The organism is Roseateles sp. GW823-FHT07B05, assembly GCF_058794515.1.
Window position 1 is genome coordinate 109032 of record NZ_JBXAGX010000009.1, and the last position, 54583, is coordinate 163614.

At 70.4% G+C, this 54583-nt stretch carries 51 protein-coding genes and 4 tRNA genes (2 of these 55 only partly in view); 21 read left to right on the top strand and 34 right to left on the bottom strand.

All coding sequences use genetic code 11. The features are described 5' to 3' along the window. The 3 genes from AC1Q7O_RS19170 to AC1Q7O_RS19180 form a co-directional block, all read left to right on the top strand. Positions 1 to 381 carry the end of a tRNA threonylcarbamoyladenosine dehydratase gene (locus AC1Q7O_RS19170; RefSeq protein ID WP_492657495.1) on the top strand. Its footprint begins 411 nt before the window's first position, so only the last 381 of its 792 coding nucleotides appear in the window; the start codon falls outside the window, past its left edge; it ends in the stop codon at positions 379 to 381. A 69-nt stretch (positions 382 to 450) separates the two neighbouring features. After that, positions 451 to 526 (top strand) — tRNA-Lys (locus tag AC1Q7O_RS19175). A 71-nt stretch (positions 527 to 597) separates the two neighbouring features. Beyond that, positions 598 to 673: transfer RNA gene (locus tag AC1Q7O_RS19180), tRNA-Lys, on the top strand. 219 nt (positions 674 to 892) lie between these two features. Here AC1Q7O_RS19180 and AC1Q7O_RS19185 read toward each other — a convergent pair. Then, a complete protein-coding gene (locus AC1Q7O_RS19185) occupies positions 893 to 1846 on the bottom strand; it encodes a LysR family transcriptional regulator (RefSeq protein WP_492657494.1) in 954 nt (317 codons plus the stop codon). A gap of 129 nt (positions 1847 to 1975) precedes the next feature. Here AC1Q7O_RS19185 and AC1Q7O_RS19190 point away from each other — a divergent pair, with 129 nt between their 5' ends. Next, positions 1976 to 2992, top strand: coding sequence for an MBL fold metallo-hydrolase (locus AC1Q7O_RS19190; protein WP_492657493.1), 1017 nt, complete (start codon positions 1976 to 1978; stop codon positions 2990 to 2992). 16 nt (positions 2993 to 3008) lie between these two features. Here AC1Q7O_RS19190 and AC1Q7O_RS19195 read toward each other — a convergent pair whose 3' ends face one another. Genes AC1Q7O_RS19195 through AC1Q7O_RS19205 form a run of 3 tightly spaced genes read right to left on the bottom strand, consistent with a single transcriptional unit; the run spans position 3009 to position 5706 of the window. Next, the gene (locus AC1Q7O_RS19195; RefSeq protein WP_492657492.1) at positions 3009 to 3818 is read right to left on the bottom strand and encodes a substrate-binding periplasmic protein; all 810 of its coding nucleotides are present in this window, start codon (positions 3816 to 3818) and stop codon (positions 3009 to 3011) included. Beyond that, on the bottom strand, positions 3815 to 5332 hold the full coding sequence (locus AC1Q7O_RS19200) for a glycine betaine ABC transporter substrate-binding protein (RefSeq protein WP_492657491.1): 1518 nt from the start codon (positions 5330 to 5332) through the stop codon (positions 3815 to 3817). The genes AC1Q7O_RS19195 and AC1Q7O_RS19200 overlap by 4 nt, the downstream gene beginning before the upstream one ends. Positions 5333 to 5367: 35 nt before the next feature. Further along, the gene (locus AC1Q7O_RS19205) at positions 5368 to 5706 is read right to left on the bottom strand and encodes a thioredoxin domain-containing protein (protein ID WP_492657490.1); all 339 of its coding nucleotides are present in this window, start codon (positions 5704 to 5706) and stop codon (positions 5368 to 5370) included. Between the two features lie 66 nt (positions 5707 to 5772). On the opposite strand from AC1Q7O_RS19205, the gene AC1Q7O_RS19210 reads away from it, so the two are divergent. After that, the gene (locus AC1Q7O_RS19210; RefSeq protein ID WP_492657489.1) at positions 5773 to 5985 is read left to right on the top strand and encodes a hypothetical protein; all 213 of its coding nucleotides are present in this window, start codon (positions 5773 to 5775) and stop codon (positions 5983 to 5985) included. Between the two features lie 33 nt (positions 5986 to 6018). On the opposite strand, the gene AC1Q7O_RS19215 is transcribed toward AC1Q7O_RS19210, so the two are convergent. From AC1Q7O_RS19215 to AC1Q7O_RS19225, 3 genes are read right to left on the bottom strand one after another with little or no spacing between them, the layout of a single operon-like run. After that, a complete protein-coding gene (locus AC1Q7O_RS19215) occupies positions 6019 to 7122 on the bottom strand; it encodes an MBL fold metallo-hydrolase (protein WP_492657488.1) in 1104 nt (367 codons plus the stop codon). A 23-nt stretch (positions 7123 to 7145) separates the two neighbouring features. After that, positions 7146 to 8567, bottom strand: a complete 1422-nt coding sequence (locus AC1Q7O_RS19220) for a sensor histidine kinase (RefSeq protein WP_492657487.1) — start codon at positions 8565 to 8567, stop codon at positions 7146 to 7148. Next, positions 8560 to 9243, bottom strand: a complete 684-nt coding sequence (locus tag AC1Q7O_RS19225; protein ID WP_492657486.1) for a response regulator transcription factor — start codon at positions 9241 to 9243, stop codon at positions 8560 to 8562. Before AC1Q7O_RS19225 ends, AC1Q7O_RS19220 begins: the two co-directional genes overlap by 8 nt. A gap of 126 nt (positions 9244 to 9369) precedes the next feature. Here AC1Q7O_RS19225 and AC1Q7O_RS19230 point away from each other — a divergent pair, with 126 nt between their 5' ends. From AC1Q7O_RS19230 to AC1Q7O_RS19245, 4 genes are all read left to right on the top strand, one after another. Then, positions 9370 to 10389, top strand: a complete 1020-nt coding sequence (locus tag AC1Q7O_RS19230; protein ID WP_492657485.1) for a porin — start codon at positions 9370 to 9372, stop codon at positions 10387 to 10389. A gap of 154 nt (positions 10390 to 10543) precedes the next feature. Then, entirely contained in the window at positions 10544 to 11506 is a 963-nt protein-coding gene (locus AC1Q7O_RS19235) for a tripartite tricarboxylate transporter substrate binding protein (protein WP_492657484.1), read from the top strand. 159 nt (positions 11507 to 11665) lie between these two features. Further along, complete coding sequence (locus AC1Q7O_RS19240) at positions 11666 to 12178, top strand: tripartite tricarboxylate transporter TctB family protein (protein ID WP_492657483.1); 513 nt, start codon at positions 11666 to 11668, stop codon at positions 12176 to 12178. A gap of 16 nt (positions 12179 to 12194) precedes the next feature. After that, positions 12195 to 13676, top strand: coding sequence for a tripartite tricarboxylate transporter permease (locus AC1Q7O_RS19245; protein ID WP_492657775.1), 1482 nt, complete (start codon positions 12195 to 12197; stop codon positions 13674 to 13676). On the opposite strand, the gene AC1Q7O_RS19250 is transcribed toward AC1Q7O_RS19245, so the two are convergent. The 13 genes from AC1Q7O_RS19250 to AC1Q7O_RS19310 form a co-directional block, all read right to left on the bottom strand. Then, positions 13673 to 14461, bottom strand: a complete 789-nt coding sequence (locus AC1Q7O_RS19250; RefSeq protein WP_492657482.1) for an ATP-binding cassette domain-containing protein — start codon at positions 14459 to 14461, stop codon at positions 13673 to 13675. The genes AC1Q7O_RS19245 and AC1Q7O_RS19250 overlap by 4 nt on opposite strands. A 2-nt stretch (positions 14462 to 14463) precedes the next feature. Then, positions 14464 to 15228 (bottom strand): aliphatic sulfonate ABC transporter permease SsuC, encoded by a 765-nt coding sequence (gene ssuC / locus AC1Q7O_RS19255; protein WP_492657481.1) that lies wholly within the window; start codon positions 15226 to 15228, stop codon positions 14464 to 14466. 2 nt (positions 15229 to 15230) lie between these two features. Next, positions 15231 to 16403 (bottom strand): FMNH2-dependent alkanesulfonate monooxygenase, encoded by a 1173-nt coding sequence (ssuD, locus tag AC1Q7O_RS19260; protein WP_492657480.1) that lies wholly within the window; start codon positions 16401 to 16403, stop codon positions 15231 to 15233. Between the two features lie 103 nt (positions 16404 to 16506). After that, positions 16507 to 17469, bottom strand: a complete 963-nt coding sequence (locus AC1Q7O_RS19265) for a sulfonate ABC transporter substrate-binding protein (RefSeq protein ID WP_492657479.1) — start codon at positions 17467 to 17469, stop codon at positions 16507 to 16509. A 124-nt stretch (positions 17470 to 17593) separates the two neighbouring features. Beyond that, positions 17594 to 18154, bottom strand: a complete 561-nt coding sequence (gene ssuE, locus AC1Q7O_RS19270) for an NADPH-dependent FMN reductase (protein ID WP_492657478.1) — start codon at positions 18152 to 18154, stop codon at positions 17594 to 17596. Positions 18155 to 18371: 217 nt separating this feature from the next. Continuing rightward, positions 18372 to 19433 (bottom strand): CrpP-related protein, encoded by a 1062-nt coding sequence (locus AC1Q7O_RS19275; RefSeq protein WP_492657477.1) that lies wholly within the window; start codon positions 19431 to 19433, stop codon positions 18372 to 18374. A gap of 165 nt (positions 19434 to 19598) precedes the next feature. Beyond that, complete coding sequence (locus AC1Q7O_RS19280; protein ID WP_492657476.1) at positions 19599 to 19811, bottom strand: cold-shock protein; 213 nt, start codon at positions 19809 to 19811, stop codon at positions 19599 to 19601. Positions 19812 to 20260: 449 nt separating this feature from the next. Further along, positions 20261 to 20335, bottom strand: a tRNA-Arg gene (locus AC1Q7O_RS19285). Positions 20336 to 20376: 41 nt separating this feature from the next. After that, entirely contained in the window at positions 20377 to 21132 is a 756-nt protein-coding gene (locus AC1Q7O_RS19290; protein WP_492657475.1) for a Crp/Fnr family transcriptional regulator, read from the bottom strand. A 120-nt stretch (positions 21133 to 21252) separates the two neighbouring features. After that, entirely contained in the window at positions 21253 to 21942 is a 690-nt protein-coding gene (locus AC1Q7O_RS19295; RefSeq protein WP_492657474.1) for a flagellar basal body L-ring protein FlgH, read from the bottom strand. A gap of 10 nt (positions 21943 to 21952) precedes the next feature. Next, positions 21953 to 22474 carry a cell division protein FtsI gene (locus tag AC1Q7O_RS19300; RefSeq protein WP_492657473.1) on the bottom strand — a complete coding sequence of 174 codons (522 nt, stop codon included), beginning with the start codon at positions 22472 to 22474 and terminating at the stop codon, positions 21953 to 21955. Further along, on the bottom strand, positions 22471 to 22818 hold the full coding sequence (locus AC1Q7O_RS19305) for a hypothetical protein (RefSeq protein ID WP_492657472.1): 348 nt from the start codon (positions 22816 to 22818) through the stop codon (positions 22471 to 22473). The genes AC1Q7O_RS19300 and AC1Q7O_RS19305 overlap by 4 nt, the downstream gene beginning before the upstream one ends. A gap of 4 nt (positions 22819 to 22822) precedes the next feature. Beyond that, positions 22823 to 22987 carry a hypothetical protein gene (locus tag AC1Q7O_RS19310; protein ID WP_492657471.1) on the bottom strand — a complete coding sequence of 55 codons (165 nt, stop codon included), beginning with the start codon at positions 22985 to 22987 and terminating at the stop codon, positions 22823 to 22825. Positions 22988 to 23207: 220 nt separating this feature from the next. Between AC1Q7O_RS19310 and katG the strand changes: the two genes are divergently transcribed. Beyond that, positions 23208 to 25406 carry a catalase/peroxidase HPI gene (gene katG, locus AC1Q7O_RS19315; RefSeq protein WP_492657470.1) on the top strand — a complete coding sequence of 733 codons (2199 nt, stop codon included), beginning with the start codon at positions 23208 to 23210 and terminating at the stop codon, positions 25404 to 25406. Positions 25407 to 25469: 63 nt separating this feature from the next. Further along, positions 25470 to 25820: a GFA family protein gene (locus tag AC1Q7O_RS19320; protein WP_492657469.1), complete on the top strand. Its 351-nt coding sequence runs from the start codon at positions 25470 to 25472 to the stop codon at positions 25818 to 25820. A 34-nt stretch (positions 25821 to 25854) separates the two neighbouring features. On the opposite strand, the gene AC1Q7O_RS19325 is transcribed toward AC1Q7O_RS19320, so the two are convergent. The 7 genes from AC1Q7O_RS19325 to AC1Q7O_RS19355 are packed head-to-tail and all read right to left on the bottom strand — an operon-like array spanning position 25855 to position 36550. Beyond that, positions 25855 to 29820, bottom strand: coding sequence for a translocation/assembly module TamB domain-containing protein (locus AC1Q7O_RS19325; protein ID WP_492657468.1), 3966 nt, complete (start codon positions 29818 to 29820; stop codon positions 25855 to 25857). Continuing rightward, positions 29817 to 31628 carry an autotransporter assembly complex protein TamA gene (locus tag AC1Q7O_RS19330; protein WP_492657467.1) on the bottom strand — a complete coding sequence of 604 codons (1812 nt, stop codon included), beginning with the start codon at positions 31626 to 31628 and terminating at the stop codon, positions 29817 to 29819. The genes AC1Q7O_RS19325 and AC1Q7O_RS19330 overlap by 4 nt, the downstream gene beginning before the upstream one ends. Then, positions 31625 to 32824 carry a vWA domain-containing protein gene (locus AC1Q7O_RS19335; protein ID WP_492657466.1) on the bottom strand — a complete coding sequence of 400 codons (1200 nt, stop codon included), beginning with the start codon at positions 32822 to 32824 and terminating at the stop codon, positions 31625 to 31627. Before AC1Q7O_RS19335 ends, AC1Q7O_RS19330 begins: the two co-directional genes overlap by 4 nt. 48 nt (positions 32825 to 32872) lie before the next feature. Next, on the bottom strand, positions 32873 to 34882 hold the full coding sequence (locus AC1Q7O_RS19340) for a S9 family peptidase (protein ID WP_492657465.1): 2010 nt from the start codon (positions 34880 to 34882) through the stop codon (positions 32873 to 32875). Next, positions 34879 to 35475, bottom strand: coding sequence for a GNAT family N-acetyltransferase (locus tag AC1Q7O_RS19345; RefSeq protein ID WP_492657464.1), 597 nt, complete (start codon positions 35473 to 35475; stop codon positions 34879 to 34881). The genes AC1Q7O_RS19340 and AC1Q7O_RS19345 overlap by 4 nt, the downstream gene beginning before the upstream one ends. Continuing rightward, complete coding sequence (locus AC1Q7O_RS19350; protein WP_492657463.1) at positions 35472 to 35696, bottom strand: hypothetical protein; 225 nt, start codon at positions 35694 to 35696, stop codon at positions 35472 to 35474. Before AC1Q7O_RS19350 ends, AC1Q7O_RS19345 begins: the two co-directional genes overlap by 4 nt. Then, entirely contained in the window at positions 35696 to 36550 is an 855-nt protein-coding gene (locus AC1Q7O_RS19355) for an AAA family ATPase (protein WP_492657462.1), read from the bottom strand. Before AC1Q7O_RS19355 ends, AC1Q7O_RS19350 begins: the two co-directional genes overlap by 1 nt. A gap of 88 nt (positions 36551 to 36638) precedes the next feature. Here AC1Q7O_RS19355 and AC1Q7O_RS19360 point away from each other — a divergent pair, with 88 nt between their 5' ends. The 4 genes from AC1Q7O_RS19360 to AC1Q7O_RS19375 all read left to right on the top strand — a co-directional run bounded on the left by AC1Q7O_RS19360 (position 36639) and on the right by AC1Q7O_RS19375 (position 42282). Next, the gene (locus AC1Q7O_RS19360; RefSeq protein WP_492657461.1) at positions 36639 to 37283 is read left to right on the top strand and encodes a c-type cytochrome; all 645 of its coding nucleotides are present in this window, start codon (positions 36639 to 36641) and stop codon (positions 37281 to 37283) included. A 130-nt stretch (positions 37284 to 37413) separates the two neighbouring features. Beyond that, positions 37414 to 38661: an HD-GYP domain-containing protein gene (locus AC1Q7O_RS19365; RefSeq protein WP_492657460.1), complete on the top strand. Its 1248-nt coding sequence runs from the start codon at positions 37414 to 37416 to the stop codon at positions 38659 to 38661. Between the two features lie 48 nt (positions 38662 to 38709). After that, the gene (locus AC1Q7O_RS19370) at positions 38710 to 40290 is read left to right on the top strand and encodes an ABC transporter substrate-binding protein (protein ID WP_492657459.1); all 1581 of its coding nucleotides are present in this window, start codon (positions 38710 to 38712) and stop codon (positions 40288 to 40290) included. Positions 40291 to 40365: 75 nt separating this feature from the next. Continuing rightward, positions 40366 to 42282, top strand: a complete 1917-nt coding sequence (locus AC1Q7O_RS19375; protein WP_492657458.1) for a hypothetical protein — start codon at positions 40366 to 40368, stop codon at positions 42280 to 42282. A gap of 29 nt (positions 42283 to 42311) precedes the next feature. Here the strand turns inward: AC1Q7O_RS19375 and AC1Q7O_RS19380 are convergent, their stop codons facing one another. The 3 genes from AC1Q7O_RS19380 to AC1Q7O_RS19390 are packed head-to-tail and all read right to left on the bottom strand — an operon-like array spanning position 42312 to position 44734. Continuing rightward, positions 42312 to 43691, bottom strand: a complete 1380-nt coding sequence (locus AC1Q7O_RS19380) for a sensor histidine kinase (RefSeq protein WP_492657457.1) — start codon at positions 43689 to 43691, stop codon at positions 42312 to 42314. A gap of 15 nt (positions 43692 to 43706) precedes the next feature. Next, the gene (locus AC1Q7O_RS19385) at positions 43707 to 44369 is read right to left on the bottom strand and encodes a response regulator (protein WP_492657456.1); all 663 of its coding nucleotides are present in this window, start codon (positions 44367 to 44369) and stop codon (positions 43707 to 43709) included. Further along, positions 44366 to 44734: a PepSY domain-containing protein gene (locus AC1Q7O_RS19390; protein ID WP_492657455.1), complete on the bottom strand. Its 369-nt coding sequence runs from the start codon at positions 44732 to 44734 to the stop codon at positions 44366 to 44368. Before AC1Q7O_RS19390 ends, AC1Q7O_RS19385 begins: the two co-directional genes overlap by 4 nt. Positions 44735 to 44838: 104 nt before the next feature. Here AC1Q7O_RS19390 and AC1Q7O_RS19395 point away from each other — a divergent pair, with 104 nt between their 5' ends. Next, positions 44839 to 45573, top strand: a complete 735-nt coding sequence (locus tag AC1Q7O_RS19395) for a cytochrome b/b6 domain-containing protein (protein ID WP_492657454.1) — start codon at positions 44839 to 44841, stop codon at positions 45571 to 45573. 21 nt (positions 45574 to 45594) lie between these two features. Here AC1Q7O_RS19395 and AC1Q7O_RS19400 read toward each other — a convergent pair whose 3' ends face one another. The 3 genes from AC1Q7O_RS19400 to AC1Q7O_RS19410 form a co-directional block, all read right to left on the bottom strand. After that, positions 45595 to 46557: a cation diffusion facilitator family transporter gene (locus AC1Q7O_RS19400; RefSeq protein ID WP_492657453.1), complete on the bottom strand. Its 963-nt coding sequence runs from the start codon at positions 46555 to 46557 to the stop codon at positions 45595 to 45597. 121 nt (positions 46558 to 46678) lie between these two features. Next, positions 46679 to 46768 (bottom strand) — tRNA-Ser (locus AC1Q7O_RS19405). Between the two features lie 29 nt (positions 46769 to 46797). Further along, entirely contained in the window at positions 46798 to 47622 is an 825-nt protein-coding gene (locus AC1Q7O_RS19410) for a symmetrical bis(5'-nucleosyl)-tetraphosphatase (RefSeq protein ID WP_492657452.1), read from the bottom strand. Between the two features lie 171 nt (positions 47623 to 47793). Between AC1Q7O_RS19410 and AC1Q7O_RS19415 the strand changes: the two genes are divergently transcribed. From AC1Q7O_RS19415 to AC1Q7O_RS19435, 5 genes are all read left to right on the top strand, one after another. Further along, the gene (locus tag AC1Q7O_RS19415; RefSeq protein ID WP_492657451.1) at positions 47794 to 48756 is read left to right on the top strand and encodes a PEP-CTERM sorting domain-containing protein; all 963 of its coding nucleotides are present in this window, start codon (positions 47794 to 47796) and stop codon (positions 48754 to 48756) included. Positions 48757 to 48826: 70 nt separating this feature from the next. Next, on the top strand, positions 48827 to 50023 hold the full coding sequence (locus AC1Q7O_RS19420) for a glycosyltransferase (RefSeq protein ID WP_492657450.1): 1197 nt from the start codon (positions 48827 to 48829) through the stop codon (positions 50021 to 50023). A gap of 103 nt (positions 50024 to 50126) precedes the next feature. Continuing rightward, a complete protein-coding gene (locus AC1Q7O_RS19425) occupies positions 50127 to 51431 on the top strand; it encodes a hemolysin family protein (RefSeq protein WP_492657449.1) in 1305 nt (434 codons plus the stop codon). After that, positions 51428 to 52162 carry a SapC family protein gene (locus AC1Q7O_RS19430; protein WP_492657448.1) on the top strand — a complete coding sequence of 245 codons (735 nt, stop codon included), beginning with the start codon at positions 51428 to 51430 and terminating at the stop codon, positions 52160 to 52162. Before AC1Q7O_RS19425 ends, AC1Q7O_RS19430 begins: the two co-directional genes overlap by 4 nt. 227 nt (positions 52163 to 52389) lie before the next feature. Then, on the top strand, positions 52390 to 53076 hold the full coding sequence (locus AC1Q7O_RS19435) for an N-acyl amino acid synthase FeeM domain-containing protein (RefSeq protein ID WP_492657447.1): 687 nt from the start codon (positions 52390 to 52392) through the stop codon (positions 53074 to 53076). 149 nt (positions 53077 to 53225) lie between these two features. Here the strand turns inward: AC1Q7O_RS19435 and AC1Q7O_RS19440 are convergent, their stop codons facing one another. Continuing rightward, positions 53226 to 54583, bottom strand: partial view of a TonB-dependent receptor gene (locus tag AC1Q7O_RS19440; protein WP_492657446.1) — the 3' portion only. Its footprint extends 1357 nt past the window's final position; the window shows 1358 of its 2715 coding nt (coding positions 1358-2715); its start codon lies off the right edge, out of view; it ends in the stop codon at positions 53226 to 53228.

Sequence of the window (54583 nt, forward strand, 5' to 3'; positions counted from 1 at the left end):
GCCACGCTGGCAGCCTGGGCGCGCGAGCGCGGGCTGCCCTTCGTCACCGTCGGTGCTGCCGGTGGCAAGCGCGAGCCGCACCGCGTGCAGCTCGACGATCTCAGCGCCACGACGCACGACCCGCTGCTGGCGTCGCTGCGCCAGCGCCTGCGCAAGCACCACGGCGCGCCGCGCAGCGGCAGGATGGACGTCGCCTGCATCTACTCACGCGAGCCGGTGCATTTGCCGCAGCAAGGCGAGGGTGAGGCGTGCGAAGTCGCCGAGGTGGACGGCAGCCTGAACTGCCACGGCTACGGCTCCAGCGTCGCGGTCACGGCGACCTTCGGCCTGTGCGCGGCGGCCGAACTGCAGCGCCTGCATCTGGCCCGCCAGACGTCTTGAAGAACGTTGAATGAAAATTCTTGCAGAGCCGATAAAACTCTGCCTATAATGGCGGGCTCTGCTGGACACGGGACGTTAGCTCAGTCGGTAGAGCAGCGGACTTTTAATCCGTTGGTCGCAGGTTCGAATCCTGCACGTCCCACCAGAATTTCTGGCGCGATCCAAAAAATCACGCTATAATGATTGGCTCAGCAAGACGCAGGTCTGGTTGAATCAGGGCTCTTAGCTCAGTTGGTAGAGCAGCGGACTCTTAATCCGTAGGTCGAGTGTTCGAGTCACTCAGGGCCCACCAAAATTAAGAAACGAAACAAGCACCTAGCGGAGACGCCAGGTGCTTTTTTCTTGCCTGCACGCGGCGAGTGCCAGCCAGGGCGCGGATACCGCGTGCGAGGCCTCGTGGTCATGCCGGCGGCAGCCTGCGCGTTCGGGCTGGCCCACGGGCGAGCGCCCCATTCGATCTTCGAACGGGTATTGAGGACCCGCGATCAGGCAGCCGTAGCCTCGTCCTCGATCACGCGGCCTGAGGCGACGCCAGGCGATCCGCCTGCAGCAGCCGGTCCCACCAAGGCACCTCGCCGATCTCGGCGCGCAGGTGGTCGATGAATAGCCGCGACTTGGCGGCGTGGCTGCGGCCCGGCAGGCGTACGGCGTGGATGCCCGGCGTGCCGGGTGCGACCGGCGCGGTGGCTTCCTCGGGGAACAGCGCGACCAGCTCGCCCGAGCGCAGGTGGTCGCACACCACCCAGGTGGCCATGTGCAGCACGCCCACGCCCTGCAGCGCCGCCTGCAGCATGCCGTCCTTGTCGTCGGTGCGGTAGCGGCCGCGCACCGGCAGCGGCTGGTTGCGGTTGACGCCGGCATAGCGCCACACGAAACCGGGCGCCGGCGGCGTGGCGACGGTGATGCAGTCGTGCGCCATCAGGGCTTCCGGTGTCTGCGGCCGGCCGGCGCGGGCCAGGTAGGCGGGGCTGGCGCAGGTGACCAGGCGCACCTGCGCGAGTTGCGTGGCGCTCAGGTCGCTGTCGGGCAGCACGCCGATGCGGATGGCGATGTCCATGCGCTGCTCGGACAGGTCGACGATCTGGTCGCTGAGGTGCAGGTCCACCTCGATGTCCGGGTAGCGCCGCAGAAAGCTCGCCAGCGCGCCGACGACATGGCGGCGGCCGAACACGGTGGGTGCCGTCACCGTCAGCAGGCCGCGCGGCTCGCCGTCGCCGGCCTGCAGCGCCTCCTTGGCGCCCGCCAGTTCGCCCAGGATGTTGCGCGCCCGCGGCAGGAACTGCTCACCGGCGTCGGTCAGCGCCAGGCGGCGCGGGCTGCGGTGGAAGAGCCGGCTGCCCAGCTCGGCCTCCAGCGCGTCGATCTTGCGCGTGACGGACGACACGGCCACATCCTGCCGGCGCGCGACCTCCGAGAAGCTGCCGTGCGCGGCAACGGCGAGGAAGGTGTCCAGGGCTTCGATCATTGTTGGCGTCTTTGCGTATTTCGCAAATGGCGTTTGCGTTTGATGTGATTGTTCTGTGAAACGCAAAACAAAACAATGCGCTCCGTGTCACGAACACCGCTTCTTCAACGCATCGACCCGAAAGCCGCCATGACCTCCCACGCCACTCCTTTCCCGACGCCCTCCCGCAGCCGCCGCACGGCCCTCGGCCGCCTCGCCATCGCCTCCGCGCTGGCGCTGGCCGGCCTCGCCTTCGCCAGCCTGCCGGCACCGGCCAGCGCTGCTGCGCCGCAGCTCAAGACGCAGGCGCCCGGCTGGTACCGCCTGATGGTGGGCAGCGTCGAGGTGACCTCGCTGAGCGACGGCACCGTCGCGCTGCCGGTGGACCAGCTGCTGCATGCACCGGCGGGCCGCGTCGCCGAGGGCCTGAAGCAGCATTTCCAGACCGCGCCGCTGGAGACCTCCGTCAACGCCTGGCTCATCAACACGGGCAGCCGCCTCGTGCTGGTGGATGCCGGCGCCGGCGCGTTGTTCGGCCCCACGCTGGGCAGGTTGGCGGCGCAGATCCGCGCGGCCGGCTACCAGCCCGAGCAGGTCGACGACATCCTCATCACCCACCTGCACCCCGACCATGTCGGTGGCCTCGCGGCCGGCGGTCAGCGCGTGTTCCCCAACGCCACGGTGCATGCCGACAAGGCCGATGCCGACTACTGGCTGTCCAAGGCCCACGCGGAAGCCGCGCCCAAGGAACAGAAGGGCTTCTTCCAGGGCGCGCAGGCCTCGCTGGCGCCCTATGTGCAGGCCGGCCGCTTGCAGCCTTTCGAGCGCGACGGCGAGATCGTGCCGGGCATCCGCGCCATGGCGGCCCACGGCCACACGGCCGGCCATGCGATCTATGCCGTGGAGAGCCAGGGCCAGCGGCTGATGCTGATCGGCGACCTGATCCACGTCGCGTCCGTGCAGCTGGTGTCGCCCGAGGTGACCATCGCATTCGACACCGACGAGCCGCAGGCCGCGCAGACGCGCGCCCGTGTGTTCGCCGAGCTGGCCGCCAGCGGCAGCCTGGTGGCGGTGACGCACTTCAACTTCCCCGGCGTGGGCCGGCTGCGCCAGGCCGGCAAGGGCTGGACCTGGGTGCCGCTGGACTACAGCAGCCAGGTGCGCTGAGGCGTCGCCTCCCGCTTCAGGGCAGCGGGCGGATGCTGCCGCCCAGGCTGCCCGGCGGGTGGTACTCGTTGAACAGCTGCCAGACGCGCCCTGCGCGGCCAGCCTGGCCGAAGGCGTGGCGCAGCAGGCGCCGTTCGGGCTCGCCCAGGCGGCGCGACAGGTACACGCCGCTGGCGTTCCAGCCCAGCTCCTCCAGCGGCTCCACGCGCAGCCGCTTCAGCAGCGGCGACAGGTCGGGCTCCGTCGCCAACGTTCCCACGAGGATGGAGGCCGTCATGACGGTGGCCGGTGCCAGCCCGAGGCGCAGCGCGCGGGCGACGCCGGCCGGGTCGGCCTCCTCGACGAGGCGCTGGCGCTGGCGCAGCGTGGCGATGGCGGCGTCATAGGCCGCGCCGAACGAGAAGCCGCGCACGACCACCAGCTTGTAGTCGGGCAGGGCCACCAGCTCCGCCAGCGAGCGCGGCACCGCGGCCTCGCCGTCCAGCGTCAGCAGGCTGGCGCGCACCTGGATCAGCGGCACGAACTCGGCACTGGCGTCGCGTGCCGGCGTGGCCGACGCGGGAATGAGCACGTCGGCCTGGCCGCCATCGAACATGGATTGCTGGCGCGCGCGGGGCACCTGCTGCATCGAGAGCTGGCAGGCCGTGCCCGCGGCGATCTCGCGCAGCAGCGTCGGGTAGATGCCCTGGGCGCGGCCCTGCTCGAAGCGCACGCTGACGCCGATGGGCGCCACGGGCACGTCGACAACGCGCGAGCAACCGGCCTGCGCCGCGCCTGCGGCCAGCAGCCCCAGCACCCACATGCCTGATCGCCTCGTTGCGTTCATGCCCCTCGGTCCCAACTTGTTTTGGGGCGATTGTGAACCGGTGCGATGCGGCGCTCCATCCCGTCGAATACCAGTTGCACGACGACCGCCAGCGCCGCGGCCGGCAACGCGCCGGCCAGCATCAGCGCGCTGTCGTTGACGGCCAGCCCGGCGACGATGCGCTCGCCCAGCCCGCCCGCACCGACGAACGCGGCGACGGTGGCCGTGCCCACGTTGGTGACGGCGGCCGTCTTCACGCCGGCCATCAGCGTGGGCAGCGCCAGCGGCAGCTCAACGGCGCGCAGCGTCTGGCCGCGCGTCAGGCCCAGCGCCTGGGCGGCCTGCGTGAGCCCCACGGGCACACCCCGCAGGCCCGCGTGCGTGTTGCGCACGATGGGCAGCAGGGCGTAGACGAACAGCGCCAGCAGCGCCGGCACAAAGCCGATGCGCCCCAGCAGCGCGATCAGGAAGGCCAGCAGCGCCAGCGACGGCAGGGTCTGCAGCAGGCCGGCCACCGCCATGACCGGCGCGGCCAGCCGCGGCAGGCGGTGGGCGGCGATGCCCAGCGGCACGGCCAGCGCGACGGCGAGCAGCAACGACCCCAGCACCAGCGCCAGGTGCTGGGCCAGCAGGCGCGGCAGGTCGGGCGCCAGCAGACGTGCCGTCAGCCCCTGGGCCTGGGCCTGCGCCGGCGCTGCCTGCAGAAAGCCGCGCGCCACGGCGTCGAACGGGCGCCCCTCCAGCTCGGCCTCCGCGTTGAGCTGGATCATGCGCGCCTGCGGCAGGCGCCCGGTCAAGGTCTGCAGCGGCTGCTCGTCCAGCGTCGCGCGCATCAACAGCACGGCGTCGTAGCGCGGGAAGAACTGCCGGTCGTCCTTCAGCACGCGCACCGGCTGGCGGGCCAGTTGTGCGTCGGTCGTGTAGACGTCGATGAGGTCCACCTGGCCACCGGCCAGCGCCTGGTAGGCCAGGCCGTGGTCCAGCCCGGCGCCGGCCTCCAGCGCCAGGCCGTAGGCGTGCCGCAGCGCGGGCCAGCCGTCGGCGCGAGCGATGAACTCGTGCGACAGGCCGGGCTTGAGCGCCGGGGCGCGGGCCGCAAGGTCGGAGATCGTCGCGATGCCCAGCCGCGCCGCGTCGGCCTCGCGCATCGCCAGCGCATAGCTGTTGTTGAAGCCCAGCGGCACCGCGGCCTTCAGGCCTAGCGGCCGCAGCCACGTGTTGATCTGCGCCAGCGGCGCCTGCGCGTCGGCGCCGGCCTCGCGCCTGAGCAGCTCGCGCACGATGGTGCCGGTGTACTCGGGGTAGACGTCGATCTGCCCCTCGCGCAGCGCGGCGGCCAGGATGGCCGTGTTGCCCAGGCCCTGGCGGTGCTCGGCGGGGATGCCCTGCGCGACGAGCGTCTGGCTGACGATCTCGCCGAGCAGATAGCTTTCAGTGAAGCGCTTGGAGCCCACCTTCAGCGGCTGGGCCTGCAGCGGGCCGGCAGCCAGCAGGGCGCAGGCCAGCAGGGCGAGGCGCAGCAGCAGCGAGGTCATGGCGGCCATCCTGCCTCAACGCGGGCGGCGCTGCGTCAGCCTGGGGCCCTGAGCCGTTGCGCCAGCTCGGCGTAGGCCGGCTCCACCCGCGCCGGTGTCGCGTCGGCCAGGTGCGCACGCAGGATGCGCTTCAGCGTTTCCGGCTGCGGCGTCAGCGGGCCGGCGAAGCGCACATGTTCGGCGTCGGCGATCAGCAGCGTCGGGAAGGTCTCGATGTCCAGGTCGCCGATCAGCTCGGCCTCGTCCTCGATGTCGATCCAGCGCACCTGCAGCCCGGCCTGCGGCAGCTCGGCGCAGGCGGCTTCAAAGACTTGCTGGTAGGACTCGCAGGTGCGGCACCAGGCGGCGCAGAGGCAGGCGACGTGGAGGGGCATGGGGCGACATGGTGCCACGGGCGGCTTGCGGCGCCCGCAGGCGGGGTCATCCGGCAGATTCGCGGCATGCGCGGCAGCCCGTCCAACGACACCCGCTTCGACCCGCGGTTGCAATTGGCCACGCTGGCGCCGGCGTACTTGCTGGCCTGTCTGCTGCTTGACGGCGAGACGATGCCGGTCGACGAGGCACGGGCCGTGCAACTGCTGCAGGCTGCGGCGGGCAGCGGTGACGCCCAGGCGCGCGACCTGCTGACCGGGAACGGACTCCCGTTTGACTGAGCCGTTCGCCGCGCCGGCACCCGGCACACGGGCTCACTTCAGCGCGGCCCACCACCGCTGATTGCGACGCGGCTGGCCGACGGTCAGCACCTCGCCGATCTCGGGGGTGGCGAGTTCGATGCCGCGAGAGGCCGTCAGGTCGGCAATGCGGTCCAGCGGGTCGCGCCAGGTGTGGAAGGCGAGGTCGAAAGTGCTGTTGTGCACGGAAAACAGCACCTTGCCGCGCAGGTCTTGAAAGGCCTGCACGGTTTGCTCGGGCGTCATGTGAACGGCGGGCCAGTAGGTGTCGTAGGCACCGTTTTCCATCAGCGCCAGGTCGAAGCCACCGAAGCGCTCGCCGATCTGCCGGAAGCCGTCGAAGTAGCCCGAGTCGCCGCTGTAGAACAGCCGTTGGCCGCCGGCTTCCAGGGCCCACGACGCCCACAGCGTGCTGTTGCGGTCGGTGAGCGTGCGGCCTGAGAAGTGTTGTGCCGGGGTGGCGGTGACGGTCACGCCGGCGTGCGTGGTGGCCTGCCACCAGTCGAACTCCTGCACGCGCTCGGCCGGCACGCCCATGCCCACCAGCCGCGCCTTGACGCCCAACGGCACGAAGTAGCGCTGCACGCGCTGCGCGAGGTACTCGATGGTGGGTACGTCGAGGTGGTCGTAGTGGTCGTGCGACAGGATCAGCCCTTCGATGGCGGGCAGCTGCTGCAGCGCGAGCGGCGGCTGATGGAAGCGCTTGGGGCCGGCAAAGCTGACCGGTGACACGCGCTCCCCGAAGACGGGATCGATGAGCCAGAACTTGCCCTGCAGTTTGAGCAGGTGCGACGAATGGCCCAGCCGCACGATGTGGTTGGCATGCGGATCCAGCGCGTCCAGCTGCGTGGGGGGCAGGGGCTGCACGGGAATCGCGTCGACTGGCACCGTGCCGACCTTGCTGCCGAACAGGAACCGGGACCAGATGGCCCACCCGCTGGCGCTCGGTGGCGCGGCGGGATTGGGCGGGTTGTTGAACGCGCAGTTCCTGAACTGGGGCGATGCACCGTAGGGCGAGCCACAGTCACCGCTGCTGCTGGCACAGCCGGTTGCGAGCAGCAGCGTGGCGAGAAGTCCGGCAAGGCCGAGAACACTGAGAAGGCGGGGGAGCGTGCGCATGCGGGCAGTGTGCTCGAGGGGGTTCAGGTGTGCAGGGGCAGGTCTACTCGTGCGTCGAGCCCGGCGATGCGGCCGTCGTCCAGCCGGTTGACGAGCGTGATCTGTCCGCCCAGCGAATGCACCAGGGCCTGGCAGATGGCCAGTCCCAGCCCCGAGCCCTCGCCCCCCTCGCCGACGGCGAACGGCAGGAAGAGGCGTTGCTGCTGCTCGGGCGTGAGCCCCGGGCCGCCGTCCGCGATCAGCAACCGCGCCGAACCGGCCTGCACCGTCAGCGCGATGGCGAGCCGGCCGCCGGCCGGCGTGTGCTGGATCGCGTTGTGCAGCAGGTTGCGCGTCAGCTCGCGCAGCGCCCATTCGTGGCTGGCGATGGGCGCAGCTTCGGTGTGGATGTCGAAGTCCAGCCGCTGCTTGGCAATCAGCGGCGCCAGGTCCAGCGCCATCGCGCGCACGATGTCGGCCCAGTCCAGCACGGGCATGTCGTCGCGCTGCTGGCGCATCTGCTCGGCGCGGGCGAGTGCGAGCATCTGCGTGGCCAGCTGCGTGGCGCGGGCCACCGTGGTGTCGATCTCGGCCAGCGCCTGCTGCGGCTCCACGTCGCCCTGGCGGGCCGACTGCACCTGCACCTTCAGCACGGCCAGCGGCGTGCGCAGCTGGTGGGAGGCATCGCGCACGAAGCGCTTCTGGTGCTCCAGCAGCCGGGCCTGGCGGGCCAGCGCGTCGTTCGTGGCGACGATGAGCGGTGCCAACTCGGCCGGCAGGCCCGGCGCCTGCAGCGGGCTGAGGTCGTCGGCATCGCGCTCGCGCAGCGCGGCACTGAGTTCCCGCACCGGGCGTGTCGCACGTTGCACGACTGCCCACACGACGATGGCGATGATGGCCAGCAGCGCGGCCTGCCGCCACAGCGTGTGCAGCAGCACCTGGCGCGCGAGGCTGCGGCGCAGCGCCAGCGTCTCGGCGACCTGGATGGTGGCCAGGCCCATGCCGGTCTGGCCCGACACCGGCTGCAGCAGCACGGCCATGCGCACCGGCTCGCCGCGGTAGTGGTCGTCGTAGAAGTCCACCAGCGCCGGGTAGGCACCCTGGTCGGGCAGCTTGCCCTGCCAGGTGGGCAGGTCATCGTAGCCCGACACCATCTCGCCCTTGAAGCCCAGCACGCGGAAGTACAGCCGGCTGCGGCTGTCGGTCTCGAACGCCTCCAGCGCCGCGTAGGGCACGGCGGCCACAAGCCGGGCCTGCTCGCCGCTGCCGTCCACGCCCAGCAGCTCGCCGATGGCCTTGGCCGAGGCCAGCAGCGTGCGGTCGTAGGCGGTGTCCACGGCGCGCAGCGTGTCGCGGTACAGGCTCACGGTGTTGATGGCCACGATGAGGCCCACCGGCAGCAGGATGCCCCACAGCAGCCGCGCGCGCATGGACAGGCCGGCCAGTCGCTGGCGGAACTCAGTCATCGGCCTGGAGGATGTAGCCGAGGCCGCGCAACGTGACGAGCTTGGCGCCTGTCGTGGCAAGCCGCTTGCGCAGTCGGTACGCGACCACCTCGATGGCATCGGGCTGGGCGTCGGCGGCGTCGGCAAACACCAGCTCGAACAGCCGATCCTTGGCCACCGCCTGACCCGGCCGCACGAGCAGCGCGCGCAGCAGCGCCGCCTCGCGCGGCGGCAGGTCCAGCGGCTGGCCGTGGTGGTAGACGGCGCCGCTGTCGGCGTCCGCGCGCAGCCCGCAGAAGCTGGGCGCCTCGACGGTGCGGAAGCCCTCGCTGGCCTGGCCCTGGCGGCGCACCAGCGCGCGGATGCGGGCTTCCAGCTCGTCCAGGTCGAAGGGCTTGGGCAGGTAGTCGTCGGCGCCGGTGTTCAGGCCCAGGATCTTGTCGCCCAGCGTGCCGCGGGCCGTGATGATGATGACGGGCGTCGTCAGCCCCTCGGCGCGCGCCTGGGCCAGCACCTCCAGGCCGTCCAGGCCGGGCATGGACAGGTCCAGCAATACGACGTCGGGCACGGCCGCGCGCCAGCGGCCCAGCGCCTTCGCGCCGTCGTCGCAGATGACCACCTTGAAGCCGCGTCGCTCGAAGGAGCGCTGCAGCGTGGTCTGCATCGCGGCGTTGTCTTCGATGACCAGCAACTTCATGGCGACACGCTAGCACTGCAGCGAGCGGGGCCGGAGCTTGAGGTTTACCCCGACGCGTTGGACAGCGGATTGACAGCCTGGCTTTCAAACATGGCGGCTCCCATAAGTCATAAACAGGAGACAACCATGAACTTCCAAGCGAAGGCGCTCGTCGCCGCGTTGCTGGCGGGCACCGCCACACTGGCCGCGGCCCAGGCCTCCAGCGTGACCATCTTCGGCGTGCTCGACGTCGGTGTGCAGCGCATCAAGAACGGCAGCAAGACGCTGAACCTGGAGAGCATCGACGGCATGCAGACCAGCCGCATCGGCTTTCGCGGCCAGGAGAACCTGGGCGACGGGCTGACGGCCAGCTTCCACCTGGAAGGCGCCATCGGCCCCGACGTCGGCTCGGGTGGCGACTGGCGCCGCCGCGCGACGGTCAGCCTCGCCAGCAAGGATGCCGGCGAGCTGCGCCTGGGCCGCGACTACACGCCCACGTTCTGGAACATCAGCAAGTTCAACGCCTTCGGCACCAACGGCGTGGGCGCGGCCAGCAACCTGGTCTACGGCTTCGACGGTGTGTCGGCCACGTCCAAGACGGTGATCCGCTCCGACAACTCGGTGGGCTACTTCCTGCCCGACGGCCTCGGCGGCGTCTACGGCCAGGCCATGGTGGCGGCGGGCGAGGGATCGACGGGCCGCTACGTCGGCGCGCGTCTGGGCTGGGCCGGCAACGGGTTGGACGTCGCACTGGGCGTGTCGGAGACCACCAACACCGCGGCAGGCGACAAGTTCAAGGTTGTCAACCTGGGCGGCAGCTACACGCTCGGCGCGCTCAAGCTGCTGGGCCTGGTGCACAACAGCAAGCAGACGACGCGCGAGCAGAAGAACGTCGTCATCGGCGCGCACTACGCAGTGGGCAGCGGCATCGTCCGCGCCAGCTTCGTCAACGCGCATTCGCGCAACAGCGCCAATGGCGAGGACTACACGGGCAAGCTGTACGCCATCGGCTACGTGCACAACCTGTCCAAGCGCACGTCGCTCTACACGACGTTCTCGCAGGTCAACAATAGCAAGACGGGCCGCTTCCTGATCCCCGGTGGATCGGCGATTGCCTTGGGTGACGACTCGCGCGGCATCGAGGCCGGCATCTATCACTCGTTCTGACAGGCCCCTCGTCCAAGGAGTACCTTGGCCGGCCCCCCGAGGGGGCGGCGATGCTTGCGGCTTCGAGCCGCAAGCACATCGCCAGAGCGGGCCGGCTTGGGAGCGGCCCGGCGCTCGGCCCGCGAGTTCACTGATGACGTCAAAGGAGACAACCATGCGTCGCGACACCTTCCTCAAGTCCCTGGCGGCGCTGGCTGCCACCGGCGCGCTGCCGCTCACGGCCAGCGCGTCCGGCGTGCCGATGAAGATGATGATCCCCGCCAACCCCGGCGGCGGCTGGGACACCACGGGCCGTGCACTGGGCAAGGCGCTGCAGGATGCGGGCGTCGCGTCGTCCGTGCAGTTCGAGAACAAGGGCGGTGCCGCCGGCGCGCTGGGCCTGGCCCAGTTCGTCAACGCCAGCAAGGGCGACCCGCACGCGTTGATGGTCATGGGCGCCGTCATGCTGGGCGGCATCATCAGCGGCAAGCCGCCGGTGAGCCTGTCGCAGGCCACGCCCATCGCCCGCCTCATCAGCGAATACAACGTGTTCGTCGTCCACGCGGCCTCGCCGCTGAAGACGATGAAGGACGTCATCGAGCAGCTGAAGAAGGACCCCGGCAGCGTGAAGTGGGGCGGCGGCTCGCGCGGCGCGACCGAGCATGTCGCCGCGGCCATGATCGCCCGCGACGTCGGCGTGGATGCGGCCAAGATCAACTACGTGCCGTTCCGCGGCGGTGGCGAGGCGACGGCGGCCATCCTGGGCGGCAACGTCACCATCGGTGGCAGCGGCTTCAGCGAGTTCCAGCCCTACCTGGAGAGCGGCAAGATGCGCGCGCTGGCCGTCACGTCGCCGGAGCGCCTGAAGGGCGTGAACGCGCCGACGCTGAAGGAGCTGGGCATCAATGTGGAGATCGGCAACTGGCGTGGCGTCTATGCGCCGCCGGGCATCACGCCCGAGCAGCGCAAGGCGCTGACCGACCTCGTCGTGGCGGCCACCAAGAGCAAGAGCTGGGCGGAATCCGTCGACAAGAACGGCTGGACGCCGGCGTTGCTGGCGGGGCCCGAGTTCGATGCCTTCGTCGACCGTGAGTTCGCGACGCTGCGCGCCATCATGGTGAAGAGCGGAATGATCTGAAGCCCCTCGCCCAGTCTTGCGTCGGCTGGACGCCGGCAAGCCTGGTCGGTCCCCCGAGGGGACGGCGATGCTTGGCGGATCGACCGCCAAGCACATCGCCAGACGGGCCGGCTTGGGGCGGCCCGGCGCTCGGCCCAATACAAACACGGAGGCGGCTCCATGAGCAGCGTGAATCCTTCCACCGCCAGCCAGACGCTGGTCGGCCTTGGCGTCCTCGTCGTCGGCGCCGTCATGGCGTTCGGCGCCACGTTCATCCCGTCCGATGCCGGCTATGCCGGCGTGGGACCCAACGCGCTGCCGTGGCTGGTGTCCGTCGTGCTGATGGTGTGTGGCGGCTGGCTGGTGTGGGAGGCGCGCACGGGCGGCTACCGAGAGATGGAAGCACCGTCCGGCGCCGAACGCGGCGACTGGCGCGCCGTGGCGTGGGTGGTGGCCGGCGTCGTCGCCAACGCCAGCCTCATCACGACGATCGGCTTCATCCTCGCCTGCGGCCTGTGCTTTGCGCTGGCCGTGCGCGGGCTGCGCATGGCGGAGGGCAAGCCGGGTGGTGCCGCGAAGCAGAGCGCCATCGACCTGTTGACCGGCGTGGCCATCGCGGCGCCGGTGTTCTGGATGTTCAGCAAGCTGCTGGCCATCAACCTGCCGGGCCTGACGGCCAGCGGCTGGCTGTGAGGAGCGGCCGATCATGATGGATCTCTGGAACCAGCTGATGGGCGGCTTTGCCGCCGCCGGCACGCCCATCAACCTGTTGTGGGCCTTCCTCGGCTGCGTCATCGGCACCGGCATCGGCGTGCTGCCGGGCCTGGGCCCGGCGGTGACGGTGGCCATGCTGCTGCCGATCACGTCGCAGGTCGAGCCGACCGCGTCGATGATCTTCTTCGCCGGCATCTACTACGGCGCGATGTACGGTGGCTCCACCACCTCCATCCTGCTCAACACGCCGGGTGAGACCGGCACGATGGTGACGGCGCTGGAGGGCTTCAAGATGGCCAAGAGCGGCCGCGCCGGCGCGGCGCTGGCCACGGCGGCCATCGGCTCGTTCGTCGCCGGCACGGTGGCGACGGTGCTGGTCACGCTGTTCGCGCCGGTCGTGGCGGACTTCGCCGTCACGCTGGGCCCGCCGGAGTACTTCCTGCTGATGCTGCTGGCGTTCACGACCGTCAGCGCCGTGCTGGGCAAGAGCACGCTGCGCGGCATGACGGCGCTGTTCATCGGCCTGGCCATGGGCCTCATCGGGCTGGACCAGATCACCGGCCAGGTGCGCTACACGGGCGGCGTGCCCGAGTTCATGGACGGCATCGAGACGGTGCTGGTGGCCGTGGGCCTGTTCGCCGTCGGCGAGACGCTCTACATGGCGTTGTACGAGGGCCGCAGCAAGTCCGAGATCAACAAGCTCAGCAGCGTGCACATGACGAAGACGGAGTGGAAGCGCTCCATCCCCGCGTGGCTGCGCGGCACGGCCATCGGCTTCCCGTTCGGCACCATCCCGGCCGGCGGCTCGGAGATCCCGACCTTCCTGAGCTACGCCGTCGAGCGCAAGCTCAGCCCGCACAAGGAAGAGTTCGGCACCACCGGCGCCATCGAAGGCGTGGCCGGCCCCGAGGCCGCCAACAACGCCGCAGTGACGGCCACGCTGGTGCCGCTGCTCACGCTCGGCATCCCGACCTCGGTGACCGCCGCCATCCTGCTGAGCGCGTTGCAGAACTACGGCATCCAGGCGGGCCCGCAGCTGTTCACGACGTCGTCGGCGCTGGTGTGGGCGCTGATCGCGTCGCTGTACATCGGCAACGTGATGCTGCTGGTGTTGAACCTGCCGCTGGTGGGCCTGTGGGTGAAGCTGCTGAAGATCCCCAAGCCGCAGCTGTACGCGGGCATCCTGATCTTCGCGACGGTGGGCGTGTACGGCATGCGCCAGAGCGCGTTCGACCTGTTCCTGATGCTGGGCCTGGGCCTGGTGGGCGTCGTCATGCGGCGCTTCGACTTCCCGACCGCGCCGGTGGTCGTCGGCATGATCCTCGGGCCCCTGGCCGAAGCCCAGGGCCGCAACGCGCTGTCCATCGGCAGCGGCCACTGGAGCGTGTTCATCGAGCGGCCGCTGTCGCAGGGCCTGCTGGCGCTGCTGGTGGCCGTGCTGGTGGTGCCGCGGGTGTGGAAGCTGATGCGTCGTTAGGTGCTTGTCGGGTGCCCGATGATGTGTCTCAGCACCCGGTCTTCCAGCTCGGCGAACCCCGGCGCCGCCCGTGAGCGCGAGCGGGGCAGCGTGACCGTCGCGTCCAGCGCGATGCCGCCTCGGTCGATGAGCAGCACGCGGTCGGCCAGCGCGACGGCCTCGGCGACGTCGTGCGTCACCAGCAGTGCCGTGAAGCCGTGACGTTGCCACAGCTGCTCGATGAGGCGGTGCATCTCCAGCCGCGTCAGCGCATCCAGCGCGCCCAGCGGCTCGTCCAGCAGCAGCAGGCGCGGGCGGTGCACCAGCGCGCGGGCCAGCGCCATGCGCTGACGCTGGCCGCCCGAGAGCGTCGCCGGCCAGTCGTCGCCGCGGCCGGCCAGGCCCACCTGGGCCAGCGCCTCCATCGCGCGGGCCCTGGCGTCGCGGCCCGCCAGTCCCAGCGCGACGTTGTCGACGACGCGCTTCCACGGCAGCAGCCGCGCATCCTGGAACATCAGCCGGCGTTCATGCGTCGCGCCGGCGTCGACGACGCCGGCCGAGGGCGCGTCCAGCCCCGCGATGAGGCGCAGCAGCGTGCTCTTGCCGCAGCCGCTGCGGCCCACCAGCGCGACGAACTCGCCGGGCGCGACGTTGAGGTCGAGGTTCTGCAGCACGTGCCGGGTGCCGAAGGACTTGTCGACGCCGCGCAGCGTCAGCGCCAGGCCGTGCGAGGTGGCGCGTGCAGGGGGATCGTTGGCCACGGCGTCACGCGGCAGCACGGGGGTGTCGAACTCGGTGAGCCACATCGTCAGGTTCCTTCGGCCGCATAGCCTCGATGCCAGGGCAGCCACGCCCGCTCCAGCGCGCGCGCGACCACGTCAGCCAGCTTGCCCAGCAGCGCGTACAGCAGGATGCCCACCAGCACGATGTCGGTCTGCAGGAACTCGCGGGCGTTCATCGTCAGGTAGCCGATGCCGGCCTGCGCCGACAGCGTCTCGGCGACGATGAGTAGCACCCACATCAGCCCCAGCGAGAAGCGCAGGCCGACGAGGATGGACGGCAGCGCGCCGGGCAGGATGACCTGCCTGTACAGCTGCCAGCCGCCGAGGCCGTAGCTGCGCGCCATCTCGATGAGGTCGCGGTCGACGTTGCGGATGCCGTGGAAGGTGTTCAGGTAGACCGGGAAGAACACGCCCACGGACACTAGCACCAGCTTGGCCGCCTCGTCGATGCCGAACCACAGGATGACCAGCGGGATCAGCGCCAGCGCCGGGATGTTGCGCAGCATCTGCAGCGTCGTGTCCAGCAACGCCTCGGCGTGGCGCCAGGTGCCGGTCAACAGGCCCAGCACCAGGCCCAGCCCGCCGCCGACGGCCAGCGCCGAGAACGCGCGCGCCGCGCTGACGCCGACGTGATGCGCCAGCTCGCCGGAGCGCAGCAGCGTCCAGAACGCGGTGGCCACGGCGGCGGGCTCCGGCAGGATGCGCGCAGACAGCCAGCCCGTGCGTGACGCGATCTCCCACGCGACGAGGATGGCAGCCGGCAGCAGCCAGGGGGTTAGGCGACGCAGCATGCTCAGGAGGCGGCAACCGCTTTGGGCACGTAGCTGTTGGCCACCACTTCCCCGAACGGCCCGGTCAGCGCCGGCGCCGTCAGCTTCTCGCGCACGCCCAGCGGCAGCAGCGGGAACACCAGCTCGGCAAAGCGGTGTGCTTCGTCCAGGTGCGGGTAGCCGCTGAGGATGAAGTACTCCAGGCCGAGGTCGGCGTACTCGGTGATGCGGTCCGCGACCTGCTGCGGGTTGCCGACGAGGGCCGTGCCCGCGCCGCCGCGCACCAGGCCCACGCCCGCCCACAGGTTGGGCGCAATCTCCAGCCCGGCGCGCACGTTGGCCTTGTCGAACTGGCCGCCATGCAGCTCGGCCATGCGGCGCTGGCCGACCGAGTCCATCGTCTTGAACTTGGCCTGGGCGGTGGCGACCGTGGCTTCGTCCAGCTGCGACACCAGCTCGGCGGCCGCGCGCCAGGCCTCGTCCTCCGTCTCGCGCACGATGACGTGCAGCCGGATGCCGTACTGCAACTGCCGGCCCTTCGCGGCGGCGCGTTCGCGCACATCAGCCAGCTTCTTCGCGACGTCGGCAGGTGGTTCGCCCCAGGTCAAGTAGGTGTCCACCTGCTCGGCGGCGAGGTCGTGCGCCGGGCCGGAGGACCCGCCGAAGAACACCGGCGGGTAGGGGCGGTTGATGGGCGGGTACAGCACCTTGCCGCCCTTCACGCTGAGGTGTGCGCCGTCGAAGTCCAGCGGCGTGCCGTCGTGCGAGCGGCTCAGCAGTTCGCGCCAGATGCGGATGAACTCGGCCGACTGCTCGTAGCGTTCGGCGTGGCCGAGGAACTGGCCGTCGCCGGCCAGTTCGTCCGGGTCGCCGCCGGTCACGAGGTTGACGAGCAGGCGCCCGCCCGACAGCCGGTCCAGCGTGGCGGCCATGCGCGCGCTCTGCGACGGCGCGACGAGGCCGGGCCGCAGCGCGACGAGGAACTTCAGGTGCTTGGTCGCGTCGATGAGGCTGGCCGCGACGATCCACGAGTCCTCGCAGGAGCGGCCGGTGGGCAGCAGCACGCCTTCATAGCCGAGACTGTCGGCGGCGATGGCGATCTGCTTGAAGTAGGCATGGTCGGCCACGCGAGCGCCGCGCGAGCTGCCGAGGTAGCGGCTGTCGCCGTGGGTGGGGATGAACCAGAAGATCTTCATGCGGGCACTCCCGGCACCCGGATGCGCAGCCCTTCGCGCCGCCAGAGTGCCGCCGTGGTGGCGAGGATGAGGGCGATGGCGGCGTGCCGCGTCGTGGCGGCGCTCATTTGCCGGCCTCGGCCAGCTTGACGGTGCCGGGCAGCGCGTCCGCGACGCGGATGGGCTTGGGGATCAGGCCCAGCGCATGGAAGGTGTCGGCGATCTTCTGCTGCTCGGCGGCCACGGCGGCGGTCAGCGGCTTCACGCCGAACTGGTAGCGCGTCAGGCTCTTTTCGACGACCTCGGGCTCCAGCCCCTGCAGCGGCGCGATGACGGCGGCCGCCGCCTTGACGTTGGCCTTCAGCGCCGTGGCCTGGGCCTGCGTGTCCTCGAACAGCGCCTGGATGACCTGCGGCTGCTTCTCGGCATAGCCGCGCTCGGCCAGGTAGTAGGCGTAGTTGTTGACGATGCCGCGGCCGTCCTGCAGCAGTCGGGCGCCGCTCTGCTTTTCGACGGCGGCGAGGAAGGGGTCCCAGATCACCCAGGCATCCACCGCGCCGCGCTCGAAGGCCGCGCGCGCATCGGCGGGCGGCAGGTAGACGGCCTGCACGTCGCTGAACTTCAGGCCCTGCTTCTCCAGCGCCTTCACGAGCAGGTAGTGCACGTTGCTGCCCTTGTTCAGCGCGACCTTCTTGCCTTTCAACTCGGCGACGGTCTTGATGCCCGAGTCCCTGGGCACGACGATGGCCTCGGCCTCCGGTGCGGCGGGGTCGAAGCCGATGTAGACGAAGCGGGCGCCGGCGGCTTGCGCAAAGATGGGCGGCGCCTCGCCGACGAAGCCCACGTCGACGGCGCCGACGTTCAGGCCCTCCAGCAGCTGCGGGCCGGCGGGGAATTCCACCCACTTCACCGCCACGCCCAGCGGGCCGAGCTTCTTCTCCAGCGAGCCGCTGGACTTCTGGTAGGTCAGCAGGCTGGCGGACTTTTGAAACCCGATGCGCAGCGTCGTCTGTGCGGACGCCTGCAGGCTGATGGCGGCCACGAGCAGCGGTGCGGCCAGGCGGAAGAGGGAGCGGAAGGAGAGCATGTGTTTGTCCTGTGCAAAAAGATCCCGGCGCTCGGTCACACCCGATCCGCGCCCGAGCGCCGGGAAGAAGTCGCCGATCCCGTCCGGGGGGCGAGGAGACAAGAGGTACTGCGTTGTGAGGGGGTCAGCGCCGACAGTCGAACGGCTCCGCGGCGCTGCGCATTCGCGCGGCAGGCAGCAGCGGTTCCAGCGCGCGGTCCAGCCGCGCGAGCAGGTCGGGGTCGGGCACATAGCCGCCCGCCTCGTGGCGCTGCAGATGCGCGTCGGTGGCGAACACGCCGTCCAGCACGTAGCGGGCGCCGAGGGCCGACAGCACGGGCTTGAGCGCGTAGTCCAGCGCCAGCAGGTGGGCCGGGCTGCCGCCGGTGGCCAGCGGCAGCACCGTCTTGCCGCGCAGCGCGTCGGGCGGCAACAGGTCCAGGAAGACCTTCAGCAGCCCCGAGTAAGCAGCCTTGTAGATGGGCGTGCCGACGATGACGAGGCTGGCGCCGCTGAGTGCATCGATGGCGCGGGCGATGGCGGGGTCTTGCGCGTCGGCATTCAGCAGCGCGCCGGCCGGCAGCTCGCGCACGGCGATGTGCTCGCTGCGCGTGGCCACGCCCTCCAGCCGCGTCAGCGCGAACTGCGTCAGCCACGCCGATCGCGAGCGTTCGCTGGGACTGCCGGAGATGCTGGTGATGTGCATGGTGGCCTGCGTGTGTTCAGGCCTTGCACGATAGGGATCGGCGCTTCTGCGCGGAACGAAGGAAAGCGGGGATGCTTATGCGGGCGCCGTGTTTGGGGTGTTGGCACGAGCACCGTGCAGCATGTCAGCCAGTTGCCGTAGCGGCTGGCGTCCGGGACGTCATGTCAGCGCAAGAACTCGTCGCCGCCCAGATCGGCGGCCTGCAGCAGGCGGTGCGTCATGGCATGGCGCGGCTCGGGCCTGTGGTCAGGGTCATGAGCACGTCGGCATACCAGGCGCAGTTCAATCCCAGCGATTCATCCAGCACCGCGTCGCGCGTGGCCATGTCCAGGCGGCTGGAGTGAACGCCGAGCAGGCACCAGCGCGGTCGGCCCGCAGCGACGGGTTCGAGGCGCGCGAGCACGGGTGAGCCGCTGCAGCCACGATGCATGCGTGCGTCGGTGAGGAAGTAGCCTTGCCCCTGGAAGCGCACGCCGTAGCAGGATGCCACGCTGGCTTGCCGCACCACGGGCAGGTGATGAACGGTGTCGAAGAACCCGAGCGGGAAGCCCGGGATGGCGAGCCGGTCGCCGACGTCGAACAGGTCGAACCCGACGGGCAGGTGCGTCGGCCCGAACGGACGCAAGACGCAGCCATCCGGCATCGCGGCAAGGTCCAGCTCGATGGCGGCCACGTCGACCTCTCCAGCGCTGTCACGCGCCTGGCTCCATGCGGTCAGGCCATCTCGGTGCAGCAGGATCGACAACGTGACCAGTTGCGTCAGGTCGCGCGCGTCCGTATGCAACTCGATCTCGATGCGGTCGGGGGCATGTCCCGTCCCGGCGTCAAACAGGACATGGCGGCTGGTGACCAGGAAGAGGCGTTGGTCGCGCTCGAAAAAGAAGCCGCTTGCGGAGGTCAGCCCCTTGGGGCCTGCAAAGGTCAGCACCCGGGTCACGCCGAACAGGGCCTCGTCGTGAGCACGGTCGTCGGCCGCCACATCGCCGGCGAGACGCGCTGGCGAGACAGTCGGCCGCTGCTGCGAATCGTGGCCTCGGTCCCACGCGTCACGGCGATCGGACCAGACCCGCTCGCTCTCTCCGGTCACGCCGGGTTGGTTGGCCGTGGCCAGCATCGGGTTGGCTGCCTGCTCTTCGCCGCGTGCGGCTGCCTTGGCGCCCTGACGCTGCAGTTCAGCGTGCTCGGCAGAGACGGGCGCGGAAGGTGCCTCGCCGGGCGGCACGCCTTCAACAAGCGGTGTCGAGTTTTGCGGCGCGGGCGAATCGGATCGGGAAGACATGGGACAGCTCCGCTCTAGGGCTTGTCCCGTCAAGGGCGACGCTTTCGCCGATGGCGCTTCAAGCAAATCGGTGTGGGGGCAGTGTCACTTGCGGCGTGCCCCAGAGAAATTCGTGAGCCGGCGTCTGCCGGCCCATGGCGCCGCGTTCGGCGCCGGTTCACATGCTCAGAGCGTGCGAATGTTGGACGCCTGCGGGCCCTTGGCGCCTTGCGTCGACTCGAACTGCACCTTGGCGCCTTCGGCCAGCGAACGGAAGCCGCCGCCGTTCTTGACCTCGCTGTGGTGGGCGAACAAGTCCTTGCCGCCGCCATCAGGCGTGATGAAGCCGAAGCCCTTGCCGTCGTCGAACCATTTCACGGTGCCGGTTTGCGTAGTCATGATGTTTCCTTGAGAGACGTAGAGATGGAGATAACCCTCCGCAGGCGGAATGCCGGGGCGGAGACAGAAACACTCAAGAACACTCACCGGGGGAGTTGCTGTAGCTAGCCGCTCGCAAGAAAGGCCAGGGGGTGGCCTGCGGGGCTGCAGTAAAGACCTTGAGAAAACGGTCTTGCGCGAATCTATGGAGGGCAGCGTAGCACGCGTGTCAAGCAAGGCCGCCATCGGCAGGTGTCGCGTGGACAGGGGCCGGCTCGGTGAGCCGCCAAGATACGAGAGAAATGGACCGCGCCCTGTCGATGGCCGCGAGGTGCGTTCCCCCAGGCAGCTCCCCTTGTTTCCCTGCGATGTACGGCACGTCTTGCGGACGCCGGGAGAAGAAAAAAGCGCTTCTGCCTGATGAAGACTGAAGCGCTTCGGATGCCGTGAGCATCTTGCGGAACTGAGGCTGGTCCCTCCGGCGGGAATCGAACCCACATCTGCCGCTTAGGAGGCGGCCGTTCTATCCATTGAACTACGGAGAGCGCCGCTCGCGCCGGGTGCCGGTGCGAGGGCGCGCATTCTCTCATGGCGTCACGCCCAGATGGCGGGCCGTGAGCCGCAGCAGCGTGGCGTCGCATTGCGACAGCGTCGCGATGCAGTCGATGCCCGAGGACTCCACCTCCGCCATCAGCGCCAGCCAGGCGCCCAGGCCTTCCAGCGTGACCTTGCTGCGCGCCGTGGTCACCCAGCCGATGCGGCCGAGCTGGCCGAGGTAGATCCAGGCCTGGCGGCGCGACAGGCCCGACAGCTGGCCGATGCAGGCCTGCGAGATCGGCAGCGCCAGCCGGTCGGCGGGGCGGTTGGCGGCATCGGGCGCCAGCGCCGTGGCCAGCGTGGCCATCACGCTGACGAGGCGTTGCAGCCCGTTGCCGGCCAGGCGCATCGAGATCTGGCCCTGCAGCCGGCTGGCGGTGGCGGTGTAGAGCTCGTCGTGCATCTCGGCGGGCAGCGGCGCCGCGTCGGGCGGCAGCGGCGCGAGCGGCAGGTGGATGGTGGTCACGTCCACCAGCGCCGTCACGTCGTAGCGCGCCGCCAGCTTGCCCAGCGGCGACGCGCCGCCGATGACATCGCCCAGCCACAGCGCCGCCACGGCCACCCGCGTGCCGGGGGCCACCTGCGACACGAGGTAGGCGGCGCCGCGGCTGATGGCGATCCACTCGTCCTGCGAGCTGCCGGCTTCGATGATGCGCTGGCCGCGGCGGTAGGTCTTGAGCTTGCCCTGGGCCAGCCACGGGTCCACGGGGGCCTTGGCGGGCGCAGGGGGGCGTCGGTTCTTCATCAACGGTCTCTTGTTCTTGTCGGCCGGGAGGCGCGGCGGGCAACCCGGGGTTTTAGGTCGATCTGCGTGCGGGCGATCGCCGGACAAGGCCGCACCGGCGGCCGTGTAAAGCGCTTGACGTCACCAGATGGACAGGCTGCGCGACAGCACGCGTTGCAGCCAGCCGCGCGAGCTGGCTTCGGACACGTCGCCGCGTGCGACGTTCTCCAGGTTGGCGTTGACGACATCGCGCGACGCGATGACGTTGCCCGGCCCGATGTCGCGCGGGTTCACGATGCCGGAGAAGCGCAGCGTGCTGACGCCGCCGTTCAGGCCCATGCTGCGCTCGCCGGCCACCAGCAGGTGGCCGTTGGGCAGCACGTTGATGACGGTGACGGCCAGCTGCGCGTTGAAGCTGTTCTCGGCCTCGGCGTTGCCCGAGCCCTTGAACGAGTTGCTGCCCGATGCGGTCGCGTCGATGTTGATGAGGCCCGCCAGCGCGGTGCCGGGCTTGGCGGTGCCGGGGCCCTTGGTGGAGAGCTTGCTGTCGCGGCTGGTCTCGCCGCTCTGCTTCTGCGCGGCGCGCATGGTCTCGGCGATGTCGACCTTCAGCGTGTCGCCGATGGCGCGCGGCCGGCGCTCGCCGGAGAACAGCGTCGAGCTGCCCATGTGGGCCTGGAAGATGGCGCCGTTGCCGGGCTGCTCCAGGAACATGGGCGCGGGCGCCGGTGCGGCCAGCAGCGGCACGCTGACGAGGCTGGGCGGCGTGGACGAGCAGGCGGCGAGCAGGGCGCAGCCGGCCGCCACGAGCAGGCGGGGGGCGGTGGTCATGGCAGTGTTCCTAGGTTTCGAATCCGGTGATCAGCGCCTTGACGACCGGCGCGATCTTCTTGCGGGTGGGGGCCCAGCGAGCCAGCGTGGCATCGCCCACGTAGGCGCTGCTGGCCATCAGCCGGCCGTCGGCGCGGTGCAGGCTCAGCGCCGCGGTGCTGAGGTAGGCGCGGTGCTGCTCGCCCAGCGGCGGCACGCCCCACTCGATGCTGCCGACATAACGCAGCCAGTAGCCGCAGCCGCGCGGGCCGGCGCCCACGTCGTAGACGCGGCTCTGCACACCCTGCGCCTTCAGCTCGGCCTGCAGCGCAGGCACCAGCTCGTCCAGCGGCAGGTCGCGGTTGTATTCGACGCAGACGTCCTTCACCGGCGCATCGCCGTGGTGGACGGTGTTGACGGGCCGCGGCGGCTGGGCGGCCAGCGCCGCGGAGCCGCCCACCTTCAGCACTTCCCAGGCGGCCATGGGGGCCAGCGTGCTGCAGCCGGCGAGGCCCAGTGCCGCGGCGAGCAGCAGCGGCAGCCCCGCCCTCACAGCAGCGCTCCAACCACCGCGGCGCCGACGACGCCGGCCAGCACGCCGTGCTCCAGCACGTTGCCGGCGACGTCGGCGGCGGCCTGCGCGGCGTCGCCCACCAGTTGCACGCCGTCGCCGCCGAGCTTGACGGCGGACTGCACCAGCCCGGCCGCCGACGCCAGCGAGCGGGCGCTGAAGTTGACCGTCACACCCACGCTGGCAGCGGGGCTGCCCAGCGTGGCCTGGCCGGTGCAGCGGGCCGTGCGGGGCGTTGCCGCGCCCGGCGCGGGTGCGGCCGTTGCCTGGCGGCGTGCCCTCGGGTCGTCCGGCTGGCTGCTGCAGCGCATGGCCACCGAGGTCATGGCGTCAGGCCCGGGCCGGTGCGGGCGTGGCGGGCACGGCCGCAGGCGCCTCGGCCTGGGCCGTCTTCAGCAGCTGCGCGAAGTCGCCGCCGGCTGGCGCGGCGGCCTTGGGCGGCTGTGTGGCGGCGGCCGGGGCGGGGCGGGCGGACGTGGGCGGCTTGATGTGCATGGCGGGCATCTCCTGTTGGGGTGAAGAAATTCTTGGCCGGTGGAGGGAGGCGAAGTCCGCCGATAACGCGCACGCTCACCGGCCCGGCGCCGCGCTGGGTGAACTGCATCACCCAGCGCGCATTTCTCGCTATCACCGCCATTGGCAGGATTGCGTTGATCCGTCATGGGGGCGCTCCTAGACTGCCCTGGCCCCGTTCACCCCCCCCGAGGAGACTCCAATGTCCGAATCCCACTGCCCGTTCTCGGGCGCCCACACCAAGCCCGCCGCCAAGGGCAACCAGCGCTGGTGGCCGAACCAGCTTGACCTGGGCGTGCTGCACCAGCAGTCCCCGCGCGGCAACCCGATGGGCGCGTCGTTCGACTACGCCGCCGAGTTCAAGACGCTGGACCTGGATGCCGTCGCCCGGGACCTGCACGCGCTGATGACCGATTCGCAGGACTGGTGGCCCGCCGACTACGGCCACTACGGCCCGTTCTTCATCCGCATGGCCTGGCACGCGGCCGGCACCTACCGCGTGGCCGACGGCCGCGGCGGCGCCAACACCGGCAACCAGCGCTTCGCGCCGCTGAACAGCTGGCCCGACAACGGCAACCTCGACAAGGCCCGCCGCCTGCTGTGGCCCATCAAGCAGAAGTACGGCCGCAAGCTGTCCTGGGCTGACCTGTTCATCCTGACCGGTAACGTCGCGCTCGAGTCCATGGGCTTCAAGACCTTCGGCTTCGGCGGCGGCCGGGCCGACATCTACGAGCCCGAGGCCGACATCGACTGGGGCCCCGAGGCCGAATGGCTGGCCACCAGCGACAAGCCCGGCGGCCGCTACAGCGGCGAGCGCGACCTGGCCAACCCGCTGGCTGCCGTGCAGATGGGCCTGATCTACGTGAACCCGGAAGGGCCGGACGGCAACCCCGACCCTGTGCTGTCGGCGCGCGACATCCGCGACACCTTCGCCCGTATGGCGATGAACGACGAGGAGACCGTGGCACTCGTGGCCGGTGGCCACACCTTCGGCAAGGCGCACGGCGCCGGCCCGGCCAGCCACGTCGGCAAGGAGCCCGAAGGCGCCGACATCCTGGAGCAGGGCCTGGGCTGGAAGAGCAGCTACGCATCCGGCATGGGCGGCCACACCATCACCAGCGGCATCGAAGGCGCCTGGAAGCCCAACCCGACGACCTGGGACATGGGCTACTTCGACACGCTGTTCAAGTACGACTGGGAGCTGACCAAGAGCCCCGCCGGCGCGCACCAGTGGGTGCCCAAGGGCGGTGCGGGCAGCGACACGGTGGTCGACGCGCACGACCCGGCCAAGTTCCACGCGCCGATGATGACCACCGCCGACCTGGCGCTGCGCTTCGACCCCGCCTACGAAAAGATCTCGCGCCGCTACCACGCCAACCCGGCGGAGTTCGCCGACGCCTTCGCCCGCGCCTGGTTCAAGCTGACGCACCGCGACATGGGGCCGCTGACGCGCTACCTCGGCAAGCTGGTGCCGCGTGAAGCGCTGATCTGGCAGGACCCGGTGCCCGCGGTCGACCACCCGCTCGTCGACGATCAGGACGTGGCCGCGCTGAAGCAGCAACTGCTCGCCTCCGGCCTGACGACGGCGCAGCTCGTCAGCACCGCGTGGGCGTCGGCGTCCACGTTCCGCGGCAGCGACAACCGCGGCGGCGCCAATGGTGCGCGCATCCGCCTTGCGCCGCAGAAGGACTGGGACGTCAACCAGCCTGCACAGCTCGCCAGCGTGCTGGCGAAGCTGGAAGCGGTGCAGAAGGCCTTCAACGGCTCGGCCGCCGGCGGCAAGAAGATCTCGCTGGCCGACCTCATCGTGCTGGGTGGCAGCGCCGCCATCGAAGCGGCCGCGAAGCAGGCGGGTGCCGACATCACCGTGCCCTTCCACCCCGGCCGCACGGATGCCACGCAGGCGCAGACCGACGCCGAGTCCTTCGCGCCGCTGGAGCCGCAGGCCGATGGCTTCCGCAACTACCTCGCCGCCGGCCTGCCCGGCGCGTCCGCGGCCGAGCGCCTCGTCGACAAGGCGCAGCTGCTGACGCTGTCGGCGCCCGAGATGGCGGTGCTCGTCGCCGGCCTGCGCGTGCTGGGCGCCAACGCGGTCGGCAGCCCGGCGGGGGTGCTGACGACGCGCGTCGGCACGCTGTCCAACGACTTCTTCGTCAACCTGCTGGACATGGGCACGAAGTGGCAGAAGACCGCTGACGGCGTGCTGGAGGGCGTGGACCGCAAGACCGGCCAGCGCCGCTGGACGGCGACGGTCGCCGACCTCGTGTTCGGCTCCAACGCGCAGCTGCGCGCGCTGGCGGAGGTCTATGCCGGCAGCGACGCTGCGGCCAAGTTCGTCGACGACTTCGTCGCGGCCTGGGTCAAGGTGATGGAGCTGGACCGCTTCGACCTGCGCGCCTGAGTCCCTGTGTCGGGTGAGGGCGGCGCGCCAGAATGCGCCGTCCCCACCCGATCAGGAGACCCCATGACCACGCACCAAGGCAGCTGCCACTGCGGCCGCATCAAGTTCGAGGTGGACGGTGCCATCGACTCGGCGCTGTCCTGCAACTGCTCCATCTGCCAGCGCAAGGGCTCGCTGCTGTGGTTCGTGCCGCGCACGGCCCTGCGCCTGACGACGCCGGAGCGCGACACGGCGGCGTACACCTTCAACAAGCACGTCATCCGCCACGTGTTCTGCCCCACCTGCGGCATCCATCCCTACGGCGAGGGCAAGGCGCCCAACGGCGACGAGATGGCAGCGGTCAACATCCGCTGCATCGACGGCATCGACCTCGCGGCGGTGCCGGTGCATCACTACGACGGCCGGGCGACGTAGTTCCGTCTTTCAATCGCGGACCGGCGCCGGGCCGCTAATTCCATTTCCACTGCCAGATCAGATCCACCGCGTTGTCGTCCCCGCTCTGCGCGCGCAGCGTGAAGCGCCGGGCGATGCGGTAGATGAGCTGCCAAGATCCCGTCGTCGCGTTCAGGCTGCGCTCGTAGCCCACGTACCAGTGCCGCGAGATCTGCTTGCCCAGGCGCACGATGGTGGCGCGGGTGTCGTCGTCGCTTTGCGACAGCGATAGCTCGTCCAGCCCCAGCTGGCGCAGCGCCTTGCCGGTGGCGCCTTCGCCCTCGCCGCTGATGAGTGCCAGCGCGGCGCGCTGCAGCAGCGCCGTGTCGGTGCGGCCCAGGCCGTCGGGGCCGCGGCCCAGCAGCAGCCAGGACAGCTTGTCGGTGTCGCTCATGTCGGGCTCGGAGTACAGGCTCACGCGCGGCGCCTGCGCGGTGCCGCCGACGTAGACGCCCACGCGCACGTCCAGGTTGGGCCGCACGGCCAGCAGGTCCAGCGACGGGTTGTCCAGCGAGCCCGTGAAGCTGATGTCGCCGCGCTCGATCTCCAGCTTCTGGCCGTAGGCGGCGTACTGGCCGCCGTTCGCGTCGAGCTTGCCGGTCACGCGCAGCGGGCCGTTCTCCTTCTGCGCGATCTGCAGCTGGCCGCGCAGCGTCGTCGCCAGGCCGCGGCCGCGCACCTTGAAGTCGCGGCCGAAGTCCAGCGAGACGTTGACGGTGGAGCCGCGCACCGACTGCGGCGCGGGCGGTGCGGTGGGCTCGGCGGCGCGCGGGCCGCGGCGCACGATGACGTCGTCGGCCAGCGTCGGCGCGTCGGCACGCGTGAAGTCGAACAGGCCCTCGTCGGCGCGCAGCTTGCCGCTGAGGTTCAGGCCCTTGTCGTCCAGGTCCAGCGTGGCATTGCCGCTGGCGACGATGCGGCGGTCCACGCGTGACAGCACGCGCAGCTTGTCGGCCGTCATCTCGATGTGCGCCGCCGGCTTGGCGCCCAGCTCCGCGCGGCCGGTGGCGCGCAGCCAGCCATCGCCCGCGCGGGCCTGCAGCTCGGTCAGCTCGGCATGCTGGCCCTTCAGGTCCAGCACGAAGCGGCCCTCGGTGAAGTCCACGCCGTACAGCAGGTGGCGCAGCGCCAGGCCGTCGCCGTCGGCGCGGCCGGTCAGGTCCGGCGCGGCGAGCTTGCCGCCGATCTGCACCGTGGCGGCGGCCCGGCCTGCCAGCCGCCAGCCGGCCGGCACCCAGCGGCCCCAGGTGGCGAGGTCGTTCACGTTGGCCTGCAGCACGCCGTCGATGGGCGTGGCGGCCTCGGGCCACAGCCCGGTGGGCCGCAGCGAGAGCGCGCCGCCCAGGCTGCCGAGCGCCTTGCCGGACAGCCCCTGCGCGAACTGCCATACGCCGTCGCGCACGTTCAGCGCCACGCGCAGGTCGGTCAGGCCCAGCGGCCGCGTGCCGAATTCGTCGGTCACGCGCAGGTCGCCGCCCTGGCGGTCCAGCAGCACCTCGGCGGTGAGCCGGTCGGTGAGCAGCAGCGACGCGTGACCGGTGATGCGCAGGTCGCCGCTCCAGCCGAAGTCGGGCTGCCAGCGCGCCATCAGCGGCGCGACGGCCAGGTCCTCCAGCTGCAGCTCGGCGCGCGCCTCGGGCTGCGCGCCGCCGCGCCAGCTCAAGGCCTGCCAGCGCACGAAGGCGCCGCCCACCTCGGCGCGGCCGGGCTCGGCCGTCACCTGCAGGCCGCTGTCGCCCAGCGCCACGCGCAGGCCGATGTTGCTGGCGGCCAGCGTGGCCGGCGTGCCGGGGCGCAGCGGCGCGATGTCCAGCTGCGCGATGCGGCCTGCCCAGGCCTGGCCGTTCCAGCCGCCCTGGGCCTGCAGCGTGGCGCCCAGGTTCACGTCCTGCCCGCCTGCCGGTGCGCGGCCGGCCAGTTGGGCCTTGAGTTCGTGGGCGCTGCGCCGGCCCTGCAGGTCTAGCTTGACGAGCTTCAGCTGCACCTGGCCGTTGCGCACGCCGCCGGCCTCCACCGCCAGCGACAGCGGCGCGTCGCCATCCACGCCCGGCGCGGGCAGGCTCCAGCGGGCCTTGGCGCTCTCCACCACCGTGCCGTTGGCGCTCAGGCCCTTCAGCGTCGCGCTGCCGCGGCCGCCCACCTGCCAGACGGTGGCGGGCAGCGTCTTGGGTGAGAGCTTGCCTGGCGTCGGCAGCTTCACGCGCTGCAGCTGCAGGTCGCCGTCGCCGTCCACCTGGCCGGCCACCGGCCCCTGGCCCAACAGCGCCAGCAGCGGGTTCAGCTCGGCCAGCTTGGCGGCCTGCAGCTTGATGTCGGCCGCGACGGCCTCGGGCCGGGCCTCGCCGCGCGTCTGCACGCGGTTGCTGCCCAGCCGCGCGGCGAGGTCGAAACTGGCCGCGTCGGCTGCACGCGGGCGGGCGAGCTTGAGCTGGCCGTCCAGCGGCAGGCCGCCGAACTGGCCGGGCAGCAGCGTGGCCTCGGCCGTGCCGGTGGCGTTGTCGGCGCTGTCGCCGTGCAGGTCCAGCGTCGCGTCTGCGTTCAGCCGCGTCGGGCCGGGCAGCCGCGCCCACGCGGAGCCGGGCGCGCCGCGCCACAGCAGGTGCGGGTCGAACTGCCGCACCTGGGCCCTGAGCTTGACGGTGGGCAGCCCGGCGCTTAGCGCCTCGACGCTGCCGCTGGCCTGCAGCTCGGCGTCGCCGCTGGCGAGCCGGGCCTCCTCGATCTGCCAGTTGCTGCCCTGGTCGTGCAGGCGGCCCTGCACGCGCGCCTGCACGCGCAGCGGGCGCTGCTCCAGCGTGCCGCGCAGGTCGGTCTTCGCCGTCAGCGGCTGGCCGGGCCCGCCGGTGAGGGCCAGCGGCCCGTCCAGGCGGGCGGGCGTAGCGCGCGCGTCCAGCTGCTCGGGGCGCAGGCCTTGCACGCGCGCGTCCAGCTGCCAGCGGCCGTCGGCCTCGCGGCGGCCCTGGCCCTGCACGCGGGCACCGCCGCTGAGCGTGGCGTCCAGCGTCGTCAGGCGCAGCGTGGTGAGCTGGTCGGGCCGGCCGGCGACGGCCAGGCTGAGCTGCTGCACGGGCAGGGTGCCCTGGTCCCAGCGGCCGGCTGCGCTGTTGCGCAGCTCGGCCTGCAGCGTGGCTTCGGCGTCGCGCGCCGGCGCGCTCAGCCGCGCGGTGCCGGTAAGCGCGGTGCGGGGCAGGCCGGGGGCGAGGGCCGACAGCGCGGCGAGGTTGAACTGTTCGGCCTGCATCTGCAGCGCCGCGACCGGCCACGGCGAGAACGGTTGCACGTCGCCCTGCGCCTTCAGAGTCTGCCCGGCGGCCTGCACCTCGGCCTTGGCCTGCAGCCGGGCCAGCGGGCCGCGCACGGCGGCCACGGCCAGCCAGGGCAGGTCGGTGGCTTCCTGCTGCTGCACGGTCAGCGTCGCCTCCGTCTGCAGCGGCGCGGCGCTGGCTACGTGCGCCTCTCCCGCGAGCAGCAGCTGCTGCCAGCGTGCGCCGGTCAGCTTGACGTGATGGGTGCCGCTGCGCGGCAGGTCCAGCGTGGCGGCGATGCCGCGCACGGGCGGCTGGTCGGCGGCCCAGCTGAGGCTGCCAATGGCCAGCTTGTCGATCTGCACGCCCAGCGGCAGTGACAGGTCCAGCGGCGGCACCAGCGGCGCGGTGCTGGGCTGCGTGCGGACGATGACCTCGTCCACCGCCAGCTCGCGTGCCTGCAGCACGCGCTGGCGCGGGCTGACGCCCAGGCCCGTCCAGTGCAGCCCGCGCAGCTCGGCGGTGCCGCCGGCCCAGGTCAGCAGCAGGCGGCGGGCGCGGAACTCGCCCATAAGCGAGCCCTCGGGTTGCTCGACCTGCACGCCCGGCAGACGGGCCAGCAGCCAGGCGCTGCCGGACGATTGCTGCAGCAGCCAGGCGATGAAGCCAGCCACCAGCACGGCCAGTACGGCCAGCCCGATCAGGCCGTTGCGGGCGATGCGCAGCGACCGCCTCACAGCGTGATCCCCACGCTGAAGTGCAGCCGCCACTTGCCCGTCTCCTGCGCCCGCGCGACGTCCACGCGCAGCGGGCCCACGGGGCTGCGCCAGCGCACGCCCGCGCCGTAGCCGATGACGGGGCGGTATTCCTGCCAGCGCGAGGCGGCATTGCCGGCGTCGACGAACAGGGCGCCCCACAGGCCGGGCATGCTCAACGTGAAGGGGCGGGCGATCTCCAGGCTGCCGGTGGCCATTACGCGGCCGCCGACGGTCAGGCCGTTGTCGACCGGCCCGAGGCTGTGATACGCGTAGCCGCGCACCGATTCGTCGCCACCGGCCAGGAAGCGCAGCTTCTCGGGCACGCCCACCTGCTCGCGCGAGATCACCTGGGCCACCTCGGCGCGGGCCGACGTGAACCAGCCGCCCAGCGGCTTGTAGTAGCCCAGCTTGAGCTGCAGGCGGCCGAAGGGGCCGCTGTCGTCCGTGCCGCCGCCGCGCACATGGCCCAGGCCCAGCAGCAGCAGGCCCTGGTGGCCGTCGGTGGGCAGCAGCGAGCTGTCCAGCCGGCGGCGTATCCACTGCTGGTTGATGGACACGGCCAGGTTGGTGTTGACTTCGGTGCCGGCCGTCTCGCGGGCGCGCAGCAGCTCCACGTAGCTGAGCCGTTCATCGTGCGGGGACTCGTACAGGCGGCCCAGCCGCAGGCCCAGGTTGGTGGCGATCTTGTCGCTGCTGCGGTCCTGCTCGAACTGCAGCGACGCGAGGTTGCGCTTCAGGTCGGGCTGCGGGTGGGAGCTGATCTCCATCTCCGCCCCGCGCAGGTCGCGGCTCAACTGCAGCTTGGAGCGCGCCCGCATCGACAGGCCGAACGGCCGGCGGTGCAGGTGCTCCACGCTGATGCTCTGGCCGTTGTTGGCGTGGTAGCCCACCGCGACGGTGGCCTGCTGCAGCGCCGATTCCGTCAGCGTGACCAGCACGGGGCTGGTGCCGTCGGCGTCCACCACCTCGGGCTGCAGCTGCACGCGCACGGCGTCGAACAGCTGCGTCTTGGCCAGCCGCTCCTGGAAGTCGGCCAGCTGCTGCTCGGTGTAGGGGTCGCCGCGGTCGAAGCCGGTCAGGCGTTCCACGGACAGACGGGTCTGGCGCTGCAGACCCTCGATGCGCAGCTCGCCGAACTTCGCGCGGTTGCCGCTGGCCATGACGAGGCGCAGCTCCACCGTCTGCGTGTCGGGGTCCACGCGGGCCGACGTCTCGGCCCAGCGTGCCGTCGGGTAGCCGCCGGTGCGGGCGCGCAACAGCAGGTCGCCCTTGCCGGCCGCCCATTGCGACTGCGTGAACGCGTCGCCGTCCTTCAGCGGCCAGGCGCGCTGCAGCGCGTCGCGCAGCGCCGGCACGTCGTCGCTGGCCAGGCCTTCGCTGAACTCCAGCTCCACCTTGGCCACCTTCGCCTGCGGGCCGGGCTTGACGGTGAGGCGCAGCCTGGTCGCGTCGTCGGCGTCACGGGCCACGTCGGCGGTCACGTTGAAGAAGCCTTCGGTCTCCAGCAGCGTCTGCGCCTGGGCCGGCGCTGCCGCAGCCAGCCGGGCCAGCTCCACGCGGCTCAGCGCCGCCTCGCTGGCGCGGTAGCGGGCGATGTCCAGGTGCTGCTGAAGCAGCGCACGCAGCCGTCCGCCGCTGTCGTCCTCGACGCGGATGTCCAGGCTGTAGACGGCCGGCGCGTCGGCCGGGACGTCGGGCGCGGGGCTGGGGGTGGCGGGGGCAGGGGGCTTCGTCGCACAGCCGCTCAGTACCGCCACGAGCAGCAGGGCGAGGAGGGGCCGCGTCATTTGCTGAGCAGCCGCATCGCGCCTTCGAGGCCGGAGAGGGTGAGCGGGAACATGCGCTGCTGCATCAGCTGCTGGATCAGCGCAATGCTCTGCCGGTACTGCCACACGCCCTGCGGCTCGGGGTTGATCCAGGCGTACTTCGGGAACGCGTGCGTGAGCCGCTGCAGCCACTCGGCGCCCGGCTCGTCGTTGTTGTATTCGACGCTGCCGCCGGCCTGCAGGATCTCGTAGGGGCTCATCGTCGCGTCGCCGACGAAGATCAGCTTGTAGTCGCGGTTGTACTTGCGGATCAGGTCGTGGGTAGCGAGCTTCTCGGCGAAGCGGCGGCGGTTGTTCTTCCAGACGAAGTCGTAGACGCAGTTGTGGAAGTAATAGAACTCCAGGTGCTTGAACTCGGCCTTGGCGGCGCTGAACAGTTCCTCCACGCGATGGATGTGCTCGTCCATCGTGCCGCCCACGTCCATCAGCAGCAGCACCTTGACCTTGTTGTGGCGCTCCGGCTGCATGCGGATGTCCAGCATGCCGGCGTTGGCCGCCGTGCCGTGGATGGTGCCGTCCAGGTCCAGCTCCAGGTCCGAGCCCTCGCGGGCGAAGCGGCGCAGCCGCCGCAGCGCGACCTTGATGTTGCGCGTGCCGAGTTCCAGCGAGTCGTCGTAGTCCTTGTAGGCGCGCTGCTCCCACACCTTGACGGCACTCTTGTTGCCGCCTCCGCCAGATTTCGCGCCGATGCGGATGCCCTGCGGGTTGTAGCCGCCGTTGCCGAACGGGCTGGTGCCGCCCGTGCCTATCCAGCGGTTGCCGCCTTCGTGGCGTTCCTTCTGCTCCTCGAAACGTTTCTTCAGCGTCTCCATCAGCTCGTCCCAGCCCATCTTCTCGATGGCGGCCTTCTGCTCGGGCGTCAGGTTCAACTCCAAGTTCTTCTTCAGCCAGTCCAGCGGCACCTCGGCGGTGAAGTCGGTCAGCATCTCCACGCCCTTGAAGTAGGCGGCGAAGGCGCGGTCGAACTTGTCGTACTGGGTCTCGTCCTTGACGAGGGCGGCGCGGGCCAGGTGATAGAAGTCGTCGATGGACGCGACGCCGCCGTCCTCGGCCGACGCGATGACGCCGGCCTGCAGCGCTTCCAGCAGCGTCAGGTACTCGGGCACCGTCACCTTGAGCTTGGCGGCGCGCAGCGTGTAGAAGAACTGGATCAGCATGGCCCGCCAATTATGAAAGGCAACGAGGCGCCGGCCTGTGTGAAGGCGTTAGCGTTTTTGGGGTGCATGCCGTGCAAGCCAGCCGAAGAACTCGCCGTACCAGAGCCGGCTGTTGCGGGCTTTCAGCACCCAGTGGTTCTCGTCTGGGAACCACACCAGCCGCGCCGGCACGCCCAGCGATTTCAAGGTGTTGTAGTAGGCCAGGCCTTGCGCGTCGGGCACGCGGTAGTCCAGCGCGCCGTGGATGACGAGCGTGGGCGTCTTGAAGTGCTTGGCGAACGTGTGCGGGCTCTGCGCGGCGACGCGGGCCGGGTCGTCCCAGTAGGCAGCACCCAGTTCCTTGCGGTGCCAGGCGTAGGCGTCGTCGGCGTACATGGCCTGCCAGTCGTAGCAGCCGGCGTGGCAGACGTAGGCCTGGTAGCGGCCCGGCTTCACGTGCCCGTTCATCCACGCGACCATGTATCCGCCGTAGCTGCCGCCGGTGGCGACGATGCGCGTCTTGTCCACCCAGCGTTGTTGGAGCAGCCAGTCGGTGCCGGCCTCCACGTCCTGCAGCTCGTACTCGCCCCAGTGGCCGGTGATGCTGTCCAGGAACTCGTGGCCGAAGCTGGATGAGCCGTGGTAGTTCACGCTGGCCACCACATAGCCCTGGTTAGCGAACACCTGGTGGTTCCAGCGCCAGTGCCAGCTGTCGCCGAAGGCGGTGTGCGGGCCTCCGTGGATGACGTGCATGACGGGCCACTTCTTCTTCGCCTTCGCGTCAAAGCCGGGCGGGTAGGTCAGCCACATCTGCACCGCGTCACCGCGTGCGCCGGTGATGGTGACTTCCTCGTGCAGGCCGAAGCGGTGTGCGGCCAGACGGTCATCGTTCAGCGTCTCGATGCGCTGGGCGGCGGCGCCGTCCAGCACCGACAGCTGCGGCGGGTGCTGCATGCCGTCGTGGTTGATCGCCGTGATGCCGCCGGCCTGCGCGAAGCTGCCCACGTGGCCGCCCTCGAACAGCGCTTCAGCGCGGCGGTCGCCCAGCGCGAAGCGCCACAGGTGGCGCCGGCCGCGTTCCTCGGCGGCAAACAGCACGGCCTGGTCGTCGTCGGTCCATTGCAGCGGTGCGGCCACCTCGTGGTCCCAGTCGTCGCTGAACACGGCCCAGTTCCCGCGCTGGTCCAGCACGGCCAGGCGGTCCGGCTGGTTGTGGCCCAGCGCCTGGTGGCTGGCCAGGAAAGCCAGATGTGCGCCGGACTGGCTGTAGCGCGGCGCGGCGAAGTCCCAGTCGCCGTCCTGCAGCAGCGTCTGCCCGCGGCGCGTGCGCACGTCGATCTCGGCGAGCGCGTAGCGGTTGTCCAGCCGCTTCTCGGCCGCCGGGTCGAACGCGAACGCGATGCGCCGGCCGTCGGGCGAGATGTCGAAGCAGGTCGCGTCGGGCTCGGCGCGCTCCAGCTCCCAGGCGCTGCCCTCGAACAGGTCGCGCGCCTTGCCGGTGGCGACGTCCATCACGTGCAGGTGCGGCACGCGGCCCAACGGGATGTGGTGATCCCAGTAGCGGTACTGCGCTTCCTCGGTGACGTAGGCCGTCTCCTTGCGCGCCTTGAAGTCCTTCAGCGCGTCGGCCTGCACGGCGGCCTTGCGGTCGGGCCAGACCCAGGACACGAAGGCGATGCGCCGGCCGTCGGGGAACCACTTGAACGCGTCCACGCCGGTGGGCACGCGGCCCACGCGGCGCGCCTCGCCGCCGTCGGGCGCGATGACGTAGAGCTGCGCCTCCTCGTCCTTGCTGCCGCCCTGCTCGCGCCGGGCGGTGAAGGCGATCAGGTCGCCGCGCGGGCTCCACTGCGGCTGGCCGTCCTTGTCGCCGGCCTCGGTCAGGCGCCGCGGTGCGCCACCCAGCGTGGAGAACAGCCACAGGCTGGACTGCGCCAGGTTGGTCTCCATCGAGTAGCGCGTGACGGCGGCAACGGCCTGGGCGCCGTCGGGGCTGAGGCTGGGCGCGGCTATGCGGTCCAGGCCCCACAGTGCATCAACGTCAAACGGTGCGTTGAAAGGCCTGGAAGTCTTGCTCATGCTCTCGGTCTTGTCAGTTGCCAGGTGAGGTGCGCCTTGACCTCGGGCCATTCGCCCGCGGTCAGGCTGTACATGACGGTGTCGCGCACCGTGCCGTCGCGGCGCAGCGCGTGGTGGCGCAGCACGCCGTCGCGCCGGGCGCCCAGGCGCTCGATGGCGCGCTGCGACGCGTGGTTGAAGTTGTCGGTGCGCCAGCCCACCAGCCTGGCGCCCAGCGTCTCGAACGCGTGCGTCAGCAGCAGCAGCTTGGCCGTCGTGTTGACGGCGCTGCGCTGCACTCGGCTGGCATACCAGGTGTAGCCGATCTCGACGCGCGCGATGGCCGGCACGATGTCGTGATAGCTGGTGGAGCCCAGCACCTCGCCGCTGGTGGCGTCCAGCACCGCGAACGGCAGCCGGTGGCCGGCGGCCTGGCCGGCCAGCGCCGTCTCGACATAGGCCGTGGTCTCGTCGGGCGCCGGCACGCTGGTGAAGCGCAGGTTCCACAACTCGCCGTCGGCGGCCGCGGCCTGCAGGCCGGGCACATGGTCCAGCGTCAGTGGCACGAGGCGGATGGGCCCGGCAGCCAGTGTGACGGGCTCGACCGGCTTCATGGCCTGTCCTTCAGCAGCACCTTGCGCGCCGCCCAGCGGCCCAGCCCGCAGCCCGCGACGATGAGCAACAGGCCCAGCATCTGGGTGGCGTTCCAGTCGGGGCTGGCGATGAAGTCGATGCCGAACTGCCGGCCGGCCCACCAGCCCAGCAGCGCGCCGCCGACGAAGCCGACCGCGTCGGCCAGCCCTTCGCGCATCGCGCGGTTGAAGTCCTGTGCCATCAGCGGTTCGTCCGTTGCATGAACACCAGCTTCTCGAACAGCGTCAGGTCTTGCTCGTTCTTCAGCAGTGCGCCCACGAGGGGCGGGATGCTGACCTTGTCGTCCTTTGCCTGCAGCGCGTCGACGGGCACATCCTCGGCCACCAGCAGCTTGAGCCAGTCGATCAGTTCCGACGTGCTGGGCTTCTTCTTCAGCCCCGGCAGGTTGCGCACGTCGTAGAAGTTCTTCAGCGCCGCGGCCAGCAGGTCCTTCTTCAACGTCGGGAAGTGCACGTCGACGATCTTCTTCATCGTCTCGGCGTCGGGGAACTTGATGTAGTGGAAGAAGCAGCGGCGCAGGAAGGCGTCCGGCAGCTCCTTCTCGTTGTTGGAGGTGATGAACACCAGCGGGCGGTGTTTCGCCTTGACGAGCTGGCGCGTCTCGTAGACGTAGAACTCCATGCGGTCGATCTCGCGCAGCAGGTCGTTCGGGAACTCGATGTCGGCCTTGTCGATCTCGTCGATGAGCAGCACCACCGGCTGCTCGGCCTCGAAGGCCTGCCACAGCACGCCCTTGACGATGTAGTTCTCGATGTTGCGCACGCGCTCGCTGCCCTCGATGCCGGCCAGCTGGCTGTCGCGCAGCCGGCTGACGGCGTCGTATTCGTAGAGACCCTGCTGCGCCTTCGTGGTGCTCTTGATGTGCCACTGCAGCAGCGGCATGCCGAGGGCGGCGGCCACCTCCTCGGCCAGCATGGTCTTGCCCGTGCCGGGCTCGCCCTTGATGAGCAGCGGGCGTTGCAGCGTGGCCGCTGCGTTGACCGCGAGCATCAGGTCTGCCGTGGCGACGTACTGGTCGGAACCTTTGAATTTCATGGGGAAAACCGGGGCTGGAAGGGGGCCGTTTCAGTATAGGAGCCCTCCTATAATCCGCGCCGCACAAGAACCCTTCACCCACCGAGACATGAAAAAACTGCTGCAGATCTCGCTCGCCCTGGCCGCCGTATTCGGCACCAATGCTGTCCAGGCGCAGGACGTCAAGGTGGGTGAAAAGAAGATCGCGATGTGCATCGGCTGCCACGGCATCGTGGGCTACCAGGCGAGCTTTCCCGAGATCCACAAGGTGCCCATGATCGCGGGCCAGAACGCCAAGTACATCGTGGCGGCGCTGCAGGCCTACGCCAAGGGCGAGCGCAAGCACCCGACGATGCGTGGCATCGCCGGCTCGCTGAGCGACCAGGACATGGCCGACGTCGCTGCCTACTATGAACAGCAGGCCAAGCTGCCCGCCGCGGCCGACAGCGTGCCCGCCGCGCCGGCCAACGTGGCCGAGCTGCTGACCAAGGGTGCCTGCATCTCCTGCCACGGCGCCAACTTCAGCAAGCCCATCGACCCGAGCTACCCCAAGCTGGCCGGCCAGCATGCCGACTACCTGACCGTGGCGCTCAAGTCGTACAAGACCGACAAGAACGCCAGCGTGGGCCGCAGTAACGGCATCATGGCCGGCCAGGTCAAGCAGTTCAGCAACGCCGAGCTGAAGGCCATCGCGGCCTACATCAGCACGCTGCCTACCGAACTGGCCACGGTGCCGCAGGGCAAGTTCCGCTGAGCCGCCGCTGCCTGCGCCAACAAGCCGCCCTGCGAGGCGGCTTTTTCACGCCCGGGGCCAAACCGTGCAGAGCTGCACACGGACCGCCCCGGCGGGCAGTGATACTGGGTGGCACTCTGACAACGTGGTCATGTTGAAGAAGATCGCCACTACCGACGTGAGACTGGGCATGTACCTCCAGGCGATGGAAGGCGCGTGGCTGTCTCATCCGTTCTGGAAGACCAAGTTCGTGCTGACGGACCCGGCCGATCTCGCTGCGCTGAAGGCCAGCGGCGTGCCGGCGGTCTGGATCGACAACGAGAAGGGTGTGGACGTGGCCGACGCGGAGCCCGCCAAGGTCAGCCCGATCATGACGTCGCCCGCGCCGGCCGTGGCATCGGCGCCGGCACCGGCGCCGGCTCCGCCGGCTGCGCGCGTGCCGGAGCAGCGCGTCAGCATGGAGGCCGAGCTGGACCGTGCCGCCCAGGTGCTGAACCGCTCCAAGGTGGCCGTCATGGCGCTGTTCGGCGAGGCCCGGCTGGGCAAGGCCATCGACAGCGAGGTCTGCCTGCCCATCGTCGAGGAGGTCGCGTCATCGCTGGCGCGCAACCCGTCGGCATTCGTGAGCCTGGCGCGGCTCAAGACCAAGGACGACTACACCTACATGCATTCCGTGGCCGTCTGCGGGCTGATGGTGGCGCTCGGGCGCCACATGGGCCTGCCGGACGACCAGGTGCGCGAGGCCGGCCTGGCCGGCCTGCTGCACGACGTGGGCAAGATGCAGATGCCGCTGGAGGTGCTGAACAAGCCCGGCGCGCTGACCGATGCCGAGTTCAGCGTCATGCGCAGCCATCCCGAGCGCGGCTTCGAGCTGCTGAAGGACGGCAGCAACGTGCCGCCGTCGGCGCTGGACGTCTGCCTGCATCACCACGAGAAGGTGGATGGCACGGGTTATCCGCACAAGCTGGCGGGCGACCAGATCAGCGTGCTGGCCCGCATGGGCGCCGTCTGTGACGTGTACGACGCGATCACGTCGACGCGGCCGTACAAGAGTGCCTGGGACCCCGCCGGCTCGCTGCAGCGCATGGCGCAGTGGAAGGGGCAGTTCGACCCCGTCATCTTCCAGGCCTTCGTCAAGAGCGTCGGCATCTACCCGACCGGCACCTTGGTGCGGCTGCAGTCCGGGCGGCTGGGCGTCGTGGTGGACCAGAACCCGTCGTCGCTGGTGGCGCCGCGCGTGAAGGTGTTCTATTCGACCAAGTCCAACATGCCCATCCCCGTGCAGGTGCTGGACCTGTCCGCCTCGGGCGCGACCGACCGCATCGTCGGCCGCGAGCCGCCGGAGAACTGGGGCTTCAGTCACTTGGAAGAACTCTGGAACCCCAACTCAAAAAGGTAATAAGGGGTCGCTCCTAAACTGCGCGCCGATGCAGTTGGGAGATCAGTGATGAAACGATGGATGGGGGCGGCCCTGCTGGGGCTGTCGGTGGGCTTGTCATTGAATGTGGGGGCGCAGACGCTGCGCTGGGCAGGGCAGGGCGACCCGCAGACGATGGACCCGCACTCGCAGAACGAGACGCTGACCAACAACATCAACTCGCAGGTCTACGAGCGGCTCATCCTGCGCGATGCGAAGCTGGCCCTGGTGCCGGGTCTTGCCACCGAGTGGAAGCAGACCGGCCCGCTGACCTGGCGCTTCAAGCTGCGCGCCGGCGTCAAGTTCCACGACGGCACGCCGCTGACGGCCGACGACGTGGTCTTCTCGCTGCAGCGGGCCAAGGAGCCCACGTCGCAGATCGCCGTCTATGCCAACGCGGTGGGCGTTGCCAGGCGCGTCGACGACCTGACCGTCGACATCCAGCTGGCGGCGTTCAATCCCATTTTCCTGCAGCATGTGGAGCAGCTGCCCATCATGAGCCGCAAGTGGTGCGAGTCGCACCGGGTGACGAAGCCGCTGGACTACAAGAACCGCGAAGAGAGCTTCGCTTCGGTCAACGCCAACGGCACCGGCCCCTTCACGCTGGTGAGCCGCCAGCCCGGCATCAGAACCGTGCTCAAGCGCAACCCGAACTGGTGGGGCAAGTTCGACGGCAATTTGCAGGAGGTCGTCTACACCCCGATCGCCAGCGACGCCACAAGGCTGGCTGCGCTGGTGTCGGGCGAGGTGGACCTCGTCAACGACCCGGCGCCGCGCGACGTGACCCGGCTGCGCAACACGCCCGGCGTGAAGATCATCGACGGCCCGGAGAACCGCCTCGTCTTCCTCGGCATGGACCAGGCGCGCGACAAGCTGCTGTACGGCAAGGCGGCGGGCGACAGGAACCCGTTCAAGGACGTGCGCGTGCGCCGCGCGCTTTACCAGGCGATCGATATCGAGGCGATGAAGACCAAGCTGATGGCCGGTCTGGCGGTGCCCACCGGCGCGCTGACGCCGTCCGGCGACGCGTCCTTCGACGACCCGGCGCTGCAGACGCGGCTGCCGCACGACCTGGCCGCCGCCCGCAAGCTGATGGCCGACGCCGGCTTCGCCGACGGTTTCGAGGTGACGCTGGACTGCCCCAACAACCGCTACATCAACGACGAGGAGATCTGCGCCGCACTGGCGGCGATGTGGGCGCAGCTCAAGATCAAGGTCAAGGTCAACGCGATGCCACGGGCGCTGTACTTCCCCAAGCTGGAGAAGCTGGACAGCAGCCTGTTCCTGTATGGCTGGGGTGGCAGCATCACCGACGCCGAGGTCATCCTGACGCCGGTGTTCCGCCACCGCGGCGCCAAGGGCGTGGGTGACTACAACTACGGCAACTTCCGCAACGACAAGGCAGACGCGCTGGCCGCGCAGAGCAGCGTCGAGCAGGACCCGAAGAAGCGCGAGCAGCAGATCCGCGGCGCGCTGGCCGAACTGCGCGAGCAGGTCAACGTGATCCCGCTGCACCGCCAGGTCATCCCCTGGGCCGCGCGCGCCAATGTGACGCCGGTGCACCGTCCGGATAACTTCGTCGAGCTGTCGTGGGTGCGGATCAGCCGCTGATTTCCACCGCTTAACGGCCCACCGCGGGCCGGCCTGGCGCGGCACACTGACCTGAGCCCCGTTTCAGACCGTGCCATGCCGTACCGCCTCGCCGCCCTCATCCTGACCCTGCTGCTCTGCGCCTGCGGAGGCGGCGGTGGTGGGGGCGACGCCGGCACCACGCCCACGCCGACGACACCGCCCACGCTGCGCGGCGTGGCCGCGACCGGCGCGCCGCTGGTGAACGCGCAGGTCAGCGTCGTGGACGGGCAGGGCAAGGCTGTCGGCACGGCCACCACGCATGCCGCGGACGGCAGCTACAGCCTGACGCTGTCCGTCACCAGCCCCGCCGCGCCGCTGTTCATCCAGGCGCGCGGCATGGACGCCGCCGGCACCATGCAGGTGCTGCACTCCACGGTGCCGACCGTCAGCGCCGCGATGGTGGGCCATGTGACGCCGCTGACGAATGCCGTCGTGGCGCTGGCGCTGGGCACCGAGCCCGCGCCGGTGTTCGCGGCCGCGGCCACCAGCAGCAGCCAGCTGACGCAGATGGCCACCGCCACGACGGCCGCCAGCGACTTCCTGAAGACGCTGGTCAAGACGCAGATCTCCGACCTCAAGCTGACGACGCTGGACCTGCTGGCCGACGCGAGCTTCACGGCGAACAAGAGCGCCCACGACCTGCTCATCGAGAGCGTGCGCGTTGATCTGGCGCGCTCCCGGCTGAACGTGCCGGTGCTGCAGATCGGCAACAAGTTCCTGGCCAGCCCGGCCGCCGAGGTCGTCGTGGAGCTGCCCACCGCGCAGACCGAGCTGCTCAAGACCACCGGCGCCACGCCGGCCAACGCCATCACGTCCACGCTGAAGGCCGCCACCAGCGCGACGACGCTGCTGGGCACTTTGTCCGGCCTGGACGATCTGGGCGCCGCGCTGAACCAGCTCATCGCGCAGGGCAAGGACATCACCACCGTGCTGGCCCACCCGCTGGTGACCGGCTATGACAAGCACAACGGCCGCGTGAAGACCGACCTGGGCGCCATCCTGTACGACTACTCGGCGGCCAACCGCCAGTTCGGCCGCTTCCAGCTGCTGGGCTGCGCCGACGACGCGCCGGCCACCGGCACCTGCAGCAAGGTGCTGGTGGGTGCGCTGGTCAGCGACACCAGTGGCACCGTTGTCGACGTGTTCAGCGATGCGGTCAGCTACAACAAGTCCGCGACGACGACCAACAAATGGAACCTCGTCGGCAACGGCAAGAAGCTCGCGGTGGCCGTGCATCCGCTGGGCTTTGCCGCCCGCAAGTCCGACGGCACGCCCGACACCAGCCTGTCGCCCAACCCGGGCATCGGCCTGCAGGTGGAGGTCCAGGCGCAGACGCCCGACCCGCTGCCCACCAACTCGCCCACCCAGCTGCTGAGCTCGGCCACCGTGCAGCTGCCGGGCGGCTTCAACATCCCGTTCGGCTACTGCAACCGGCCGTGGCTGTGCCTGTCGCCCACGACCGGTGCCACCAACCTCATCGCGACCGGCGGCGTCGGCGACCTGGCCATCCAGCGTGCCGCCGTGGGCTGGGTGGGCGGTGCGGACAGCACGCGCGGCGCCAAGTTCATCGTGAACTACACGCTGGGCACCACCACCGAGAACCGCAACGCCTACCTGCGCGCCGACGTGCTGGGCGAGCCGGCGCTGGCGCGCTTCCCCGCGCTGGACGGGCTGACCAGCAACCTGCTGCTGCGCGCGGTGGACCTGCAGGGCGGCACCTACGCCATCAACTGGGCCACTTGGGCCGCCGCCAACCCGGACCTGCGCCTCATCGAGATCAAGCGCGTGTTCCGTCCCACGGACGGCACGGCGCCCAAGGTGCTGGACACCGTCGTGCCACTGCCGCCCAAAGCCACCGTGACACTGGCCACCGCCTACGCGCCCGCGGGCACGGTGACGTCGGAGCTCTGGCTGCAGGCCATGGATTCGCAGGGCCGGCGCTTCCACACGCGCTACACCGGCGAGCCCTGAGCGCGCTGCGCCGCGCATGAACGGCGGCCTCAGGCGGCCGGCAACGTCAGCACCGCCAGCAGCCCGCCGATGGGGCTGACGCCCAGCTCCACCGAGCCGCCGTACAGCGTCGCCAGTTCCTGCACGATGGCCAGCCCCAGGCCGCTGCCCGGCGTGCTCTCGTCCAGCCGCTGGCCGCGCCGCAGCGCCTGGGCCATGCGCGCGGGCGGGATGCCGGGGCCGTCGTCGTCGACCGTCACGCGCAGCTGCCGGCCGGTCTGCACGGCGCTCACCAGCACCTGCGTGTGCGCCGCCTTGCAGGCGTTGTCCAGCAGGTTGCCCAGCATTTCCTGCAGGTCCTGCGATTCGCCGGCGAAGGCCAGGCCCGGGTCGATGTCGGCCCTGACGGCCAGCGCCCGGCCCGCGTGCACCTTCTGCATGACGCGCACCAGCCCGTTGGCCACCGGCTGCAGCGGCGTTTTGAGGCCGCCCGCGCCCTGGGCCGCCGCCGCGCGTGCGCGGGCGAGGTGCCAGTCGACGTGGCGGCGCGCCAGCTGCACCTGGTCCTGTACCAGCGCGGGTAGTGCCTGCAGTGCCGCCGAGTCGGTCTGCGCCTGCGTGGCGCCCTGGCCCAGGATGGCCAGCGGCGTCTTCAACGCATGCGCGAGGTTGCCGGCCTGGGCGCGCGCGCGCTCCAGCGAGGCGGCCTGGCGGTCCAGCACGTTGTTGAGGTCGTCCACCAGCGGCTGCACTTCGTCCGGGTAGCGGCCTGCCAGGCGCTGCGTGCGGCCGTCGCGCAGCGCTGCCAGCGCGTCGCGCAGCCGGCCCAGCGGCGCCAGCCCCAGCGTGACCTGCAGCAGCGCACCCGCGACCAGCTGCAGCAACAGCAGCAGCAGCGACCCCAGCAGCACGTGGTTGAACCGCGCGGCGGCCTGCTCCAGCGGCGCCGTGCTGGCCGCCACCATGACGCGCCACGGCACGGCCGCGCCATCGGCCTGCAGCCCGCGCTCGATCAGCAGCAGCGGTTCGCGGCGGTGGTTCAGCACCTCGTGCACGTGCAGCTCACCCGCAGCGGGCGCGTCGCGCGTCGCGTCGAGGTCCTCGTCCCACAGCGAGCGGGAGCGCAGCAGCCCCGGCCGGCCTTGCGCGCCGGCACCGTCGACCTGCCAGTACAGGCCGGAGTGGGGGCGTGTCCAGCGCGGGTCGGACAGCCGGGTGGCGTCCAGCACCGGCTGGCCCTGGGCATCCACCTCCAGCCGGGCGATGACCTGGTCCAGGTCCGCGGTCAGGCGCTCGATGAACTGCTGCCGCACATGGTCGCGGAAGAGGGCGGACAGCAGCAGGCCCGCGGCCACCAGCGTCAGCCCCGCGGTGAGCAGCGTCACCCCCAGCAGGCGGTGCCGCAGCGAGCGCAGGTGGGTCAACGCCAACGCGGCTCCCGGCACTCAGGCGGCGGGCACGAGCCGGTAGCCCAGGCCGCGGACCGTCTCGATGAGGTCGGCGCCCAGCTTGCGCCGCAGCCGGCCCACGAACACCTCCACCGTGTTGGAGTCGCGGTCGAAGTCCTGCGCGTACAGGTGCTCGACCAGCTCGCCGCGCGACACCACCTGCCCCGCGCGGTGCATCAGGTAGGCCAGCAGCCGGTACTCGTGCGCCGTGAGGCCGACGGTGGCACCTCGCTGCGTGACAGTGCCGGTGCGGGTGTCCAGCGTGATGTCGCCCTGCTGCAGCAGCGGCGACGCCAGCCCGTGCGAGCGGCGCACCAGCGCGCGCAGCCGCGCGAGCAGCTCCTCGGTGTGGAAGGGCTTGGCCAGGTAGTCGTCCGCGCCGGCGTCGATGCCGGCCACCTTGTCGTGCCAGCTGTCGCGGGCGGTCAGGATCAGCACCGGCATGGCCCGGCCCTGGGCGCGCCAGCGCTGCAGCACGGTCAGGCCGTCGAGCTGCGGCAGGCCGAGGTCGAGCACGACAGCGTCGTAGGGCTCCGTCATGCCCAGGTGCAGCGCCGCGGCGCCGTCTGCGGCCTCGTCGATGGCATAGCCGGCCTGCGTCAGCGTCTGCCCGAGCTGCGACCGCAGCACCGCGTCGTCCTCGACGAGCAGCACCCTCATGGCCGGCGCTCCGGGGTGGCGGCGATCGGGGCCTTGTCGTCAGGGGCCGGGCGTTGCCGGGTCCTGAGCACCTGGGCGGTGCGGGCGTCCACGTCCAGGCGCAGCAGCCGGCCGCCGCCTTGCAGCAGCTTGAGCTCGTAGACCCAGCGGCCGTCCTCACGCTCCAGTTCCACCTCCAGCACGTCGCCCGGGTGGCTGCGCTGCACTTTCTCCAGCACCTGCTGCAGCGGCAGCACTTCGCCGGCCTTCAGCGCGGCGCGGGCCCGGTCGTGATCGTGTTCGCGCCGGTCGTCCGCGCCGGCCGCGGCGAGCCACAGCGCGGCGACGCAGGGCAGGAGGGCGCGGGGCCAGCGGGGCGGTTTCATGGGTGCAGTGTCGGTGCCCGAAGCTGAACGGCGGATGAACGGGCGGTTCAGCAGGGGTTCAAGGGCGGCGGCCCACGATGGCGGTGCCACAGAAGGAGTACCCGATGACCTCGACGACCACCCCCGACGCCCCTGCCGTCGGTCATGCGCCAGCCGCGCGCCCGGCACGGCTGATGATCGACGCCCCCACGCGGGCTTTCCACTGGCTGTTCGCGCTGAGCTTCGCCGGCGCCTGGCTCACCGCAGAGTCCGAGCGCTGGCATGGCCTGCACGTGACGCTGGGCTATGCCTTTGGTGGGCTGCTGCTGTTCCGCCTGGTCTACGGCCTGGTCGGGCCCCGCCACGCGCGGCTGGCCCGGCTGTGGCAGCGCGTGTCGGGCCTGGGCGACTGGCTGCGCCAGGCCGGCGCCGGCCGGCCCGACCTGCCCCGCGCCGCCACGCTGGCCATGGGTGCGGCGATGTTGCTGCTGCTGGCGCTGGCCGGGCCGCTGGTGCTGTCCGGCTACGCCGGCCACGTCGACTGGCTGGGCCTGGAGGACGCGATGGAGGAGGTGCACGAGTTCTTCGCCAACACGGCACTGGCGCTGGTGGCCGCGCACCTGGGTCTGATCGTGGGGCTGTCGGTGCTGCGGCGGCGCAACCTCGCGGCGCCCATGCTGACGGGCCGCACGCCGGGCCCGGGCCCGGACCTCGTCCGCGCCAACCGCGGCTGGCTGGCGCTGCTGCTGGTGGCGGGCTGCCTGGGTTTCATCGGCTGGCACACCGCGCAGGGCGCCGCGCGTGGCGCGTCGGCGCCGCACGGTGAGCACCGCGGCGGCCACCACGATGACGATGATTGAGCCGATTGACGCTGAGGAGGCTCAGGGCGCCGGCTGGGTCGTCGGCCGGTCGTGGTCGCGGTCCGGGCGGTGCCAGGGGTCCACGTGCGTCATCAGGTTCAGCACGCGGTGGCGCTGCATCACGCGGCGCCGGGCCTCCACGGCGATGTCGTGGCCGGCCTCCACGGTCAGCGTCGCGTCCACCTCGATGTGCGCGTCCACCACCACCATGTCGCCCATCTTGCGGGTGCGGATGTCGTGCACGCCCATGATGCCGGGCGTGCCGGCCAGCGTCTGGCGGATGGCGGCGACTTCCTCGTCGTCCACCGCGCGGTCCATCAGGTCGTGCAGCGCATCCCAGCCGAACTCCCAGCCCATCTTCGTGACCATGAAGCCGACGATGGCGGCAGCGATGGGGTCGAGGATGGGGTAGCCGGCCAGGTTGCCGATGATGCCCAGGCCGACCACCAGCGATGACGCGGCGTCGGAGCGCGCATGCCAGGCGTTGGCCACCAGCATGCCGGACTTGACCCGCTTGGCCACGGCCAGCATGTAGCGGAACAGCAGCTCCTTGGCCGTCAGCGCACCCAGTGCCACCCACAGCGCGGCCATGTGCACCTGGGGAATGGCGTCGGGCTGCTCCAGCTTGACGGCGGCCGTCCACAGCATGCCCAGGCCCACGCCCAGCAGTAGCAGGCCCAGCACCAGCGAGGCGGCCGTCTCGTAGCGGTGGTGGCCGTAGGGGTGGTCCGCGTCGGCGTCTTTCTGGCTGTGGTGGTTGGCCAGCAGCACGACGAAGTCGGCGACGAGGTCGGACAGCGAATGCACGCCGTCCGCCACCAGTGCCTGCGACTTGGTCAGCACGCCAGCCACGATCTGCACGGTGGTGAGCACCAGGTTGACGATCACGCTGACCCAGGTGCTGCGCGAGGCGGCCGCGGCACGCTCGGCCTGCGTGTGCTCGGAGGCCTCGGAGTCATCGCTGGCGGGCGGGTAGGGGGTCACGTGCGAATCGTTGTTGGCGCCACACTGCCGCGGCGAAGACAAAGAAAAACGGCCCCGTGGGGCCGTTGGACTCGGTGCTTAGCCGGCGGTCAGTCGCGGTCCCGAGACACTCGCGGGCAACTGGCGGAAGCGGTGAGATTCGAACTCACGGAAGGCTCACACCTTCGACGGTTTTCAAGACCGTTGGATTAAACCACTCTCCCACGCTTCCGGAAGGCTGCGCATTCTACGGGTGCCGGCTCAGCCGCCGGGCTTCTGCGCCTGTTCGCAGTCCACCTGGAGGATCTCGCGCGACGTGCCGTCGATGCGCGCAGCCGTCAGCCGGCCGCCCCAGATGCAGCCGGTGTCCAGCCCCAGCAGCGTCGGCCGGTCCAGCAGGCCCAGCGTGGACCAGTGGCCGAACGCGATGGGGGTGTCGGCGGTGCGCCGGCCGGGCACGTCGAACCAGGGCAGGTAGCCGGCGGGTGCGGCGCCGGCGCCGTCCTTGGTCTTCAGGTCCATGTCGCCGTCGGCGGTGCAGAAGCGCAACCGCGTCAGCGCGTTGACGGTGACGCGCAGCCGCGCGTTGCCTGTCAGGCCGGCATCCCAGCGGGCCGGCTCGTTGCCGTACATGGCGTGCAGAAAGTCGGGCAGGGCCGGGCCGCGCAGCACGGCCTCCACCTCGGCGGCGGCGGCCAGCGTGTCGTCGCGGCTCCACTGCGGCACGACGCCGGCGTGCACCATCAGCCAGCCGGCCTCGAACACAGCCAGCCGCTGCTGGCGCAGCCAGACCAGCAGCGCGTCGCGGTCGGGGGCCTGCAGCACGGGCGCCAGCGTGTCGCTGCGGTGTTCCTGTCGCGCGCCGTGCGCCACGGCGAGCAGGTGCAGGTCGTGGTTGCCCAGCAGGCAGGTGGCAGCGCCGTCCAGCGCCTGCAGCCGGCGCAGCGTGGCCAGCGACTGCGGGCCGCGGTTGACGAGGTCGCCCAGCAGCCAGAGCCGGTCCCGCGATGGCGAGAAATCGATGCGGGACAGCAGGCGGTCCAGCGCGTCGCAGCAGCCCTGCACGTCGCCGATGAGGTAGTTCATGCCGTCATGCTAAATGGACTAGGGATGTCGGGATTTCTGACACAAGTGCGAATAAGTTCCGAAAGCGATCTCCAAGTGCTTGTTCTGAAATGGAAATTCAGCGTGGCTTGAATATTGCGAAAGAGGTCCACCCCAGGCTGGTGCCTGGACCTGTTTCATCTTGGAGACCCCATGTACAACGACAACCCCGCACCGCGCGCCAGGCTGCTGAGCCTGCTGGTCGCCGCGGCCTGCGCCGGCGTGGCGCTGCCCGCCGCCGCCGATCCCTCCATCTCGCTGACCGCCGTCTACGCGCTGGACGGCGCGGCCGAGGCCGATGCCATCGCCGATACCGGCTTCACCGCGCCTCCCAGTGGCGGTGACTTCTACTTCAGCAAGGACTCGGGCACCTCCAGCGTCTTCTTCCACACGTATGGCTTCACGAGCAGCCCGACGTACTTCGGCGCCCGTGCTTCCGGCCAAGGCCTGGACTTCTACGCGAAGACCAGCGCGCTCTACAGCGGCACCTACACGAACACGTCCGGCAGCGCCATCGCGCTGAACTTCAGCTTCAACCTGGACGGCGGCGAAGTGGCGCTGTGGGGCACGGGCAATGGCTCGGCCAACCTGCGCCTGCAGATCCGCCGCAACGGCAGCGTCGTCAGCCAGGGCGACACGCTGATCACGCAGGTCGGCGCCACGGTCAACTGCTCCGAGAGCGACATCGGCGCGCTGGGCGCCTGGGCCAGCTGCGCGGCCGCGGATTCCAACTCGGTGTGGGGTGCCGGCGGTGCCTACTCGGTGGACATGGGCCTGGTGGCGGCAGGCGAGACCATCACCATCGACTACGACATTGTCTCGACAGTCAGCGGGCAGTACATCGACGGCGCGGAGAGCTCCGGCAACTGCAACTACGGTGGCTATGCCCGCAATGCCGAAGGCGGCGAGCAGTCCAACGGGCCCTGCGTGAGCTACAACGGCATCGCCCGCTCCGGCGACCCGTTCAATGGCAACGAGCCTTTCGTCAACGCCGACTTCCTGCTGACCGCCGAGGCGGTGGACCTGCCCGAGCCGGGCAGCCTGGCCCTGCTGGCCGCGGCCGGTGGCGGGCTGCTGGTGAGCCGACGCCGACGCGGCGGCGGTTCCGCCGGCTGACGGCGCCCGCGTCCCTTGGCGAGCGGCACCTGCGGGTGCCGCTTTTCTTTCGACCCTAGACTCGCGCGCCATGGCTCGCTACGCATTCATCTGGGAACTGGGCGGCGCCTACGGCCACCTGGGACGCATGATCCCGGTGGCCCGGGCGCTGCAGCAGCGCGGCCACGAGGTCGTGTTCATCATCCGCGAGCTGGTGGAGGCCGAGCGCCTGCTGGGGCCGCATGGCTTCAAGTGGTACCAGGCGCCGCTGTGGATGGGCCGCGTCATGAACCTGCCGGACCCGCTCAGCCTGCCCGAGCTGCTGATGGGCGTGGGTTTCCTGGACCCGCCGGCGCTGCTGGGCATCTGCCGCGCCTGGCGCAACATGCTGGCCGCGCTGCAGGTGGATGCACTGCTGTTCGACTACGCGCCCACGGCCGTGCTGGCCAGCCGGGGCCTGGGGCTGCCGGGCATCAACCTGGCCAACGGCTTCCAGGTGCCGCCGGCATCGCGCCCGCTGCCGCCGCTGCGCTGGTGGCAGAAGCCGCCGCCACCGGCGCGGCTGCTGGATTCCGAGCAGCAGGTGCTGAGCGTGGCCAACCAGGTGCTGTACGAGCTGGGCGCGCCGCCCGTCGAGGGCGTGCTGGACATCCTGTCCGGCGGCGCCGACGTGTTCGCCACGTTCGCCGAGCTGGACCACTACCCCGGCCGCACGGGCGGCGATTTCGTCGGCCCCATCTACGCACTGGGGCGCGGCGAAGAGGTGCACTGGCCGCCCAAGGGCGCGCTGAAGGTGTTCGCCTACCTGAAGCCGGACTACGGCGCCCTGGACGCGCTGCTGGCGATGCTGGCCGGGCTGGACGCCAGCGTGCTGGTGCACATCCCGGGCGTGGCCAAGCGCACCATCGAGAAGTTCTCCAGCGACCATCTGTGGATCTCGCGCCAGCCGCTGGACATCGAGCAGGCCCGCCGCGGCTGCGACGTCGCGGTGCTGCATGCGGGCGTCAGCACCGTCTGCGCGATGCTGCTGGCCGGCAAGCCGCTGCTGCTGTTCCCGCAGCAACTGGAGCAGGCGATGTTCGCGCGCAGCGCCGAGGCGCTGGGCGCGGCGGTGGTCATCCCCGAGGCCGCGGCTGGGCAGTTCCCGCGGCTGGTCAAGCGGGCGCTGGCCGACCCGTCGCTGCAGGCTGCGGCGCAGGCTTTCGCAGCCCGCCATGCCGGTTTCGACCAGGCCGACGCCATCCGCGCGGTGGCGGACCGCTGCGAGGCCCTGCTGGCGCCGGCGTGACGCGACCCGGGAATGTGCGATGGGCGCCGTCATGGGCATCTGCTAGTCTCCCGGGCTTCGTTTTGACCCCGCGCCGCCTCGGGTCTACCGGCAGGCGCTTTCGATGGACACCGCTCTCGTTCTCTTCCTGATTCTTCTCAACGGCCTGTTCGCCATGTCGGAAATGGCGTTGACCGCCAGTCGCAAGGCCCGGCTGCAAGTCATGGTGGAGAGCGGCGAGGGCGGGGCGCAGGCCGCCATGGACCTGCACGAGAACCCCACCAAGTTTCTGTCGACGGTACAGATCGGCATCACCGGCATCGGCGTGCTGAACGGCATCGTCGGCGACGCGGCCTTCTCCGGCCCGCTGTCGCACTGGCTGGCCGAGACCTTCCGGCTGAACCCGGAGGCCACGCAGATCGCCGCGACGGCGCTGGTGGTGGTCATCATCACGCTGCTGACCATCGTGTTCGGCGAACTGGTGCCCAAGCGCATCGGCCAGATCTACCCCGAGACGGTGGCCCGCCTGGTGGCGCCGCCAATGAATGTCATCTCGACGGCCACGCGCCCGCTCGTCAAGCTGCTGAGCTTCGCCACCGAGTTCACGCTGGGCCTGCTGGGCCTGCGCAACAAGGGCCAGCGCGGCGTGACGGAAGAGGAGATCGCCGCCAGCCTTGAGGAGGGCCTGGACGCCGGCGTCATCGAGGAGCACGAGCACCAGATGGTGCGCAACGTGTTCCGCCTGGACGAGCGGCAGGTCGGCTCCATGATGATCCCGCGCGCCGAGATCGCCTGGCTGGACGTCGACGCGACGCCGGCCGAGGTGCTGGCCGTGCTGCGCGAGCACGGCTTCAGCCGCTACCCGGTCTGCCGCGGCGGCCTCAGCGAGGTGCTGGGCGTGGCCAACGCGCCGGCGCTGCTGGCCGGCATGCTGGAGGGGCTGCCGCTGGACCTGACGGTGGGCCTGGAACCGCCGCTGTTCGTGCCCGAGACGCTGTCGGGCATGGAACTGCTGGAACATTTCCGCGTCTCGGACGCGCCGCTGGTCTTCGTCGTCGATGAGTACGGCGAGGTCCAGGGCGTCATTGCCGTGCGCGACGTGCTGGAAGCCATTGCCGGGGAGTTCAATGCCCCGAGCGATGGTGATGCCTGGGCGATCCAGCGCGAGGACGGGAGCTGGCTGATCGACGGCCTGATCCCGGTCCCCGAGCTGAAGGACCGCCTGGGCCTGAAGGAACTGCCCGAAGAGGACCGTGGGCGCTACAACACCCTGGCCGGCATGATCATGCTGCTGCTGGGGCGTTTGCCGCGCACGACCGATGTCGTGGAGTGGGACGCGTGGAGATTCGAGGTCGTGGACCTCGACGGCAAACGTGTGGACAAAGTGCTGGTCAGTCGTCTGGCCGAGGAAACTGGAGAAAGAACATGAGCAACCCCCCGATGTACGGCGAACTGGCGCCGCTGGACCGCGAAGCCCACAAGAACCTGAAGCTGGACACGGCCAAGGCCGTCGTCGGCCAGGTGGCCGATCAGAACTCGGTGTTCCTGGCGGCCGTCGAGTTCGGCGATGCCTGCAAGGAATTCCCCATCGTCTTCGTGCGCGCCGGTGAACCCGGTGCCGACGGCAAGCCGCCCGTCGCGCCGCTGGCCGTGCTGGGCCTGAAGGCCGGCTCCAACCTGTTCGTTGAAGGCGACAAGTGGACCGCCAACTACGTGCCGGCCTATGTGCGCCGCTACCCGTTCGCGATGGCCCGCCTGGACGGCAACGCCAACAACCTGGCCGTCTGCTACGACAGCAAGTGGGCCGGTTTCAACGAGACCACCGGCGAGGCGCTGTTCAACAACGGCGAGCCGACCGAGTTCCTGCTGAACGCCCGCAGCTTCCTGGAGAACTTCGAGCAGGAAGCCGAGCGCACCCGTCTGATCTGCAACCTGCTGGTCGAGATGGACCTGCTGCAGGACATGCGCTTCGAAGCCACGCTGCCCAGCGGCGAGAAGATCGACGTCGAAGGCTTCCTGGCGCTGGACGAGAAGAAGTACGGCGAGCTGGCCGACGACAAGGTGCTGCAGCTGCATCGCAACGGCCTGATCGGCCTGATCGAGATGCACCGCCTGTCCATGACCAACATGAACCGCCTGGCGGCCCGTTACGCCGCCTGAGCGCCGACGGCGCGCTGACCGAGGCCACGCACTGCGTGGCCTTTTTTTGTCCTTACGCGCCACATGCGGCACTTTGGTGGTGGATGCCCCCTTTTCCAGTGGCGTACAAACCCGATCACGCCAAGGAATCTCGTGTATCCAACTGTGTCGACACGGGAAAAGTCACATTTCACTCCCTAGACTCCGCCCGCTCGGCGCGCATGGGGTGCGCCAGAGGATGCAGTCAGATGATTCCAGTCTTCAAAGAAAGCCGGCGCGCGCCGCTGAATCCCTTCGGAGGGCCGCCGCTGGAGTTGAACAGCGATTTCGGTGCGCTCGAAGGTGACGCGCTGGGCCTCGTGGAGCGCCGCTACGGCGACCGCGGGCTGGCCGTGACGCGTGAGCGTTTCAGCAGCCGCAACGAGGATGGCGACGTGGTCTGCACGGCGCGGGACGGCGAGAAGATCGTCGGCACGCTGACCGTGCGCTTCGATGGCGTGGGCGGCCTCAAGGCCGACCTGCTGTTCGCGGAAGAGCTGGCCGAGTGGCGCGCCGCCGGCATCAAGCTGTGCGAATTCGGCAGCTTGGCGGTGGACAAGCATTCCCACGAACCGAAGCGCGTGCTGGCGCAGGTCTTCCACCTGGGCTATCTGCATGCGCACCGCCGCGCGCGGTGCGACCGGCTCATCATCGAGGTCAACCCGCGGCACGTGGCGTTCTACCGCCGCTGGTTGGGCCTGCTGCCGTACACGGCCGCGCGCCACAACCCCCGCGTGGACGCGCCGGCGGTGCTGATGAGCATCGACTTCCCCGCCGTGCGCGAGCAGATCGCGCTGTGGGGCGGCCGCCCCGAGCTGGTGGCGCAGGCGCGCTGCCTGTACCCGCTGGCCTGGGACGAGGCCACCGAGGCCGCGATGCTGGCCAAATTGCCTTGAGCCCCGCGCCCAGTCCTGCTCCGGCTGAACGCCGGCAGGCCTGGGAGTGGCCCGGTGCTCGGCCCGGAACGCCCGGGTGGTGCCGGCAAAGCCGCAGACAAAAAAAGGGCCCCGAGGGGCCCTTTGTGCTTTCAGCGTTCCGGTGCTGATCAGAAGTCGTACGACGCGCGCACGTAGTACGAGCGGCCGATGGCGCTGGCGTAGCGCGGGTCGTAGCCGGCCTGGAAGACCTGCGTCTGGTAGCTCAGCGGCGGGTCGCGGTCGGTCAGGTTGTGCACGCCCAGCGTCAGCGTGGCGCCCTTCATCGGCTTCCAGGAACCGAACACGTCCAGCGTCGCGTAGTTGGCGACGTTGTTGGGGCCGTAGTCCGGCGTCAGCACGTCGAAGTAGCCCGACTTGTAGTGCAGCGTGGCGCCGGCCGCGAAATCGTCCTTGCTCCAGTTGCCCGTCAGCGTGTGCTGCCAGCGGAACACCGGGCCCGTGCCCGAGTAGACGTTGACGTTCTGGTTCCAGGGGCCGTTGCGGAAGTCCTGGTATTCGAACTTGGCGACGTAGGTGCTGTTCAGGCCGACCGTGAACGTGCCCACACCGGTGTTCAGGCGGTAGTTGGCGGTGATGTCGATGCCGTTGGTGTTGGCGCCGCCGAGGTTCTGCTGGCGCACGTCCACATAGCCGCAGTTCGAGCCCGGGCACTGGTTGCCGTTGGTGGACAACTGGTTGCTGCCGTTGCGGTGGAAGTAGTTGCTGAACAGCGCGTAGTTGTCGGGAGAGAACAGCGAGTCGTCGCCGATGACGCCGATCTGGTTCTTCAGCCGCACCCACCAGAAGTCCAGGCCGACGCTGAGGTTGGGCATGGGCTGCACCATCAGGCCCAGCGTGGCGTTCTTGCTCTCTTCGGGCTGCAGCTCCAGGTTGCCGCCGTTGAGCACCATGAACTGCGCCTTGCAGACGGCCGGGCTGCCCGTGCCCGTGGGGCACAGCAGCGGGTCGTTGACGGTGCCGGAGTTCGTGTAGGTCTGTGCGGCGTTCAGCTCGTACAGCGACGGCGCGCGGAAGCCCGTCGAGTAGGAGCCGCGCACCAGCACTTCCTTGAGGGGCTGGAAGCGGAAGCTGAACTTCGGATTGGTGGTGTTGCCGAAGTCGTTGTACTTGTCGTAGCGGACGGCGGCGGTGACGTCCAGCGTCTTCGTCAGCGGCACGTTCAGCTCGGTGTACGCGGCCGTGACCTTGCGCGAGCCGGCGCTGTAGGTGGCGGGGTCGATGCCGGTCGAGTCGACGACGATGGTCGCGTAGTCGGGGTTGGCCTGCTGGACGAACTTTTCCTTGCGGAACTCGGTGCCCAGCGCGATGGCCGCGCGGCGGCCGGTGTTGAACCAGTCGCCCAGTTCGCGGCTGGCGCGGGCATCGACGTTGGTCGTCGTGCCCTTGGCGAACATGATGAGACCGGTGGCGCCGGCCTGGTCCAGCAGCGCCTGGCCGGCGGCGCTCTGCGCACCGAACGGGTTGA

Excerpts from the sequence above, each read along its gene's own strand:
- AC1Q7O_RS19185 (WP_492657494.1), bottom strand. The coding sequence starts at position 1,846 with ATGATCGAAGCCCTGGACACCTTCCTCGCCGTTGCCGCGCACGGCAGC.
- AC1Q7O_RS19190 (WP_492657493.1), top strand. The coding sequence starts at position 1,976 with ATGACCTCCCACGCCACTCCTTTCCCGACGCCCTCCCGCAGCCGCCGC.
- AC1Q7O_RS19195 (WP_492657492.1), bottom strand. The coding sequence starts at position 3,818 with ATGAACGCAACGAGGCGATCAGGCATGTGGGTGCTGGGGCTGCTGGCC.
- AC1Q7O_RS19200 (WP_492657491.1), bottom strand. The coding sequence starts at position 5,332 with ATGACCTCGCTGCTGCTGCGCCTCGCCCTGCTGGCCTGCGCCCTGCTG.
- AC1Q7O_RS19205 (WP_492657490.1), bottom strand. The coding sequence starts at position 5,706 with ATGCCCCTCCACGTCGCCTGCCTCTGCGCCGCCTGGTGCCGCACCTGC.
- AC1Q7O_RS19210 (WP_492657489.1), top strand. The coding sequence starts at position 5,773 with ATGCGCGGCAGCCCGTCCAACGACACCCGCTTCGACCCGCGGTTGCAA.
- AC1Q7O_RS19215 (WP_492657488.1), bottom strand. The coding sequence starts at position 7,122 with ATGCGCACGCTCCCCCGCCTTCTCAGTGTTCTCGGCCTTGCCGGACTT.
- AC1Q7O_RS19220 (WP_492657487.1), bottom strand. The coding sequence starts at position 8,567 with ATGACTGAGTTCCGCCAGCGACTGGCCGGCCTGTCCATGCGCGCGCGG.
- AC1Q7O_RS19225 (WP_492657486.1), bottom strand. The coding sequence starts at position 9,243 with ATGAAGTTGCTGGTCATCGAAGACAACGCCGCGATGCAGACCACGCTG.
- AC1Q7O_RS19230 (WP_492657485.1), top strand. The coding sequence starts at position 9,370 with ATGAACTTCCAAGCGAAGGCGCTCGTCGCCGCGTTGCTGGCGGGCACC.
- AC1Q7O_RS19235 (WP_492657484.1), top strand. The coding sequence starts at position 10,544 with ATGCGTCGCGACACCTTCCTCAAGTCCCTGGCGGCGCTGGCTGCCACC.
- AC1Q7O_RS19240 (WP_492657483.1), top strand. The coding sequence starts at position 11,666 with ATGAGCAGCGTGAATCCTTCCACCGCCAGCCAGACGCTGGTCGGCCTT.
- AC1Q7O_RS19245 (WP_492657775.1), top strand. The coding sequence starts at position 12,195 with ATGGATCTCTGGAACCAGCTGATGGGCGGCTTTGCCGCCGCCGGCACG.
- AC1Q7O_RS19250 (WP_492657482.1), bottom strand. The coding sequence starts at position 14,461 with ATGTGGCTCACCGAGTTCGACACCCCCGTGCTGCCGCGTGACGCCGTG.
- ssuC (WP_492657481.1), bottom strand. The coding sequence starts at position 15,228 with ATGCTGCGTCGCCTAACCCCCTGGCTGCTGCCGGCTGCCATCCTCGTC.
- ssuD (WP_492657480.1), bottom strand. The coding sequence starts at position 16,403 with ATGAAGATCTTCTGGTTCATCCCCACCCACGGCGACAGCCGCTACCTC.
- AC1Q7O_RS19265 (WP_492657479.1), bottom strand. The coding sequence starts at position 17,469 with ATGCTCTCCTTCCGCTCCCTCTTCCGCCTGGCCGCACCGCTGCTCGTG.
- ssuE (WP_492657478.1), bottom strand. The coding sequence starts at position 18,154 with ATGCACATCACCAGCATCTCCGGCAGTCCCAGCGAACGCTCGCGATCG.
- AC1Q7O_RS19275 (WP_492657477.1), bottom strand. The coding sequence starts at position 19,433 with ATGTCTTCCCGATCCGATTCGCCCGCGCCGCAAAACTCGACACCGCTT.
- AC1Q7O_RS19280 (WP_492657476.1), bottom strand. The coding sequence starts at position 19,811 with ATGACTACGCAAACCGGCACCGTGAAATGGTTCGACGACGGCAAGGGC.
- AC1Q7O_RS19290 (WP_492657475.1), bottom strand. The coding sequence starts at position 21,132 with ATGAAGAACCGACGCCCCCCTGCGCCCGCCAAGGCCCCCGTGGACCCG.
- AC1Q7O_RS19295 (WP_492657474.1), bottom strand. The coding sequence starts at position 21,942 with ATGACCACCGCCCCCCGCCTGCTCGTGGCGGCCGGCTGCGCCCTGCTC.
- AC1Q7O_RS19305 (WP_492657472.1), bottom strand. The coding sequence starts at position 22,818 with ATGACCTCGGTGGCCATGCGCTGCAGCAGCCAGCCGGACGACCCGAGG.
- AC1Q7O_RS19310 (WP_492657471.1), bottom strand. The coding sequence starts at position 22,987 with ATGCACATCAAGCCGCCCACGTCCGCCCGCCCCGCCCCGGCCGCCGCC.
- katG (WP_492657470.1), top strand. The coding sequence starts at position 23,208 with ATGTCCGAATCCCACTGCCCGTTCTCGGGCGCCCACACCAAGCCCGCC.
- AC1Q7O_RS19320 (WP_492657469.1), top strand. The coding sequence starts at position 25,470 with ATGACCACGCACCAAGGCAGCTGCCACTGCGGCCGCATCAAGTTCGAG.
- AC1Q7O_RS19330 (WP_492657467.1), bottom strand. The coding sequence starts at position 31,628 with ATGACGCGGCCCCTCCTCGCCCTGCTGCTCGTGGCGGTACTGAGCGGC.
- AC1Q7O_RS19335 (WP_492657466.1), bottom strand. The coding sequence starts at position 32,824 with ATGCTGATCCAGTTCTTCTACACGCTGCGCGCCGCCAAGCTCAAGGTG.
- AC1Q7O_RS19340 (WP_492657465.1), bottom strand. The coding sequence starts at position 34,882 with ATGAGCAAGACTTCCAGGCCTTTCAACGCACCGTTTGACGTTGATGCA.
- AC1Q7O_RS19345 (WP_492657464.1), bottom strand. The coding sequence starts at position 35,475 with ATGAAGCCGGTCGAGCCCGTCACACTGGCTGCCGGGCCCATCCGCCTC.
- AC1Q7O_RS19350 (WP_492657463.1), bottom strand. The coding sequence starts at position 35,696 with ATGGCACAGGACTTCAACCGCGCGATGCGCGAAGGGCTGGCCGACGCG.
- AC1Q7O_RS19355 (WP_492657462.1), bottom strand. The coding sequence starts at position 36,550 with ATGAAATTCAAAGGTTCCGACCAGTACGTCGCCACGGCAGACCTGATG.
- AC1Q7O_RS19360 (WP_492657461.1), top strand. The coding sequence starts at position 36,639 with ATGAAAAAACTGCTGCAGATCTCGCTCGCCCTGGCCGCCGTATTCGGC.
- AC1Q7O_RS19365 (WP_492657460.1), top strand. The coding sequence starts at position 37,414 with ATGTTGAAGAAGATCGCCACTACCGACGTGAGACTGGGCATGTACCTC.
- AC1Q7O_RS19370 (WP_492657459.1), top strand. The coding sequence starts at position 38,710 with ATGAAACGATGGATGGGGGCGGCCCTGCTGGGGCTGTCGGTGGGCTTG.
- AC1Q7O_RS19375 (WP_492657458.1), top strand. The coding sequence starts at position 40,366 with ATGCCGTACCGCCTCGCCGCCCTCATCCTGACCCTGCTGCTCTGCGCC.
- AC1Q7O_RS19385 (WP_492657456.1), bottom strand. The coding sequence starts at position 44,369 with ATGAGGGTGCTGCTCGTCGAGGACGACGCGGTGCTGCGGTCGCAGCTC.
- AC1Q7O_RS19390 (WP_492657455.1), bottom strand. The coding sequence starts at position 44,734 with ATGAAACCGCCCCGCTGGCCCCGCGCCCTCCTGCCCTGCGTCGCCGCG.
- AC1Q7O_RS19395 (WP_492657454.1), top strand. The coding sequence starts at position 44,839 with ATGACCTCGACGACCACCCCCGACGCCCCTGCCGTCGGTCATGCGCCA.
- AC1Q7O_RS19410 (WP_492657452.1), bottom strand. The coding sequence starts at position 47,622 with ATGAACTACCTCATCGGCGACGTGCAGGGCTGCTGCGACGCGCTGGAC.
- AC1Q7O_RS19415 (WP_492657451.1), top strand. The coding sequence starts at position 47,794 with ATGTACAACGACAACCCCGCACCGCGCGCCAGGCTGCTGAGCCTGCTG.
- AC1Q7O_RS19420 (WP_492657450.1), top strand. The coding sequence starts at position 48,827 with ATGGCTCGCTACGCATTCATCTGGGAACTGGGCGGCGCCTACGGCCAC.
- AC1Q7O_RS19425 (WP_492657449.1), top strand. The coding sequence starts at position 50,127 with ATGGACACCGCTCTCGTTCTCTTCCTGATTCTTCTCAACGGCCTGTTC.
- AC1Q7O_RS19430 (WP_492657448.1), top strand. The coding sequence starts at position 51,428 with ATGAGCAACCCCCCGATGTACGGCGAACTGGCGCCGCTGGACCGCGAA.
- AC1Q7O_RS19435 (WP_492657447.1), top strand. The coding sequence starts at position 52,390 with ATGATTCCAGTCTTCAAAGAAAGCCGGCGCGCGCCGCTGAATCCCTTC.